Annotated in this window: 50 protein-coding genes (1 of these 50 cut by a window edge); 14 read left to right on the top strand and 36 right to left on the bottom strand. The window is 63.8% G+C overall.

The annotated features are described in order from the left end of the window. Window positions 1–51: 51 nt before the first annotated feature. On the bottom strand, window positions 52–837 hold the full coding sequence (gene ehuA / locus NKJ00_RS00730) for an ectoine/hydroxyectoine ABC transporter ATP-binding protein EhuA (RefSeq protein WP_023809049.1): 786 nt from the start codon (window positions 835–837) through the stop codon (window positions 52–54). 125 nt (window positions 838–962) lie between these two features. Beyond that, on the bottom strand, window positions 963–2,348 hold the full coding sequence (ehuR, locus tag NKJ00_RS00725; RefSeq protein WP_352610030.1) for a MocR-like ectoine utilization transcription factor EhuR: 1,386 nt from the start codon (window positions 2,346–2,348) through the stop codon (window positions 963–965). A gap of 81 nt (window positions 2,349–2,429) precedes the next feature. Here ehuR and NKJ00_RS00720 point away from each other — a divergent pair, with 81 nt between their 5' ends. The 4 genes from NKJ00_RS00720 (at window position 2,430) to NKJ00_RS00705 (ending at window position 7,074) form a co-directional block, all read left to right on the top strand. Continuing rightward, on the top strand, window positions 2,430–2,921 hold the full coding sequence (locus tag NKJ00_RS00720; RefSeq protein WP_023809051.1) for an Lrp/AsnC family transcriptional regulator: 492 nt from the start codon (window positions 2,430–2,432) through the stop codon (window positions 2,919–2,921). Window positions 2,922–3,050: 129 nt separating this feature from the next. Then, complete coding sequence (locus tag NKJ00_RS00715) at window positions 3,051–4,544, top strand: NAD-dependent succinate-semialdehyde dehydrogenase (protein ID WP_128302587.1); 1,494 nt, start codon at window positions 3,051–3,053, stop codon at window positions 4,542–4,544. Window positions 4,545–4,582: 38 nt separating this feature from the next. Continuing rightward, window positions 4,583–5,962, top strand: coding sequence for an aspartate aminotransferase family protein (locus NKJ00_RS00710; protein WP_352628359.1), 1,380 nt, complete (start codon window positions 4,583–4,585; stop codon window positions 5,960–5,962). Between the two features lie 8 nt (window positions 5,963–5,970). Continuing rightward, window positions 5,971–7,074 (top strand): alcohol dehydrogenase family protein, encoded by a 1,104-nt coding sequence (locus NKJ00_RS00705; protein ID WP_023809054.1) that lies wholly within the window; start codon window positions 5,971–5,973, stop codon window positions 7,072–7,074. A 12-nt stretch (window positions 7,075–7,086) separates the two neighbouring features. Here NKJ00_RS00705 and ocd read toward each other — a convergent pair whose 3' ends face one another. From ocd to NKJ00_RS00670, 7 genes are read right to left on the bottom strand one after another with little or no spacing between them, the layout of a single operon-like run. Further along, window positions 7,087–8,133 (bottom strand): ornithine cyclodeaminase, encoded by a 1,047-nt coding sequence (gene ocd, locus NKJ00_RS00700; protein ID WP_352610024.1) that lies wholly within the window; start codon window positions 8,131–8,133, stop codon window positions 7,087–7,089. Window positions 8,134–8,162: 29 nt separating this feature from the next. Next, entirely contained in the window at window positions 8,163–8,792 is a 630-nt protein-coding gene (locus NKJ00_RS00695) for an FMN-binding negative transcriptional regulator (RefSeq protein ID WP_352610021.1), read from the bottom strand. Window positions 8,793–8,796: 4 nt separating this feature from the next. Then, window positions 8,797–9,678, bottom strand: coding sequence for a branched-chain amino acid ABC transporter permease (locus NKJ00_RS00690; RefSeq protein WP_027035600.1), 882 nt, complete (start codon window positions 9,676–9,678; stop codon window positions 8,797–8,799). Between the two features lie 5 nt (window positions 9,679–9,683). Beyond that, the gene (locus tag NKJ00_RS00685; protein WP_023809058.1) at window positions 9,684–10,388 is read right to left on the bottom strand and encodes an ABC transporter ATP-binding protein; all 705 of its coding nucleotides are present in this window, start codon (window positions 10,386–10,388) and stop codon (window positions 9,684–9,686) included. A 4-nt stretch (window positions 10,389–10,392) separates the two neighbouring features. Further along, window positions 10,393–11,559 (bottom strand): ABC transporter substrate-binding protein, encoded by a 1,167-nt coding sequence (locus NKJ00_RS00680; protein WP_023809059.1) that lies wholly within the window; start codon window positions 11,557–11,559, stop codon window positions 10,393–10,395. A 44-nt stretch (window positions 11,560–11,603) separates the two neighbouring features. Continuing rightward, window positions 11,604–13,445: a branched-chain amino acid ABC transporter ATP-binding protein/permease gene (locus NKJ00_RS00675; protein ID WP_245486042.1), complete on the bottom strand. Its 1,842-nt coding sequence runs from the start codon at window positions 13,443–13,445 to the stop codon at window positions 11,604–11,606. Between the two features lie 14 nt (window positions 13,446–13,459). Continuing rightward, on the bottom strand, window positions 13,460–14,626 hold the full coding sequence (locus NKJ00_RS00670; RefSeq protein WP_023809061.1) for an NAD(P)/FAD-dependent oxidoreductase: 1,167 nt from the start codon (window positions 14,624–14,626) through the stop codon (window positions 13,460–13,462). A 145-nt stretch (window positions 14,627–14,771) separates the two neighbouring features. On the opposite strand from NKJ00_RS00670, the gene NKJ00_RS00665 reads away from it, so the two are divergent. The 5 genes from NKJ00_RS00665 to NKJ00_RS00645 are packed head-to-tail and all read left to right on the top strand — an operon-like array spanning window position 14,772 to window position 19,753. Then, window positions 14,772–15,710, top strand: a complete 939-nt coding sequence (locus NKJ00_RS00665; protein ID WP_023809062.1) for a MurR/RpiR family transcriptional regulator — start codon at window positions 14,772–14,774, stop codon at window positions 15,708–15,710. After that, window positions 15,707–16,354 (top strand): cysteine hydrolase family protein, encoded by a 648-nt coding sequence (locus tag NKJ00_RS00660; protein ID WP_023809063.1) that lies wholly within the window; start codon window positions 15,707–15,709, stop codon window positions 16,352–16,354. The genes NKJ00_RS00665 and NKJ00_RS00660 overlap by 4 nt, the downstream gene beginning before the upstream one ends. After that, window positions 16,351–17,673: a type I glutamate--ammonia ligase gene (locus tag NKJ00_RS00655; RefSeq protein WP_352440721.1), complete on the top strand. Its 1,323-nt coding sequence runs from the start codon at window positions 16,351–16,353 to the stop codon at window positions 17,671–17,673. Before NKJ00_RS00660 ends, NKJ00_RS00655 begins: the two co-directional genes overlap by 4 nt. Continuing rightward, the gene (locus NKJ00_RS00650; RefSeq protein WP_352440722.1) at window positions 17,673–18,440 is read left to right on the top strand and encodes an N-formylglutamate amidohydrolase; all 768 of its coding nucleotides are present in this window, start codon (window positions 17,673–17,675) and stop codon (window positions 18,438–18,440) included. The genes NKJ00_RS00655 and NKJ00_RS00650 overlap by 1 nt, the downstream gene beginning before the upstream one ends. Continuing rightward, complete coding sequence (locus NKJ00_RS00645) at window positions 18,437–19,753, top strand: aspartate aminotransferase family protein (RefSeq protein WP_352440723.1); 1,317 nt, start codon at window positions 18,437–18,439, stop codon at window positions 19,751–19,753. The genes NKJ00_RS00650 and NKJ00_RS00645 overlap by 4 nt, the downstream gene beginning before the upstream one ends. A gap of 169 nt (window positions 19,754–19,922) precedes the next feature. Here the strand turns inward: NKJ00_RS00645 and curA are convergent, their stop codons facing one another. The 27 genes from curA to uxuA all read right to left on the bottom strand — a co-directional run bounded on the left by curA (window position 19,923) and on the right by uxuA (window position 53,116). Next, a complete protein-coding gene (gene curA / locus NKJ00_RS00640; protein WP_352610017.1) occupies window positions 19,923–20,942 on the bottom strand; it encodes an NADPH-dependent curcumin/dihydrocurcumin reductase in 1,020 nt (339 codons plus the stop codon). Between the two features lie 24 nt (window positions 20,943–20,966). After that, a complete protein-coding gene (locus tag NKJ00_RS00635; RefSeq protein WP_352628355.1) occupies window positions 20,967–22,289 on the bottom strand; it encodes an LLM class flavin-dependent oxidoreductase in 1,323 nt (440 codons plus the stop codon). A gap of 166 nt (window positions 22,290–22,455) precedes the next feature. Then, window positions 22,456–23,538, bottom strand: a complete 1,083-nt coding sequence (locus NKJ00_RS00630) for an amino acid ABC transporter permease (protein WP_032908639.1) — start codon at window positions 23,536–23,538, stop codon at window positions 22,456–22,458. Beyond that, on the bottom strand, window positions 23,535–24,683 hold the full coding sequence (locus NKJ00_RS00625) for an amino acid ABC transporter permease (protein ID WP_352553657.1): 1,149 nt from the start codon (window positions 24,681–24,683) through the stop codon (window positions 23,535–23,537). Before NKJ00_RS00625 ends, NKJ00_RS00630 begins: the two co-directional genes overlap by 4 nt. A 58-nt stretch (window positions 24,684–24,741) precedes the next feature. After that, window positions 24,742–25,773 (bottom strand): amino acid ABC transporter substrate-binding protein, encoded by a 1,032-nt coding sequence (locus tag NKJ00_RS00620; RefSeq protein ID WP_352610015.1) that lies wholly within the window; start codon window positions 25,771–25,773, stop codon window positions 24,742–24,744. A 433-nt stretch (window positions 25,774–26,206) separates the two neighbouring features. Continuing rightward, window positions 26,207–27,226: an isopenicillin N synthase family dioxygenase gene (locus tag NKJ00_RS00615; protein WP_128302598.1), complete on the bottom strand. Its 1,020-nt coding sequence runs from the start codon at window positions 27,224–27,226 to the stop codon at window positions 26,207–26,209. Between the two features lie 2 nt (window positions 27,227–27,228). Next, window positions 27,229–27,567: a hypothetical protein gene (locus tag NKJ00_RS00610; RefSeq protein ID WP_352610013.1), complete on the bottom strand. Its 339-nt coding sequence runs from the start codon at window positions 27,565–27,567 to the stop codon at window positions 27,229–27,231. Continuing rightward, window positions 27,564–28,355 carry an ABC transporter ATP-binding protein gene (locus tag NKJ00_RS00605; protein WP_023809075.1) on the bottom strand — a complete coding sequence of 264 codons (792 nt, stop codon included), beginning with the start codon at window positions 28,353–28,355 and terminating at the stop codon, window positions 27,564–27,566. The genes NKJ00_RS00610 and NKJ00_RS00605 overlap by 4 nt, the downstream gene beginning before the upstream one ends. After that, window positions 28,349–29,287, bottom strand: a complete 939-nt coding sequence (locus NKJ00_RS00600; RefSeq protein ID WP_352628353.1) for an ABC transporter permease — start codon at window positions 29,285–29,287, stop codon at window positions 28,349–28,351. Before NKJ00_RS00600 ends, NKJ00_RS00605 begins: the two co-directional genes overlap by 7 nt. Next, entirely contained in the window at window positions 29,199–30,395 is a 1,197-nt protein-coding gene (locus tag NKJ00_RS00595) for an ABC transporter substrate-binding protein (protein WP_352628351.1), read from the bottom strand. The genes NKJ00_RS00600 and NKJ00_RS00595 overlap by 89 nt, the downstream gene beginning before the upstream one ends. Window positions 30,396–30,455: 60 nt before the next feature. Next, on the bottom strand, window positions 30,456–31,781 hold the full coding sequence (locus tag NKJ00_RS00590) for an O-acetylhomoserine aminocarboxypropyltransferase/cysteine synthase family protein (RefSeq protein ID WP_023809078.1): 1,326 nt from the start codon (window positions 31,779–31,781) through the stop codon (window positions 30,456–30,458). Between the two features lie 29 nt (window positions 31,782–31,810). After that, the gene (locus NKJ00_RS00585) at window positions 31,811–32,863 is read right to left on the bottom strand and encodes an isopenicillin N synthase family dioxygenase (protein WP_127292874.1); all 1,053 of its coding nucleotides are present in this window, start codon (window positions 32,861–32,863) and stop codon (window positions 31,811–31,813) included. A 175-nt stretch (window positions 32,864–33,038) separates the two neighbouring features. After that, on the bottom strand, window positions 33,039–34,676 hold the full coding sequence (locus NKJ00_RS00580; protein WP_352628349.1) for a dipeptide ABC transporter ATP-binding protein: 1,638 nt from the start codon (window positions 34,674–34,676) through the stop codon (window positions 33,039–33,041). Continuing rightward, on the bottom strand, window positions 34,673–35,515 hold the full coding sequence (locus NKJ00_RS00575) for an ABC transporter permease (protein WP_352628347.1): 843 nt from the start codon (window positions 35,513–35,515) through the stop codon (window positions 34,673–34,675). The genes NKJ00_RS00580 and NKJ00_RS00575 overlap by 4 nt, the downstream gene beginning before the upstream one ends. Window positions 35,516–35,519: 4 nt before the next feature. Next, window positions 35,520–36,497, bottom strand: a complete 978-nt coding sequence (locus NKJ00_RS00570; RefSeq protein ID WP_352628345.1) for an ABC transporter permease — start codon at window positions 36,495–36,497, stop codon at window positions 35,520–35,522. Window positions 36,498–36,515: 18 nt separating this feature from the next. Then, window positions 36,516–38,093, bottom strand: a complete 1,578-nt coding sequence (locus tag NKJ00_RS00565; protein ID WP_128302603.1) for an ABC transporter substrate-binding protein — start codon at window positions 38,091–38,093, stop codon at window positions 36,516–36,518. A 238-nt stretch (window positions 38,094–38,331) separates the two neighbouring features. Further along, complete coding sequence (locus NKJ00_RS00560; protein WP_023809084.1) at window positions 38,332–39,324, bottom strand: ABC transporter permease; 993 nt, start codon at window positions 39,322–39,324, stop codon at window positions 38,332–38,334. Window positions 39,325–39,328: 4 nt separating this feature from the next. Continuing rightward, complete coding sequence (locus NKJ00_RS00555; RefSeq protein WP_352628343.1) at window positions 39,329–40,294, bottom strand: ABC transporter permease; 966 nt, start codon at window positions 40,292–40,294, stop codon at window positions 39,329–39,331. Further along, window positions 40,287–41,933 carry a dipeptide ABC transporter ATP-binding protein gene (locus NKJ00_RS00550; RefSeq protein WP_352628341.1) on the bottom strand — a complete coding sequence of 549 codons (1,647 nt, stop codon included), beginning with the start codon at window positions 41,931–41,933 and terminating at the stop codon, window positions 40,287–40,289. The genes NKJ00_RS00555 and NKJ00_RS00550 overlap by 8 nt, the downstream gene beginning before the upstream one ends. Before the next feature lie 29 nt (window positions 41,934–41,962). Continuing rightward, the gene (locus NKJ00_RS00545) at window positions 41,963–43,720 is read right to left on the bottom strand and encodes an ABC transporter substrate-binding protein (protein ID WP_352628339.1); all 1,758 of its coding nucleotides are present in this window, start codon (window positions 43,718–43,720) and stop codon (window positions 41,963–41,965) included. Between the two features lie 123 nt (window positions 43,721–43,843). Continuing rightward, window positions 43,844–45,061 (bottom strand): GNAT family N-acetyltransferase, encoded by a 1,218-nt coding sequence (locus tag NKJ00_RS00540; RefSeq protein WP_128302608.1) that lies wholly within the window; start codon window positions 45,059–45,061, stop codon window positions 43,844–43,846. Then, window positions 45,058–46,320, bottom strand: a complete 1,263-nt coding sequence (locus NKJ00_RS00535; RefSeq protein WP_352628337.1) for an acyl-CoA dehydrogenase family protein — start codon at window positions 46,318–46,320, stop codon at window positions 45,058–45,060. Before NKJ00_RS00535 ends, NKJ00_RS00540 begins: the two co-directional genes overlap by 4 nt. Window positions 46,321–46,370: 50 nt before the next feature. Continuing rightward, entirely contained in the window at window positions 46,371–47,516 is a 1,146-nt protein-coding gene (locus tag NKJ00_RS00530; protein WP_352609991.1) for an LLM class flavin-dependent oxidoreductase, read from the bottom strand. Next, window positions 47,513–48,937, bottom strand: a complete 1,425-nt coding sequence (locus NKJ00_RS00525; RefSeq protein ID WP_023809091.1) for an LLM class flavin-dependent oxidoreductase — start codon at window positions 48,935–48,937, stop codon at window positions 47,513–47,515. The genes NKJ00_RS00530 and NKJ00_RS00525 overlap by 4 nt, the downstream gene beginning before the upstream one ends. Before the next feature lie 8 nt (window positions 48,938–48,945). Then, window positions 48,946–50,184, bottom strand: coding sequence for an acyl-CoA dehydrogenase family protein (locus tag NKJ00_RS00520; protein ID WP_352609989.1), 1,239 nt, complete (start codon window positions 50,182–50,184; stop codon window positions 48,946–48,948). Then, entirely contained in the window at window positions 50,181–51,590 is a 1,410-nt protein-coding gene (locus NKJ00_RS00515; RefSeq protein ID WP_352609986.1) for an LLM class flavin-dependent oxidoreductase, read from the bottom strand. Before NKJ00_RS00515 ends, NKJ00_RS00520 begins: the two co-directional genes overlap by 4 nt. Window positions 51,591–51,931: 341 nt before the next feature. Then, window positions 51,932–53,116, bottom strand: coding sequence for a mannonate dehydratase (gene uxuA, locus NKJ00_RS00510; protein ID WP_352609984.1), 1,185 nt, complete (start codon window positions 53,114–53,116; stop codon window positions 51,932–51,934). 99 nt (window positions 53,117–53,215) lie between these two features. Between uxuA and NKJ00_RS00505 the strand changes: the two genes are divergently transcribed. From NKJ00_RS00505 to NKJ00_RS00485, 5 genes are all read left to right on the top strand, one after another. Beyond that, window positions 53,216–54,001 carry an SDR family NAD(P)-dependent oxidoreductase gene (locus NKJ00_RS00505; RefSeq protein WP_352609982.1) on the top strand — a complete coding sequence of 262 codons (786 nt, stop codon included), beginning with the start codon at window positions 53,216–53,218 and terminating at the stop codon, window positions 53,999–54,001. 260 nt (window positions 54,002–54,261) lie between these two features. Next, window positions 54,262–55,614 carry an extracellular solute-binding protein gene (locus NKJ00_RS00500; RefSeq protein ID WP_352628335.1) on the top strand — a complete coding sequence of 451 codons (1,353 nt, stop codon included), beginning with the start codon at window positions 54,262–54,264 and terminating at the stop codon, window positions 55,612–55,614. Between the two features lie 110 nt (window positions 55,615–55,724). After that, window positions 55,725–56,663: a sugar phosphate isomerase/epimerase family protein gene (locus tag NKJ00_RS00495; protein WP_352440739.1), complete on the top strand. Its 939-nt coding sequence runs from the start codon at window positions 55,725–55,727 to the stop codon at window positions 56,661–56,663. Next, window positions 56,660–57,595: a carbohydrate ABC transporter permease gene (locus tag NKJ00_RS00490; RefSeq protein ID WP_352440740.1), complete on the top strand. Its 936-nt coding sequence runs from the start codon at window positions 56,660–56,662 to the stop codon at window positions 57,593–57,595. The genes NKJ00_RS00495 and NKJ00_RS00490 overlap by 4 nt, the downstream gene beginning before the upstream one ends. After that, window positions 57,595–57,671 carry the 5' end (the start) of a carbohydrate ABC transporter permease gene (locus tag NKJ00_RS00485; protein WP_352440741.1) on the top strand. The gene runs 832 nt beyond the window's last position, so only the first 77 of its 909 coding nucleotides appear in the window; the start codon lies at window positions 57,595–57,597; the stop codon falls past the right edge of the window. The genes NKJ00_RS00490 and NKJ00_RS00485 overlap by 1 nt, the downstream gene beginning before the upstream one ends.

Raw genomic sequence — 57,671 nt, 5'->3', positions numbered from 1 at the left:
CGAGGCGGCTCTCGCCACCTCGGGACGACTTCGTCGCCTTGGGCATTGCGGTCAGACGCGATGTCCGGCCGCGATGATCTTCTTCAGGAAGCCTTGCGTGCGCTCCTGCTTGGGATTGCGGAAAATCTCGTCGGGCTTGCCCTCCTCGACGATCCTGCCACGATCGAAGAACAGCACCCGGTCGGCGAAATCATGGGCAAAGCCCATCTCGTGGGTGACCAGCAGCATGGTCATGTCGGTCTCGGCGGCAAGCTTGCGCATGACGTTCATCACCTCCTCGACCAGCTCCGGATCGAGCGCCGACGTCACCTCGTCGAACAGCATGATCTTTGGCGACAGCGCCAGCGCCCGGGCGATCGCCACGCGCTGCTTCTGCCCGCCGGAAAGCTGTGCCGGCATGCTTTTCGCCTTGTCGGCCATGCCGACCATCTCGAGCAGTTCCATCGCCCGCTTTTCGGCGGCCGCACGCGGCGTGCCCTTGGTCAGCATCGGCGCCAGCGTGACATTGTCCATGACGCATTTGTGCGGAAACAGGTTGAACAGCTGGAAGACCATGCCGATCTTCTGGCGCATCCTTGTCAGGTGTCGCTCATCGGCGGGCAGCAACTGGCCGTTGCGTTCCATGTGATAGAGCTGCTCACCGTCGATCTGGATATGACCGCCATCGATGCGCTCCAGCGTCATCAGGATGCGCAGGATTGTCGTCTTGCCCGAGCCCGACGGGCCGATCAGTGCCAGCTTTTCGCCAGGCATGACCTGCATCGACAGGCCGTCCAGCACTTTGAAAGTGCCGAAGCTTTTTGAAATGGCGTCGATCTTGATGATGGGCGTGGGCACTGCAGTTCCCCGTCCTGGAGAGGTCTATGCTCTTAACGATGCGGAACGCGCCAAATCATGTCAATTGAGAAAATAATATCATGACAATTATTTCTGATTCCGCACAATTTCCGAGCAACCCCAGCCTAGATAGCGAGCAGCAGGTGTTCCGGATCGCCAAGCAGCAGCTTGGTGACAACGCCGAGGCCGGCGCGCAGTTCCCCCTCGGTGGTCGAACCCAGCGAGATACGCACCGCCGGATGCCACGGCGCAGCCGAAATACGGAAGGACGCGCCGGGTGCAATCGCCACACCCTGCAGGCGGGCCTGGGCGACAAAGCTTTCCTCGGCGCGGTCGGCCGGCAGTTGCAGCCAGACATGCAGCCCGTCTCGCCGGGCGCGATAGCCGACCCCCGCCAGCACTTGCGCTGCAATATCCTGCCGGCGCCGCAAAGCCGCGCGCTGCCAGTGGACAAGCTCCATCGCCGTCCCGTCGGTCACCCATTTTGTGGCGATCTCGGCCACCAGCGGCGTCGCCATCCAGTTCGAAACCAGATGCCGGTTGGCGACGGCGGCGACATAGCGGTCGGGTGCGACGAGATAGCCGATGCGCAGCCCGGGCACGGTGATCTTGGTGAAGGAGGTGACGTAGAGCGTGCGCTCCGGCGCGAACGCGGCAACCGGCGGCGGCCGGTCTTCGACCAGCGGACCGAGCACATCGTTCTCGATGATAGCGATGTCGTGCTTGCGCGCAACCGCCGCGATCTGCTCGCGCCGCGCCGCATCCATCAACGTCGCCGTCGGGTTGATCACCGAGGGCTGCACGAAGACCGCGCGGATGTCGGAAAGCCGGCAGGCTTCGTCCAGCGCTTCCGGGATCAGGCCGTTGTCGTCGATCGGCAGGCCTTCCAGGTTGAAGCCGAGATAGCGTGCCAACGGCACCAGCGTATGGTGGCCGATCGCCTCGGTGGCGACCGTCGAGCCCGGCGGGGCGACACTCATCAGCGCTACCGTCATGCCGGCGGTGGCGCCGTTGGTCAGGCTGATGTTCTGCGCGGAGGTGTCGAGACCGCACAGTTTCAGCCATTCGACCGCCACCGCGCGGTGGCGCGGAAACACCATGTTGGGCCGAAACGACAGTGCCGAACTCGACGGCAGGTTCTCGGCCAGCCAGCCCAGCGCCTGCTTCAGCCGCTCCAGATGCATCGGCTCGCAGACCGGCTTCAGGATCGACAGATCGATGACTTCGCCGAGCCGCTCCGGCAGATAGGGCGGTTCCGGCTCGCGGCGCTGCGTCTGGACGAAGCTGCCGCGGCCGATCTCGCCCGAAATCAGCCCGCGGCGGATCAATTCCTCATAGGCGCGGCTCACCGTCTGCACAGAAAGCTTGAGGTCGTCGGCCAGACGTCGATGGGTCGGCAGCCGCGCGCCATTGGCGAGGCGCCCGTCATGGATGGCGCGCGCGAACTGGTCGGCCAGCGATTGATAGGCCGGGCGCCGGATGAGCGCGGGATCGGGTTGCCACAATGTCATGACTTATTAGAGATCGAAATCAGTGCAATTGACAATCGAAATAATGCGCCGTCATGGTACTCGGACGAAAAGTGAGCTCTGATGACATCCGCGAAACTCGACCCGATCGACCTGAAAATCCTCGACGCCATCCAGCGCGACGGACGCATCACCAAGTTGGCGCTGGCCGAGCAGGTCGGCCTGTCGCCGACGCCGTGCTGGATGCGGCTGCGCAAGCTGGAGAAGGCCGGCATCGTCTCGGGCTATCACGCCAGGATCGCCATGCGCGTCGTCGCACCCGTTGCCACCGTCCTGATGGAGGTGACGCTGGCAAACCACCGCCAGGCCGATTTCGACCGCTTCGAGCGCGTCATCCGCGATGTTCCCGAGATCGTCGCCTGCTGGTCTGTCGGCGGCGGCGTCGACTATGTGGTGAAGGTGATGGCGCGCGACATCGACGCCTATCAGCGGCTGGTCGATGGCTTGCTCGAACGGGAAATCGGCATCGACCGCTACTTCACCTACATCGTCACCAAGACGGTGAAGGACGAGATCGCGCTGCCCATAGCCGACCTGCTGCCGGCGTCGGCTTAAGGCGGAGAGATCATCTGTCGGGGCGGGACAAAAGAGAGAGTCTCTCTCCTTCGAGGCATCCAAACAGCCTCTCTATCTGCATCGGGCGGATAGTCTTCCCGCATCAGTCCGAACCGGGAGGTCTCGACCATGTCCGCGCATTTCGCCCGCTCGCATCGCCATGAAGCGCTCGACCGCCTGACCGACCGCCGGCTGCTGCGTGAACTCGCCTATGTCGATGGCCACTGGACGGCAAGCGAAGCCGCTGAAAGCTTCGAGGTCACCGATCCGGCCACCGGCACGACTGTCGCTTTCGTCGCCGCGCTAGATGCACGGCAGACGACAAAGGCGATCGATGCGGCCGCGCGCGCCTTCCCGGCGTGGCGGGCACTGTTGCCGCAGGAGCGCTCGAAAATCCTGCGCAAATGGTTCGAGCTGATCCTCGGCGCCAAGGATGATCTGGCTCTGCTGATGACGCTGGAACAGGGCAAGCCGCTGCAGGAATCGCTGGGCGAGATCGACTACGCCGCCTCTTTCATCGAATGGTATGCCGAGGAAGCAAAACGCCTGAACGCCGAGAGCGTCACCAGCCATCTGCCGAACGCCGAAATGATCGTGCGGCGCGAGCCCCTCGGTGTCGTCGGCATCGTCACGCCGTGGAACTTTCCGTCGGCGATGCTGACCCGCAAGGCTGCGGCAGCCCTTGCCGCCGGCTGCACCATCGTTGCGCATCCGTCCTCGGAAACACCGCTGTCGGCGCTGGCTCTGGCCGAACTCGGTGAGCGCGCCGGCCTGCCCGCAGGCGCCTTCAACATCGTCACCGGCAAGGCTTCGACCATCGTCGGGCGGATGTGCGAAGATCCGCGCGTCCGAGCCATGAGTTTCACCGGGTCGACCGAGATCGGCAGGCTGATCGCCGCGCAAAGTGCGCCGACCATGAAAAGGCTGGTGATGGAGCTAGGCGGCCACGCGCCGCTGATCGTCTTTGCCGATGCCGATCTGGACAAGGCGGTTGATATCGCCGTCGACGCCAAATTCGCCACGTCGGGCCAAGACTGCCTCGCTGCCAACCGTATCTATGTCCAGCGTCCGATCTACGATCGGTTCTGTGCCGCCTTCGCCAAGCGCATCGAGACGTTGCGGACCGGCAATGGCCTTGCTGATAGCACAGACATCGGCCCGCTGATGCACGAGCGTGCCGTCAAGAAGGTCGAGGAACAGGTCGCCGATGCCATCGCTCACGGCGCGCGCTGCCTCACTGGCGGCAAGCGGCACCTGGCTGGCCCCCTGTTCTACCAGCCGACGCTGCTGGCCGATGTCAGGGACCAAGCGCTGATCATGCGTGAGGAGACGTTTGGTCCGGTGGCCGCCGTGACGCCGTTCGACAGCGAGGCCGAAGTGATCGCCCGCGCCAACGCCACCGAATATGGCCTCGTCGCCTATGTCGTGACCGAGAATGGTGGCCGGCAGCAACGCATGGGCCGCGCCCTCGACTACGGCATGGTCGCCATCAACCGCGTCAAGATCACCGGCGCGCCGATCCCGTTCGGCGGCGTCAAACAATCCGGCATCGGCCGCGAAGGCTCGCGCCACGGACTCGAGGCTTTCACCGATCTCAAATATCTCTGCCTCGATGTAGCTTAAGCTGCACCGGAATCACCCTTTTGTCAGGAGTCAAAAGAATGCTCGACCAGTCCAACGAACTCGCCGCCTGGGATCGCGACCACTTGTTCCATCCCTCGACCCATATGGGCACCCACGCGCGCGGCGAGAGCCCGACGCGCATCATGGCCGGTGGTGAAGGCGTCACTGTGTGGGACAACAATGGCAAGAAGAGCCTCGACGCCTTCGCCGGCCTCTATTGCGTCAATGTCGGCTACGGCCGGCAGAAGATTTCAGACGCCATCGCCGCCCAGGCGAAGAACCTCGCCTACTACCACGCCTATGTCGGCCACGGCACCGAAGCCTCGATCACGCTCGCCAAGATGATCATCGACCGCGCGCCGCAAGGCATGTCGAGGGTCTATTTCGGCCTCTCAGGCTCGGATGCCAACGAAACCAACATCAAACTGATCTGGTACTACAACAACGTGCTCGGCCGGCCGGAGAAGAAGAAGATCATCTCGCGCTGGCGCGGCTATCACGGCTCGGGCGTGATGACGGGATCGCTGACCGGGCTCGACCTGTTCCACAACGCCTTCGACCTGCCGCGCGCACCGATCCTGCACACCGAGGCGCCTTATTATTTCCGCCGCGCCGACCGCTCGATGAGCGAGGAGCAATTTTCGCAGCATTGCGCCGACAAGCTCGAGGAGATGATCCTGGCTGAGGGCCCGGAAACGGTCGCTGCCTTCATCGGCGAGCCGATCCTGGGCACCGGCGGCATCGTGCCGCCGCCGGCCTTCTATTGGGAAAAGATCCAGGCGGTGCTTAAGAAGTACGATGTGCTGCTGGTCGCCGACGAAGTGGTGACGGGCTTCGGCCGGCTGGGCACCATGTTCGGCTCCGACCACTACGGCATCAAGCCGGACCTGATCACCATCGCCAAGGGCCTGACCTCGGCCTATGCGCCGCTGTCGGGCGTCATCGTCGCGGACAAGATGTGGCAGGTGCTGGTTGAAGGCTCCGACAAACTCGGTTCGCTCGGCCATGGCTGGACCTATTCCGCGCATCCGATCTGCGTTGCCGCCGGCGTCGCCAATCTCGAACTGATCGACGAGATGGATCTTGTGACCAATGCCCGCGAGCCCGGCGCCTATTTCCGCGCCGAACTGGCCAAGGCGGTCGGCGGCCACAGGAATGTCGGCGACGTCCGCGGCGACGGCATGCTGGCGGCGGTGGAGTTCGTCTCCGACAAGGACGACCGGGTGTTCTTCGACGCTTCGCTCAAGATCGGGCCGCAGGTGGCGACGGCGCTTGCCGCAAGCGGCGTCATCGGCCGCGCCATGCCGCAGGGCGACATTCTGGGCTTTGCGCCGCCGCTCTGCCTGACCCGCGAGGAAGCCGACATCGTCGTGTCGAAGACAGCCGATGCGGTGAAAAACGTGTTTGCCGATCTCTGAGAGTGACTATGAATGCCATGACCAGGACCCTCCCCGCCACCATGGCCGCCGTGCTGCTTACCGGGCACGGCGGACCGGAAAAACTCGTCTACCGCAGCGACGTGAAAGTGCCCTCGCCCGCTCCCGGTGAAGTGCTGGTCAAGGTCAGCGCTTGCGGGATGAACAACACCGATGTCTGGGTGCGCCAGGGCGCCTATGGCACGGAGGAGGACGCTGCCGCCGTGTCGACATGGCGCCGCCAGGGCAACACGCTTGTTTTCCCGCGCATCCAGGGCACGGACACCGTCGGTATCGTCGCCGCTGTCGGCGAAGGAGTGTCGCCGGACCGTATCGGCGAACGGGTGATGGTCGATTTCTCGATCTACAATCGCGACGACGATTCGCTCGCCGACATCGACTATATGGGCCACGGCCGCGACGGTGGTTACGCCGAATATCAGGCCGTGCCGGCCGAGAACGCTCATGTCATCGACACCGACATGAGCGATATCGAACTCGCCACCTTCTGCTGCGCCTACCTGACCGGTGAACAGATGCTGGAGCGCGCCGCGCTCAAGGCCGGCGAGCGCGTGCTGGTCACCGGCGCCTCGGGCGGCGTCGGCTCCGGCATCGTGCAATTGGCACGGGCGCGCGGCGCCATCCCCTATGCCGTCGTCGGCAAGGGCAAGGAGCAGGCGGTGCGCGACATCGGCGCAGAGGCTGTCATCACCCGTGGCGTTGCCGACCTGCCGCATGCCGTGAACGAGGCGACCGGAGGCCAGCCGATCGACGTTGTCGCCGACCTCGTTGGCGGTGCCATCTTCAATGACCTCCTGCGTATTCTCAGGCCCGAGGGCCGCTACACCACGGCTGGCGCAATCGCCGGCCCGGTCGTGCAGCTCGATCTCAGGACCATGTACCTGAAGCAATTGCAGTTGCATGGCTCGAGCCAAGGCACGCGCGCGGATTTCCGCCGCATCGTCGGGCACATCGAGGCGAAAAAGATCCGGCCGCTGGTCGGCGGCGTCTACAAGCTCTCCGATTTCCACCATGCGCAAGCGGATTTCATCGCCAAGGATTTCGTCGGCAAGCTGGTGGTGGTGCCGGATGCCATGTGGGGTTCGGCTATCTGAACGACCGATGTCTCAACCCTGCTGGGCCGCCCGCAGCAGCATGCCGAACAGGTCGCGCGGCTCGTCGGGGTCGGCCAGCATGTCGAGTTCCTGATAGAGGCCGGTCGAGCGCAGTTGATCCCTGACGTAACGCAGTGCCGAAAAATCCTCGATGGCGAAACCGACCGAATCAAACAGCGTGATCTGCCCGGGATCGCGCCGGCCTTGCACGGCGCCTGACATCACCTGCCACAGCTCGGTCACCTTGTGATCTGGTGCAAGCTGCTGGATCTCGCCCTCGATGCGGGTCTGCGGCGGATATTCGACGAAGATGTCGGAGCGCAGCAGGATATCGCGGTGCAGTTCGGTCTTGCCGGGACAGTCGCCACCGACGGCGTTGATGTGCACGCCGGAGCCGACCATGTTGTCGGTGAGGATGGTGGCGTACTGCTTGTCGGCGGTGACGGTGGTGATGATGTCGGCCCCTTCTACCGCCTCTTGCGCGGTGCCGCAGGCGACCATGTCGAAGCCGAGGCCGGCCAGATTGCGGATGCATTTTTCGGTGGCCTTGCGATCGATGTCGTAAAGCCTCAGCCTGTCGACGCCGAGCAGCGCCTTGAAGGCTACCGCCTGGAATTCGGCCTGAGCGCCGTTGCCGATCAGCGCCATGCAGTCGGAGCCAGTCGGCGCCAGGTACTTGGCGGCCAGGGCCGACATCGCCGCCGTGCGCAGCGCGGTCAGGATGGTCATTTCCGACAGCAATACGGGGTAGCCATTGTGGACATCGGCGAGCATGCCGAAGGCGGTCACCGTCTGGCGGCCCTCGCGCATGTTCTTGGGGTGCCCGTTGACATATTTGAAGCCATAGACCTCGCCGTCGCTGGTCGGCATCAGCTCGATGACGCCTTCGGCGCTGTGCGAGGCGACGCGCGGCGTCTTGTCGAACAGTTCCCAGCGGCGGAAATCGTCCTCGATGTAGCCTGAGAGTTCGACGAGGAAGCGCTCGACGCCGATCTTCAGCACCAGCTTCATCATGTGGTCGACGCTGACGAAGGGGACGATGTTGAGATTGGGAATCATTTTTTCTTGTCCTTGCCGCATGCAGCCGGTCAGTCCTGGCGATGCGCGTTGTGCGTCTTCATCATCGTTGCCAGCGCAGGGTCATTTTGCTCCAGCGCCCTGATGGCTCCGCCTGTGTCGTAGAGGCGCTCATCCTGACCCATCTTGAACTTGGCCTCGAGCCGATCGATCGGCAGGTCAAACCCTATGATACCAGGTATGCGCCGCTCCATGCCGCCAGGGCCGAGCTCGCGCATGCGCCAGCGATCCTCGCGATCTTTCTCCAGCACGTCGACAAGCTGCAAGAGATGCCGGGCGGTGGCATGATCGTCGAGCGGAACCGGATGCCCATGGCAATGCACGACAGCAAAATTCCAGGTCGGCGCGCTGTCGCGCACCGGATTGCGCGGATACCAGGACGGCGAGATGTAACCATGCGGACCGTGGAAGATGGCGGCCGTCTCCCTGCCTCCGCTGATCAAGGTGCTGTGCGGATTGGCCCTGGCGAGATGCGAGACCAGCGTTCCGTTTTCACCACGCGCGCGATCGAGCACGAAGGGAAGATGCGAGACGGCAAGGCCCTGCGGTCCCGCTGTCACCACCGTGGCAAAGGCCGCGGCCTCGATCAGGCCGAACACCTCGTCGCGCGACAGCGGCGCAAATTCAGGCTTTGTATACATCAGGTCAGCTTCGCTGAGCGCGAACCGCCGGGATCAGGCCTTGCGGGCGAACCAGCAGTACCGCGATGACCCCCGACAGCACGATGGCATCGCGGTAGGGCGCGATCGCTCCCGGAAGCGTCGCCTGCAACAAAACCTCGATGATGCCGAGCAGAAAACCGCCGGCGACAGCACCGGGCAAGCTGCCGAGCCCGCCGACGACGGCGGCGATGAAGGCCTTCAGCACCGGCGTAAAGCCCATCAGCGGATCGACTGAGGCACGCTGCGCCACCCACAGCATGGCCGCCAGCCCGGCAAGCAGGCCGGAGAGCAGGAAGGCGGTGGCGATGATGCGGCTGGCCGGAATGCCCATCAGGCGCACGACGTCGAAATCTTCCGCCGCGGCGCGCATCGCCGTGCCGGTCACCGAGCGGCGAAGGAAGACTTCCAGCGCAATCAGCGCCAGTGCGGAGACGACGATGGAGATGCTGGGACCGACGCCGATGGTGAAATCGCCGAAGGAGAAGGCGCCGGTCATCCAACCGGGCATGGCGACAGCTTGCGGCCGCGCCGAAATGCCGTTCTGGAATACGACCTTCAACAGGCTGGAGACGGCAAAGCTGGTCAACAGCAGGCTGGTGACGCTGGCGCCGCGCATCGGCCTGAAGGCGATACGCTCCATGGCGACAGCGGCGAGCGCGCCGCAGGAGACGGCGACAAGCACGGCTACCGGGAAGGGAAAGCCGAGCACCAGCGAGGCCAGAAGCGCGTAGCCCGACAGCGTCATCAGCTCGCCATGGGCGAAGTTGATGAGGCCGACGATGGAAAAGACGATCGCCAGCCCGAGCGCCAGCAGCGCATAGACGCCGCCGAGGCTCACCGCATTGATGATCTGCTGCGCGATCATGCTTCTCAAGCTCCCAAATAGGCCTGGCGGACGAGGTCCGAGGAGGCGAGTTCTTTTGCCGTGCCGGCCAGCACCACTTCGCCATTGGCGAGCACGACGGCGCGGTCGGCGATTTCGAGCGCCAGCGCCACATTCTGTTCGACCAGAAGGATGGTCAGGCCCTTGCGGCGCAGTTCGGCGATCAGGTCGAAGACGGTGTCGATCAGTTGCGGGGCAAGGCCGAGCGAGGGCTCGTCGAGCAGGATCATGCGCGGCTTGCCCATCAGCGCGCGGGCGATGGCCAGCATCTGCTGTTCGCCGCCCGACAGATTGCCGCCCTTGACGCGATGGTAGCGGCGCAGGATCGGGAACAACTCCAGCATCTCCTCCTCGCGCAGCCTTGCCTCGGCCGCCGGCTGATGCACCGCGCCGCCGAGACGCAGATTGTCGGCCACCGTCAGGCTGGCGAAGATACGGCGGCCTTCGGGAACCAGCGCGACGCCCTTGCGGGCTATCGCCTCCGGCGCCAGGCCGGTGATGTCGACACCGTCGAAGACCACCTTGCCGGATGCCGCCGGCACCAGCCCGGCGACGGCGCCGAGCGTCGAGCTCTTGCCGGCGCCGTTGGCGCCGACCAGCGCGATGATCTCGCCGCTGCCGACGGTGAGGTCGACGCGGCGTACCGCCTCGACCTCGCCGTACCGGATTTTCAGGGCTTCGACGCTCAGCATGACATCACGGCGCGGGAACGTCGGCAGCGTCGGGGATCAGTGTCTGGACATGCTTGCCCTCGCCGCCCTCGTAGCGCATCAGCGCCACTGGCCGCAACGGCATGCGATCGGTGCCGGCATAGGTGATCTTGCCGGTGATGCCTTCGAAATCCTTGAGGCCGGCGATGGCGTCGCGGATCGCCTTCGGGTCGTCGGAGCCGGCCGTCTTGACCGCCTGGTCGAGGATCAGGCCGATCTCGTAGCCATTGACCTCATAGGTCGATTCCGGTGCGTGGCCGGCATATTTGGTGAAGGCGGCGTTGAAGGCCTCTAGCTTGCTGCCCGGCTCGGCATAGCCGGCCGCGGTGTAGACGACGCCGTCGACCAGCTTGCCGAGCGCCTTGATGGTCGGGGTGCCGATGGCATCGGCGCCATAGACCGGGATGGTGACGCCGGCGCCGCGCAATTGCTGGATGAAGGCCGGGAAATCCGGCTCGTAGGCCGCCGTCATGATCAGGTCGGGCTTGTCGGCCAGGCCCTTGATGTTGGTGATCTCGGCGGAAAAGTCGGGCTGGCCCATGCTGAAGGTGCCGCGGCCGACAATGGCGCCGCCCTTCTTCTCGAACACTTTGCCGAAATATTCCGGCAGATTGGCGGTGTAGGTGGAGTCCGGCGAGGTCAGCAGGAACACCTTCTTCTTGCCTTCGGAGACGGCAAAGTCGGCGACCGCCGTCGCCTGCACATTGTCGGCCGGATAGGTGCCGAACATGACGTCGCCGACCGCGCCGGTCAGCACCGGGGCGGAGCCGCACAGCGTCAGGGTCGGAATGCCGAGCGGCTGGGTGAGCTGGCCGGCGGAAATCGAGGGATCGGCATCGCACGGCGTGATCATGATCTTGGCGCCGGCGTCGATCAGCTCCTGGGCGACGGTGGCGGTCTGCGCGGTATCGGAGCGCGTGTCCTTGATCAAAAGCTTGACGGTGTATTTGCCGCCGAGCCCGCCCTTGGCGTTGAGTTCGTCGAGCGACATGCGCAGGCCGGCAAGTGCCGGCTGGTCGTAAGGGGCAAGGCCGCCGGTCTGCGCGGTCGCGGCACCGATGATGATCTCCTCGGCGCTGGCCGTCGAAATGGCGGCGATGCCGAACACGGCAGCGCACAGGGCGGCGCGATGGAGGCGATAGAGGCTTGGCATGTCGGTTCTCCTTCTGGATTTTTATGATTGGTTGTCGTTGCAGGTCATGCGGTCTGGTTTTCAGCTGTTGCGGTCTTGGCACGCGCCGTGCGGCTGCCGAGATAGGCGGCGATCACGGCGGGGTTCTTCTGGACGTCGCCGGGCGTGCCGTCAGCGATGACGCGGCCATGATCGATGACGACGATGCGCTCGCACAAATTCATCACCAGCCGCATGTCGTGTTCGATCAGCACGACGCCGATGCGGCGCTCCGCGCGAACCGTCGATAGAATCGAGACCAGTTCGGCGGTCTCGACGGCGTTCATGCCGGCGGCCGGCTCGTCGAGCAGCAGGAAGCGTGGCCTCAACACCAGGGCGCGTGCCACTTCGAGCCGGCGGCGCTGGCCATAGGCAAGCCTGGCGGCCGGCTGATCGGCAAATCTCTCCAGCCCCATGCGCGCAAGCTCGCTCATCGCCGCCGCCTCGGCATGGCCGAGATCAGGTTCCACCTGGCGTGCTGCGACAACGACATTTTCGAGCACCGTCATGTGCGGAAAAACGCGGATGTTCTGGAAGGTGCGGGCAACGCCGGAGCGGGCGAAGCGAAAGGCCGAAGCCTGCCGCACCGCGCCGCCGACAGACACCGTGCCGGTGCTTGGCTGGACATCACCGGCCAGCATGTTGAGCAGCGTGGTCTTGCCGGCGCCATTGGGACCGATAATGCCGGTGATGCTGTCTGTCCCGAAGCTCAAACTGACGTCATCGACGGCAACGACGCCGGCATAGCGGCGCGACAGATGGTCGGCGGTGAGCCGGTCACTCTCGACATGCTGCGGAGGTGCCGCCGAAGCCGTCACGGCCTGGCGTCCCGGCCGGCGCAAAAGGTTGAGCTCACGCTCGCCGAACAGACCGGTCGGGCGTCGCCAGATGACCAGGATCATGGCGATGGCCAGCACGCCCTGGGTCAAGCCGAACAGGACAGGCAGATGCAGGCCGAGCACCTCGCCGCCGCCCTCGAAGCGGCGCACCACTTCGACCAAAACGATGGTGACGATGACGCCGGCGAAAGCGCCGAGCGACGAGGTCATGCCGCCGACGATCAGCATGGCGAGCATGGTGAAGCCGAGGTCGAAATAGAAATCGCGCGGCGAAAACGCGCCAAGGAATTGCGCCATCATGGCGCCGGCGGCCATGGCGGCGACGACGCCCGCCACCCAGGCGGCCAGACGCGCCGTGCGCTGGTCGACGCCGACGGCGGCCGCACCACGCTCGTCATTGGCGGCGGCGCGGGTGGCAAGGCCGAAGGAGGTTTCGCGAAACAACCTCGCCGCCACCAGCGCCACCGAAGCGACAGCGGCAGCCGTCCACAGCCCGACCTCGCGCGGCACGCCGTAAAATGGCTGGCTGCCGCGGGTGATTTCGCGTCCGGCGACCAGCAGCGTGTAGACGATGATCAGCATGGCAAGCGTTGCGATCGAAGCGCTCGATCCGGAAAGCCTGAGCAGCGGCGTGCCGGTCAACAGGCCGACGATGACCGCGAGAGCAAGGACGACGGCCAGCGCCGCGACAAAGGAGAGTTGATGGCCTGCGAGGAATTGCGGCAGGTCGCGCAGCGCCGTTCGCTGCAATGCGGTCGGCATGGTGAGGATGCCCGTAGCGTAGGCGCCGAGGCCGACAAAGGCGGCCTGGCCGAACGAGACGATGCCGCTGTTGCCGGAGAATATCTGCAGGCCAAGCACCGCCGTCAGCATGATCGCTGCATAGGTGACCACACGTTGCATGGCGGCGCTGCCGAAGACAAAGGCGGCAAGCGCCACCAGCAGCAGCACCGCGACCATGCACAGGGCATCGGCGGTGGCGTTGCGAAACGCGGCCGGCATGAGGCCGCGTGAGTTGCTCTCGCTCATCGTCGGCGACGCCATCACGCGGCCCTGAAGCGATCGGGCGAAAACGGCGCCAGGATCGGCTGTGCTCCCTCGGTGACCAGCCTGGCCACGGCCTCGCCGACGGCTGGACCGGTCTTAAAGCCGTGGCCGGAGGATCCGGCAGAAACGACCAGCCCTTCGACCCCAGGCATGGCGCCGATGACAGGCAGATCGTCGGGGCTCATGTCGTAGAGCCCGGCATAGCCGGGGCGGATGCCAAGTTCGGCCATGGCCGGCAAGCGGGTGGCGAAGGTCTCCAGGATCTCGACCGATTCAGCTTCCTCGACACCTTCCATGTAGTTGTCGGGATTTTCGACAAGGCGCGGACGGCCTGCATGCTCATGGCGCAGGCCGGTGCCGCCGCCGGCCCAGGTGCCGGCCAGGATGACGCCGTCATTGTCGGGCCGTGCATAGTTGCAGGAAATGTCGTCGCACCAGGCGAACGGCATGACCTGCCTTGCCTTGCCGGCAGCGTCCAGCACGGCCATCGGATGGCGCTCGACATGCAGCGGCAGATCGAGGCCCACTGTCGCCAGCAGCCGGCGCGTCCATGGCCCGGCGGCCAGGACGACGGTACCGGCTTCCAGCACCGTTCCATCGGTCAAGGTGACGCCGGTGATGCGGTCGCCCTGCCGCTGGAGGCTCTCGACCAACGTGTTCTGCATGATCCCAGCACCGTTGGCGCGGGCGGCACGGGCGATGGCGTTGGTGGCGCCGAAGGCATCGGCGTAGCCATATTCCGGCTCCCACAGCGCCATTGCGACATTGTCCAGGACAAAGCCGGGTGCCGCGTCGGCAAAGGCCTGCGGCGACAATGTCTCGATGCGCGCGCCCTCGCCGCGGATGCGTTCGGCTGCCGCCGTCCAACTCACCTTGTTGTCGTTGCCGCAGACCCACATCATGCCGATTTCGGTGACAAAGGATCCTTCGCCCGCGATTTCCGGCAGCGACACCAGGATCTCTCGGCCACGGATGGACAGCTGCGACAGTTCCGGCATCAGGTAGAAGGCGTGCAGCAGCGCCGACGATTTGCCCGACGGGCCGCCGGCGGGGTGGGTCTGCTCGACCAACGTGACCTTCACACCGGCCTTGGCCAGATGATAGGCGGCGCTCGATCCGACAATACCGGCACCGACGACGATGACGTCGCTTCCGTTTCGCATGGCTGTTCCCCACAGTCTCTTGGCTGCTTTCCGACAAGGTAGGGCCAGCGATCACACAATGTCAACATCTCTTCATTGTTGACCAAGATTTAAATCTCTGTAATAAACTCGACAAAACAAGAGAACATGGATTTCGGGGAGGCCCATGGCGATACGCGATGTTCTGATGCGCGGGGATCTTGCGCTGACGCCGTCGGAAGAGAAGATCGTCCGGCTGCTGTTGACGGACTATCCGACCTCCGGCCTCGGCACCGCTTCGTCGCTTGCGCGGCGCGCTGGCGTCAGCGATCCGACCGTGGTGAGGCTGGTCGTAAAACTCGGCTATGAAGGGTTTCCGGATTTCCAGGCGAAGCTTCTGGCCGAAGTCGAGGCAAGACTGCACTCGCCGCTGCTGATGATGGAGGCCAAGCGGCAGAGCGGTTCCAACGACAGCGCCGTGCTGGCCTATCTCGATAGCGTCACCACGGCCTTGCAGAAAGCCACCGCCGCGACACCCATCCAGACATACGAACGGGCGGCCCGCCTGCTGATGGAGGTCAAGGGCGAGGTCGTGCTGGTTGGCGGCCGGTTCAGCCGCCACATCGCCGGCATGCTGGCCGGCTATCTCGTGCAGTTTCGCTCCGGGGTTCGCGATCTTGGTGTGCTCTCCCCGCAGACCTTCGACACGCTCGCCGACCTCGACCGCCGCGACGTGCTCGTCGTGTTCGACTATCGCCGCTATCAGCTTGATGTGATGGCCTATGCGAGCCAAGCGGCGGCGCTCAATGTGCGCATCGTCCTGTTCACCGACCAATGGCTGTCGCCGATATCAGATCTCGCCGAAGTCACCATCGTCAGCCCGCTCGAAGTCGCCTCGCCCTACGACACGCTGGCGCCGGCGATCGCCCAGATGGAGGCGCTGGTCGCCCATATCGTTTCGACGCTGGGCGACGAGGCCCGCGCCCGCATCGAGCGGCTCGAAAGGGTGCGACATGCCAATGCCGTGACGCTCGACAGCGACCCGCAAGAGAACGGCGCGCGCAAGATACCCGGACCCCGCAAGACGCCGGGACCCAAATCAGCAAAGCAGGACGACAAAGCATGACCCAGGCCCTACCCAAACGAGACGAAGCCTTCCGTGCCGGCGAAACGGCACTGCTGCTCGTCGACATGCAGCGCATCTGGCTGGAGCCGGGCGCCGATCCGTCGCATCCGGAGCGTGGCCCCGATCACTATTTCTACCGGCAGACATCCTCGCGGACGATCCCCAACCAGGAGCGCCTGCTGGCCGCGGCGCGGGCCAATGGCGTCGAGGTGCTGCACACCATCATCCAGAGCCTGACCGAAGACGGCCGCGACCGCTCGCTCGACCACAAGCTGACGCCGATCCATATTGCACCCAGCCTCCCCGAGGGACTGCCGGTGGCATCGCTGGCGCCGGTTGGCGACGAGATCATGCTGCCGAAGACGTCGTCGGGCATCTTCAATTCGACCAATGTCGACTATCTCCTCAAGAACCTCGGCATCCGCTATCTCGTCGTGGTCGGCGTGCTGACCGATCAATGCGTCGACATGGCGGTGCGCGACGGCGCCGACCGCGGCTATCTCGTCACCTGCGTATCGGATGCTTGCGCCACCATCACCCAGGAACGCCACGACATCGCGCTCAAGGCCTTCGGCGGCTACTGCTGGGTGGCCGACACCGACACGGTCGTCGACCGCTTCAACGCTTTGGGAAAACCGGCATGACATCGACCGTCGAGCCTCTGGTTGCCGTCGTCACCACGGATCTCTCCGCCGTCACGCGGGGCCGTTTCGTTGCCGAAAGCAAGTTGCAGAAGACCGCCACGACCGGGGTCGGCTGGCTGCAGGCCAATCTGTCGCTGACGCCGTTCAACTCGATCGTCGATCCCAACCCCTGGGGCTCGTCGGGCGACCTGCGGCTGATCCCCGATCTCAAGGCGCGCTTTCGCACGACACGCACCGGATCGGCGACGCCGTTCGACATGGTCGCCGGCGACATCGTCGAGCTCGACGGCAGCCCATGGCTCGGCTGCACCCGCACGATGCTCAAAGAGGCGTCGGCCGATTTGAAAGCCGCGACCGGCCTGTCGGTCATCGCCGCCTTCGAGCATGAATTCAACGTCGCCGACGGCGGCTTCGCGCCGGCGCATTCGATGTCTTTCGCCGCGCTCAGGCGAACCGACCCCTTCGCGCCCAACCTGATGGCGGCGCTGGAGGAGGCCGGCGTCGCACCCGAAGTGGTCATCGCCGAATTCGGCGACGAGCAGTTCGAGGTGACGCACGAGCCGGCGGACGCGCTGACGGCAGCCGACCGCGCCGTCGCCATCCGCGAAATCACGCGCGAACTGGCGCGCAATGCCGGCTGGCGTGCGAGCTTCGCGCCCAAAACCGCGCCAACTGCCGTCGGCAACGGCGTCCACATCCATTTCAGCTTCGTCGACGAGGCCGGCAAGCCGGTGACATACGATCCGGCACTGGCGGGCGGCCTTTCCGCCAAAGCCGGCGCCTTCTGTGCCGGCGTGCTGCGCCATCTGCCTGGAATGACCGCGATGACGGCGTCGAGCGTGTCGTCCTTCTACCGGCTGAAGCCGCACAGCTGGAGTTCGTCCTATACCTGGCTCGCCGACCGCGACCGCGAGGCGTCGCTGCGCATCTGCCCGACAGTGACGATGGGGGGGCGCGATCCGGCGCGGCAGTACAATATCGAGTACCGGGCGGCGGACGCCACCGGCAATCCCTATCTGTCGCTGGCGGCGATTATCCGCGCCGGGCTGGAAGGGCTGAAGGCGGGCCTGCCGTCGCCACCTTTGGTCACCGGCGACCCGACGCTGATGAGCGAGGCGGAGCGCGCAAGTCTCGGTCTAGTGCGCCTGCCCGAAACCCTGCCCGCGGCACTGGACGCGTTGCTGGCCGACGGCACCGTGACGGGATGGTTCGCGCCTGTCTTCATCGACACTTTCGTCGGCCTCAAACGACATGAAGCCGAGCGTCTTGCCGGTCTCGATCCGGCCTCCATCTGCGATCTCTACCGGACGCTCTATTGATGACCGCACGGACCGAAAAAGATTGGCCGGAGGCCGTCGAGGTCCTCAACGAGCACGGCCGTTCCGATATCGTGCTGTTGTGCGAGCATGCCTCCAACCACATGCCGGCCGAGTATCGACAGCTCGGCCTCGATGCCAATCATCTGCAGCGCCACATCGCCTGGGATATCGGCGCCGCCGAGGTGACCCGCCTGCTGTCCGCGAAGCTCGATTCACCAGCTTTCCTCAGCGGCTACTCCCGGCTGCTGATCGACCTCAACCGGCCGCTCAATACCCAGGGCAGCATTCCGGTGCTGTCGGAAGATACCGGCATTCCCGGCAATGTCGGCATCGACGCGACGGAGCGGACCCGGCGTGCCGAGATCATCTTTTCGCCGTTTCATGACCGGGTGACCGCGCATCTCGACTGCCGGGCACAGGCAGGCCGGCGGACGCGGATCGTGACGATCCATTCCTTCACGCCGGTCTTCCTCGGTGTCAGCAGACCCTGGCATGCCGGCGTGCTGCACGACCAAGCAAGAGATCTCGCCGAAGCGATCCTTTCGGGCCTGCGCACCGACGCCGGGCTCAATGTCGCGGCCAACGTGCCCTATGTGATCAGCCGTGACGCCGACTACGCCGTGCCCATCCATGGCGATGATCGCGGCATCGCCGCCGTCCTCATCGAGATCCGGCAGGACCTTTTGTCGACACGGCGCGGCATCGAGGAATGGGCGGACCGGCTGGCGGCGGCACTGCCGGCACAGAAGGCGGAGAAAGTGTCGTGAGCAATCTCAGCTTGCGCGAACGTGACGCCGCGACCATCGCCCAGATCGGCAAGCTGCGTTTCTCGCCGCTCAGCGTCATCGGCGGCCGGGGCAACCGGCTGATCGAGGAAGACGGCCGCTCCTTGCTCGACCTGTCGGGATCGGCCGGTCCGGCGGTGCTCGGCTACGGCCATCCGGCCATCGTCGAAGCGGTCGAGACGTCGATCCGCGACATGGCCGGCGCCAGCCTGCTGCTCTACCCGAACGAGCCCGCCGTATCGCTGGCGGAGCGGCTGCTGGCGATTACGCCCGGAGAAGGCGAACGGCGCGTCTGGTTCGGCCATTCCGGGTCGGATGCCAACGACTGCGCGGTGCGCGTGCTGCAGGCGGCCACCGGCCGTTCGCGCTTCATCTCGTTCATCGGCTCCTATCACGGAAATCTCTCCGGCTCGATGGGCATCAGCGGCCATACCGCCATGACCCACACGCTACCCCGGCCGGGCGTGCTTCTGCTGCCTTATCCCGATCCGTTCCGACCGAATTTCAGCAGCGACGACGTGCTTGCGCTGCTCGACTACCAGTTCGAGACCACCTGCCCGCCGCATCAGGTCGCGGCGGTGTTCATCGAGCCGTTGATGTCGGATGGCGGGCTGATCGTGCCGCCGCCTGGCTTTCTCAAGGCATTGCAGGAGCGTTGCCGCAGGCACGGCATCAAGATTGTCGTCGACGAGGTCAAGGTCGGGCTCGCTCGCAGCGGCATGATGCACTGCTTCCAGCATGAAGGACTGACGCCGGACCTCGTCGTCTTCGGCAAAGGCATCGGCGGTGGCTTGCCGTTGTCGGCCGTGATCGGCCCTAAGGAGATCATGGACCATGCGCCGGCCTTCGCGCTGCAGACAACCGCCGGCAATCCGGTGGCGACATCGGCCGGCAACGCGGTGCTGAAGACGATCGAGACGGACGGCCTGGTCGAGCGCTCGGCGCGGATCGGCATGCTGTTTTCCGACGCGCTGCGAGCCCTTGCCGCCAGGCATGAGATCATCGGTGATGTGCGCGGGCGCGGCCTTGCCATCGGCGTCGAACTGGTCAAGGGCCGCACGACACGTGAGCCGGTTGCGGCGGCGACCACGGCCAAGATCATCTATCGCGGCTATGAGCTGGGTGCAGCCTTCACCTATGTCGGGTTGAAGGCCAATGTGCTGGAGTTCATGCCACCGCTGACGCTGACGGAAGACGAAGTGGCGGAGGGCGTGGCGATCGTCGACCAGGCGATCGCCGACGTCAACGCCGGCGAGGTCTCGGACGCGGACGTCGCCTCCTTCATGATGTGGTGAACAGAAAGGCGCGGCCACGGCTGCGGCAGAAATTGCCTAGAGCAGTTCACCGTTTCACGGAAACGGCGACCCGCTCTAACTCCTTGTTTTTACGCAATCCGGACGGAAAAGCGTTTCACACTTTTCCTGAAATTGCTCGAGGCAGCCCCGACTGATTGTTGCGCAGCAACTATTCCGCGATACGCACGATCAGCTTGCCGAAATTCCTGCCTTCGAGAAGGCCAAGAAAGGCCTGTGGCGCATTTTCGATGCCATCCACGATATCTTCCCTGTATCGAACCCGGCCGGATGCTATCCAGTCGGCCATCTCGCGGTAGAAGGCCGGGCGCTGGTCGACAAATTCGCGCTGGATGAAACCCCTGATCGTCAGGCTGCGGTGCAGCACTTGCTGCATCAATGTCGGCAACCGGTCGGTGCCGGCATCCGCGATGACGTTGTACTGCGCGATCAGCCCGCAGACCGGCACACGCGCAAACTCGTTCAGCAGCGGAAACACCGCGTCCCAGACAGGACCGCCGACATTCTCGAAATAGATGTCGATGCCGCCGGGGCAAGCTGCCTTCAATTGCTCGGCAAAATCGTCGGCCCGGTGATCGACGACCGCGTCAAAGCCCAGCTCGTCTCGCACGAAGGCGCACTTTTCGGCACCGCCGGCAATGCCGACGGCACGCGCTCCCTTGATGCGCGCGATCTGGCCGACGGCCGACCCGACCGCACCGCTGGCGGCCGCCACGACGACCGTTTCGCCAGGCTTCGGCTGTCCGATGGTGAGCAGACCGGCATAGGCCGTGAAGCCCGGCATTCCGAGCACACCCAGTGCGGTCGTGATGGGCGCCGCCGCGGGATCGAGCTTGCGCAGCCCGACACCGTCGGACAGGGCGAAACTCTGCCATCCGGAGTGGGACAGGACGATGTCGCCTTCAGCAAACTCCGGATGGCGAGAGATCATCACACGCGCGACGGTGCCGCCCTCCATCACACCGTCGACATCGACCGGCCTGGCATAGGATCTGGTGGCGTTCATACGACCGCGCATATAGGGATCGAGCGACAGATAAAGAATCTGCAACAGCAGTTCGCGCTCTCCCGGCTGGTCAAGGTCGACCGTCTCGATGCGGAAATGATCCGGCTTCGGCCGGCCTTGCGGTCGCGCCGCGAGCACGATGCGGGTGTTGGACTGGATTGACATGGAGACCTCTCCGCGAAGGATGTTCTACTCGAAAAACCGGTTGGGCGGCCGCTTCAGGCCGAGATTCTCGCGCAGTGTCGACCCCTCATATTGCCGCCTGAAGATGCCTCGCCGTTGCAATTCCGGCACCACTTTCTCGGCAAAATCATCGAGCCCTGCCGGCAGGTAGGGAAACATGATGTTGAACCCGTCGGAGCCCTCGGCAACCAGCCATTCCTCCATCTCGTCGGCGATTGTTTCAGGCGTGCCGACAAAAGCAAGCCCGGAATAGCCGCCCAGCCTTTGCGCAAGCTGCCTAACGGTCAGGTTCTCCTCGCGCGCCAGTTCGATGACGCGCTCGCGGCCACTCTTCGAGGCATTGGTCTCGGGGATTTCGGGCAAGGGCGCGTCGGGATCAAAACCGGACGCATCATGTCCGATCGCGATCGACAGCGAGGCGATGCCGCTCTCGTAATAGACGAGGCTGTCGAGCTTGGCCCGTTTGGCCTGCGCGTCCTCGACGCTGTCGCCGACCACGACAAAGGCACCGGGCAGGATTTTGATGTCGTCGCGCGAGCGGCCAAGTTTCTCCGCACGGCCTTTGACGTCGGCGAAGAAACGCTGCCCCGAGGCGAGATCGGCATGGGCGGCGAAAATGACTTCCGCCGTTTCGGCAGCCAGCTGTCGCCCCGCCTCCGAGGCGCCGGCCTGGACGATGACCGGCCAGCCTTGGATAGGCCGCGCAATGTTGAGCGGACCGCGCACCGAAAGATGCTCGCCCTTATGGTCAAGCACATGCAGCTTTGCGGGGTCGAAATAGAGCCCGCTTTCGGCGTCGCGGATGAATGCATCGTCGGCGAAGCTGTCCCACAGGCCGGTGACGACATCGTAGAATTCCCGTGCCCGCCGATAACGCTCATCATGCTCGACATGCTCGTCGAGGCCGAAGTTCAGCGCCGCGTCAGGGTTGGACGTGGTGACGATGTTCCAGCCGGCGCGTCCGCCGCTGATATGGTCCAGCGAGGCGAAGCGGCGGGCAACATGATAGGGCGCGTCGAACGTCGTCGATGCGGTAGCGACCAGCCCGATATGGTCGGTGACGGCGGCGAGCGCCGACAGCAGCGTGAATGGCTCGAACGACGTGACAGTGTGGCTGCGCCGCAGCGCCTCGATCGGCATGTTGAGAACGGCCAGATGGTCGGCCATGAAGAACGCGTCGAATTTCGCCGCCTCCAGCGTCTGGGCGAAGCGTTTCAGATGCGCGAAATTGAAATTGGCATCGGGACAGGCGCCCGGGTAACGCCAGGCGCCGGTGTGCAGACTGACGGGGCGCATGAAGGCGCCGAGGCGCAATTGTTTTCGTGTCATGTGGCGGATATCTCGGACGTTGGAGATTGAACAAATCTCGACGAGGATCGACCTCCATCAAGGCACGGGGAAGGTATTGCGTTCCCCCGCCACGCGCTTCCGCAGCATTCGCTTCCCCGCCGCCAGCGCAAAATGGCACAGCGCTCCGCCGGCGAGCTTTATGGGCTCAGTGTCGCTGCGACCGGCGCAGATATGTCTCCAGCCAGAGGCTGTAGCGTGAGCCGCCGAAGCACAGCACGAAATAGATCAGCGCAGCGAACAGATAAGCCTCGTCGTAGTAGCCGAGCCACTGCGGATCGGCCGCCGAGGATCGGGCCGCATTGAGCAGGTCGAAAATGCCGATGACGGCAAGCAGCGATGTCGCCAGCAGGAAGCCGATCGCCAGATTGACCATGCCGGGAATGACCAGACGCAGCGCCTGCGGCAGGACAACGAGCTGCATCGTGCGCCAATAGCCGAGGCCAAGCGCGGTCGCGGCCTCGTGCTGGCCCGCCGGTATTGCCTGGAGGCCGGCACGAACGACCTCGGCGACATAGGCCGACCAGAACAGCGTGATCATGATCATCGCCCGGACATTCTTGTCGATCAGCTGGCCATTCGGAATGGCCATTGGCAGGATGAGCATCGCCACATAGAGGATGGCCACCATCGGCGTGCCACGCATCAGTTCGATAAAGGCGATCGCAAGCGTGCGCAGGCCGCCCATGCCGGAACGCCGCGCCAGGGCGAGCAGGATCGCCAGCGGCGTCGCCAGTCCGAAGCAGACCGACCATACGAACAGCGTCACGGCCAGCCCGCCCCACTGGTTCGATGGGACGGCGGGAGGCACCAGCGTGCCGGACATCAGGATCCAGCTGGCGACGACGACGACAGGCCAGGCGACGAGCAATCCCTTGCGCCAAAATCGCGGCTGAGCGGTGATGACGAGGAGCCCCAGCAGCAGCACCATGACGACGAGCGGGCGCCATTGCAGCGCCGGCGGATAGAAGGCGAACAGGATGAAGCGGAATTTCGCCCCCACGAACGCCCAGCATGCGCCGTTGGCGAGTGCACAGTCGGCTGAGGTTCCGGTCCATGTCGCGTCGAATACGCCCCAGCGCAGCAGTGGCGGTACGATCCAGCCCAGCAACGCCACCGTAACCAGGGTGATGACTGAATTGAGCGGGGTGCCGAAAAGCCCGATCTTCAACGTCCGCAGCGTTGCCGACGATCGCCACGGTCGTAGGTAAACAGCGTCGGAGATGCTCATGTCCTCGCAATTCCTCTGAGAGCGACACGCCGGTTGTAGTGGTTCATGGCGGCCGATACGGACAGGTTGATCGCCAGATAGATGCCTATCAGCAGTGTCAGCGCTTCCAGCGACTGCCCGGTCGTGTTGGCGGTGGTGTTGATGATGCTGACGAGATCAGGGTAGCCGATGGCAACCGCAAGGCTGGAATCCTTGGTCAGGTCCAGGTAGCTGGACGTTGTCAGCGGCGTGATGACGCGCAAGGCCTGCGGCAGCACGACGAGCCGCATGATCTGGCCGCTGTGCAGGCCAAGCGCCCGGGACGCTTCCCATTGGCCACGGTCGACCGACTGGATGCCGGCTCGCACGATCTCGGCGATTGCCGCCGAAAACTTGACCACCAGGCCCGTCAACAGTGCCGTGAATTCCGGCGTCAGATTGTAGCCGCCGCGAATGTTGAAGCCAGCCAGCGCCGGTATCTCCCAGCTCGCACCGGCTCCGGTTAGAGGAAAGGTCAGCACAACGCCAGCCAGCAGCCCCGCGGTTGCGATGCCCAGCCGCCTGGCAGGCAAGCTGCCCTCGCGCCGCGCCCTCCAAAGGAAAGCCATATAGGCCAAGGCGAGGCCGACAAGCAGCCAGAGCGTCGGCGCCGACACACCATGAAAGGCGAGCCCGGGAACGAACACGCCCCGGTTGGTGAGGAAGAAACTGCCGAAGACCGAGAGCGCCTGGCGTGGCGAGGGAAACGATTTTGCCAGCGAAATCCAGAAGAACAGCTGAAGCAGAAGCGGCGTGTTGCGGACGATCTCGACATACCAGCGCACGAGCGCGGCCAGCAACAGATTGCCTGAGAGGCCGGCAACACCGAGAGCAACGCCGAGGATCGTGGCGAGCAGACATCCAAGCGCTGCCACCGTCAGCGTGTTCAGAAGACCGGCCAGGATCGCGCGCGCATAGGGGTCGCCCGCCCTGAAGGCGATCGGCGCCTCGCCGATCTCGAAATTCGCCGGCCTGCCGAGGAAGTCGAACCCCGGCGTGATGCCGATGCGCGCCATGGTCGCGGCGGTGTTGTGGCCGAGCAGCCAGAACAGGGCGATGACAGCCGCGATCACCGCGATCTGGGTCAGCGGCCAGTCGCCCCACCACCTGGACAACTTGCGTAACATGCCGGGTCCGTCTGGACCCGGCACGGTTTCGTCCGTCAATGACATTGGCTGAAGGGTCTCAGCGGAACGGCGGTGAGTACAGCAGACCACCGTTGGTCCACAGGCTGTTGTAGCCGCGCTCCCAACCGAGCGGTTTCAGGTTCCGGTCATAGATTTCGCCGTAATTGCCGACAGTCTTGACGATATTATAGGCCCATTTCGGATCGAGGCCGATCGCCTGGGCGAGCGACGGGTCGACGCCGAGAAAGCGCTGGATGGCCGGATCCGGCGATTTCAGGAACTCGTCGACATTCTTGCTGGTGATGCCCCATTCCTCGGCCTGGATGGTTGCGTTGACCGTCCAGTTGACGATTTCGAGCCAGCGGTCGTCGCCACCGGCGATTGCCGGTGCGAGCGGCTCCTTCGACAGCCGCTCGGGCAGGATAATGTAGTCATCGGGCTTCTTCAGCTGGGTGCGCTTGCCAACGAGATCGGACGAGTCCTGCGTGATGGCGTCGACGCGCCCTGTCTCCAGTGCGTTGATGAATTCGCCGGTATCCTCGATCGTCACCGGTGTGAACTTCTTGCCGGTCTTGCGGAAGAAATCGGCGATGTTCAACTCGCCGGTCGTACCGCTCTGAACGCCGATCGTGGCACCGTCCAGGTCGGCAGCCTTGGTGACGCCGAGGTCCTTGCGCACAAGGATGCCCTGGCCGTCGTAGAAAACCGTCGGACCGAAATGGAAGCCGAGCTGGAAGGCACGCGTGATCGTTACCGTCACGCCCGACAGCAGAATGTCGAACTCACCGGCCTGGAGCGCCGGCAGGCGCTGCTGCGGCGAAGAGTTGGTGAACTCCACCTTGTCCGGGTCGCCAAAGACAGTGATCGCCAGGGCGCGTCCATAGTCGGCGAAGAAGCCTTGCCAGCGACCGTTGCTGTCCGGCGAGAAGAAACCGGGTGTCGTGCCGACACCGACCTTGATGGAGCCACGCTCCTTGATCTTGTCGAGCGTCGGGCCCGCATAGGTCGCGGTCGAAAACAATCCCGCCACCACCAGCGTCGTCGCCAGTGCCGTCCTCCAACCGGCGCCAAGCCGCATTGCAATCGTCATGTCAGTCAACTCCTGAGGTTCATTGTTGTCAGCCGATCGCGGAACGTCCCCCGCTCTGTTCGACTGCCCCGAAGTTAACTCTATAATTTTTGTAGACTAAGGAACGGCAATCCAATTTTCTGCCTGTCCGGAAAGCAGATTGCTTCGAAAATGCCCATTGGCGGCGAATGCGAACCTGCACCGTTCCCGAATGTGTTCCCTCGCGAAAGACACGTTCCAGCGCGGCTGAAGAAGAATATCCCGGGACAAAAAAATGGCCGGGCTCGAATACGGCCCGGCCAAAAGAAGGTTAAACCTTCAGAGGGGAACACCGTTCAGCGGAATGGGAGGAAACCGCCGAACGATTTTACCTGTTTGAGCCTATTTTGGTTACTTGGCGACGAATGGAATTCCAAAAATATACAAATGAGCAAAAATTCGTGCTCAGCAGCCGTTACGAGCCCGCGGTTCCGGTCTGGAGGAGATCAGCGTAGTGGCGGCGTGCCACGTCGGGATGTGAACGCAGCCGGCTTTTGAGCACGTTGGTTCCGACATCGCGGAACAACGGGTTGTCGGGATCGCTTGCCGGTCCGCGCGCCTGCGCCGCCAGTTCCTCGGAAAGGCCGAGAAGCGGGATGGTCGCATCGAGCCGCGCGCTGAAGAAGAACGGGACGGAAATCCGCTCGACGCCGGCAGGCGGCGTCACGACGCGGTGCACGGTGGCCCGCAGATAGCCATTCGATGCCAGTTCGAGCAGTTCGCCGATGTTGACGACCAGCGTTCCCGCCAGCGGATCCACATTCACCCAGCTTCCGTCATATTCGACCTGCAGCCCCTTGTTGTCGTCCTGCAGCAGCAGGGTCAGGAAACCGCCATCCTTGTGCGCGCCGACGCCCTGGTCGCCTTCGGTCGCGTCACGGCCGGGATAACGGACGATCTTCATGCGATGGTTGGGCGAGTCCCGGTAGATCGCGTCGAAGGCATCCTCCGGCTGGTCAAGCGACAGCGCGAAGGCCTTCAGCAGCCGAATCGCCACCGCGGTCGCCTTGGCCTGCCATGCAAGCAGTGCCGGCTTGAGCTCCGGCAATGCAGACGGCCACTGGTTCGGTCCCTGCAACCTTGTCCATGGTGCAATTCCAGGTCCCTGCGCTATGGGCTGGCGCTCGACGCCTAAATCGAGTTGCTCACGCCAATCGGCCGCGCCCCTGGTCAGTTCGCCACCGGCGCGGGTGTAGCCGCGGAACTGCTGGGATTTGACCATTTCGATCGCCAGCTTGTCGGCCTCCGGCAGCGCGAAGAACCGGCGCGAGGCATCGAGCACGTCGTCGATCTCCGAGGCGGAAATTCCGTGGCCGCTGAGGTAGAAGAAGCCAACGTCTCGCGCCGCCGTGCGCAGGTCCAGGAGAAAGGTACGATATTCGGAGGCACCTTGTTCGAGACGGCTCAGATCGAGCACCGGCACAATTCTGGGCATGGTCAGGTTCCTTCTTTTTTCTGCTTTGGATTTTGCATGGAGCTCCCCCACAGAAGCGCGAAGCTGGAAATGATCGCTCCGGCCCACAACAGTTCGGGCGAATAGCGCCGGATGCCGAGGAAATGCCAAGTCTTGCACAACGACATGGCAAGCGAGCAGCGGTCAGACGTCTGCAGCAGACATGGCAGGGTGCGCTCGATTGGAAATCCGGTGTTCGACATGACCTGTGCGTAGACGATCGCCCACCAGACGAGAGCAATGAGCGTCAGGACAATTCCCGCCGCTTCCAGCCAGCGCGGCGAAAACAGTTTTCTGACCGATGCCGACGTATTTTCGGTCATGCCGAGAACCCGAGAATCTCGAGGATGTGCTGGCGTTGGGCTACGATGCGCGGATCGTCACGCCGCCGGGGGTAGGGCAGATCGACCGCGACCTCGGCCTTGATGCGTGCCGGGCGCTCGGTCAGCACGATGACGCGCCCGGACAACAGCAGCGCCTCTTCGACATCGTGGGTGACCAGAATGACCGTGTATTCGGCCTGCCGCCAGAGCGCCAAAAGCTCCTCCTGCATGGTCAGCCGGGTGAGTGAGTCCAGCCGGCCCAGCGGCTCATCGAGCAACAGCAGGCGCGGGTCGTTGATCAGGGCACGCGCCAGCGCGGCGCGTTGCGCCATGCCGCCGGACAGCTGGTGCGGAAAGGCGGAGGCGAAAGCCTCGAGCTTGACCAGGCGAAGCGCACCATCGATCCGCTTCTGACTGCCAGGCAGGACGCCGCGCGCTTCCGGCCCGATGGCGACATTGTCGCGAACGGTCCGCCACGGAAACAGCGTCGGGTCCTGAAACACCAGGACGCGCGACGGATCCGGTCTGGCGACGATTGTCCCGTTTGCCAGCACCTCACCGCTGCTTGGCCGTTCCAGCCCTGCCGCCAGCCGCAGCAGGGTCGACTTGCCGCAGCCGGACGGACCGAGCAGCGCCACGAACTCGCCTGGCGCCACGGCCAGGTCGATCTGGCGCAGCACCGGCAAGGGTTGCCCATCCAGATCGTACTGATGCGAGACGCCGTGAAAGTCGACGGAAAGACCGGCAGAGTTATCGACCGCGACGCGAGTGGTGCCGAAGGCTACCATTGTACGACACCCTTCTGCCAAACGAGCAGCCGGTCGCGCGCGACGAACAGCAGCTTGACCAGACCCGAGCAGAGCAATGCCATGACGATCAGCATCGCGTAGACGTTGGCGTAGGCCGAATAGGCCGTCTGGAACTGCAGATACCAGCCCAGACCGTATTTCGCGCCGAGCATTTCGGCGACCACCAGCACGGCAAAGGAATAATACAGCCCCATGAACAGGCCGACGAAGACATGCGGCAGAGCGGCCGGTATCGCCACGCGAAGAACCAGATAGCGGCTGCTGGCGCCAAGCGTACGCGCCACGTCGTAGAAGGAGCGGTTGACCGAGTTGACGCCCGACGCGGTCAGGATCGCGACCGGTATGCCGGATGCAAGCGCGACCAGGAACAGGCTCGCCTGGAACGTCGTCGGGAACAGGAAGAAGGTTGCCGGGATCCAGGCGCTCGCCGGCACGGGGCCGATCAGCTTCAGCACCGGCATGCCCCAATAGGCGAAGTTTTTGGACCAGCCTAGCGCCACGCCGCCGATGAAGCCGACAATGATGCCGCTGAAGAAGCCGATGGTCCACAGCCGCGCGGTGTAAGCGATGCAGATGAGGATGCGTTGCCAGTCGACGATATAGACATGCAGGAGGCCGTGCGGCGGCGTGAAGAATGGTTTCGGCATCCAGCCGAGCTTGGCGGTGATCAACTCCCAGACCGCGAACCAAAGGCCCAGCACAATCAGCCATGGACCGTAGTGCATCAGCCCGCGGCCAAATCCGCCAAGCTTTTCGACGCTGAATGCAAGACCGGCCAGGATCATCGCTCCGGCGACCAGCAGGGCGACGAAGACATCGCGGCTACCCCACGGAACGACATCGGGGAAGGCAATCGTGACAATGGCAGCGAGCAGCCAAGCCGAGGCGGCATAGAGCCCGTGCTTCCACACCGGCCCGGCAGAAGCGGAAGAAACACTCTTTTCGCCTGCGTCCTCGTCGATCGCTGCGCTCATCACCGCAACCGTCAGGCCGAATGTCGACCGTCACCCGCTGCGCGAGTTCCGCCGGGTCGGTGGTGGGATCGAGCACCTTGATCAGCGACAGATCAGCGGCCGCATGCTTCACCTGATCCTGCAGATCCTTGCCGACCGGATGGTTGTGCAACACCCATGACGCAATCTCGTCGCGGATATCTTCAAAGGGGAAGCCCGGGTTGAGATTGTCGACGAACCACTTTGCCACCTCATCTGGATGCGCCGCGGCATATTCGTGGATCTCGATGTCGGCCTCGGCCAACCGCCGGATGGCATCCTTGTTGGCATCCAGGAAAGCCGAATTGACGCCAAGCACACAGCAGACTGCACCTTCGAACGAGCCCGTTTGCGTGTTGGCGACTTCCACAAGGTCGAACTTCTTCTTGTGGGAATAGGCCCACGGATCGAGATGCGCCAGCGCATCGGCCTGACCCTTGCCAACCGTTTCGCCGACCAGATCGAACGGCACGTTGAGCCAGTTCACATCATTTTCGGGATCGAGGCCTGCCTTGGCCAGCGCAACCTGGAAGGAGTGCTTTGGCGGGCTGGCGACGTCGTAGGAGACGATGGTCTTGCCCTTCAGACCTTCGAGCGTGGTGACGCCGGAGGCCTTGGACGCCAGCAGCCTTGTACAGCCGCCATGTGAGCCGACGAACAGCTTGACGTCCAGCCCCTGCTCCAGCGGCTTGATCCAGTCATAGAGCAAGCCGGCGCCGGCATCCGTCTTGTTGGTGGCGATCGACTGGATCAGCGTCTGGCCGCTGGCACCTTGATAGTAGAGTTCGATGTCGAGATCATGCCTGGCATAGATGCCCTTCGAAAGGGCGAAGGCGATCGGCGAATGGCAGGCCGCGAACTCGGTCCATGACAACCGCACCTTGGTCGCATTGCCGGCTATGGCGTAGCTGGTCGGCCTGGCGAGCAGGGCCACAGCCGCGGCGCCAACACCGAGTGTGCCGGCGGCGCGCAACACGCCGCGCCGCGAGATCTTCGATGTTGCCCCGATTTTCCTGCTGGAAGTCATTGTACCCTCCTGTGACCGGATCGATGTGGAGCCGACGATTTGTTCGCCAGCAGAAATGCCTCAGGCGGCCTTCAATTCGCGATCGCCGACGGCCTGATCGAGCGCCTGTTCAAGATCGCGAATGATGTCGTCAGGATGCTCGATGCCGACGGAAAGCCTGACATAACCGGGCGTCACGCCGGTCGCGAGCTGCTCTTCCGGCGAAAGCTGCGAGTGGGTCGTGGTCGATGGATGGATAGCCAGCGAGCGCGCATCGCCGATGTTGGCGACGTGATAGAGCAGCTTCAACCCGTTGATGAAGGAACGTCCAGCCTCGCGGCCATCCTTGAGTTCGAACCCGACCAGCGCGCCGTAGCTGCCCTGACGGAAATAGGCGTCGGCCCGGCGCTTGCTCTCGCCGCTTTGGTAGCGTGGGAAGATGACGTTGCTTACCTTTGGATGACCGCGCAGAAACTCCGCCACCTTGATGGCGTTCTCATTGTGTTGACGGAGGCGCAAGGGCAGCGTCTCCAGGCCCTGCAGCAGCTGGAAGGCATTGAACGGGCTGATCGCGGCACCGACGTCGCGCAGAAGCACGGTGCGGATGCGCAGTACATACGCCACCGGTCCAAGCGCTTTGGCCGCCTCGACCCAAACCTTGCCGTGATAGCTTGGATCGGGCTGGTTCAGCGTCGGGAAGCGTTCGGCATGGTCTTCCCATGGGAAGTTGCCGCCATCGATGACGATGCCGCCGATCGAGGTTCCGTGGCCGCCAATGTATTTCGTCGCCGAATAGACCACGACAGCCGCGCCATGGTCGAACGGCCTGATGCTCAGCGGTGCCGCGGTGTTGTCGACGATCAACGGCACGCCGAGCGACCGGCCGATGTCAGCGACTTCCTTGATCGGGAAGACTTGCAGCTTCGGATTGGGCAGCGATTCCGCATAGTAGGCGCGTGTCCGCGCATCGGTGGCACGGCGGAAATTCTCAGGGTCGGACGGATCGACGAACCGTACTTCCACCCCCAGGTGCTTCAGGGTCGCGGCAAAAAGGGCCCAGGTGCCGCCATAGAGATCGGTGGCGGAGACGATGTTGTCGCCGGCGCCGGCAAGGTTCAGCACCGAATAGGCTGAAGCCGCCTGGCCGGAGGACACAAGAAGGGCAGCAGCACCCCCTTCCAGCGCCGCGATGCGGGTCTCCAGCGCATCCTGCGTCGGGTTCGAGACGCGCGTGTAGATATGGCCGATCTCATCGAGGGCGAACAGCCGGTCGGCATGGCCGGTGTCCTGGAACTGGTAAGACGTGGTCTGGTAAATAGGTACGGCAACGGCGCCGGTGGCGGGATCGGCGCGCCAGGAGCCGCCGTGAAGGGCAAGGGTCTCGGGAGAAAGATTTTCCAGGGTCATTTATCGTTCCTTCCTGATGGTTGTGGCGGTCAAGCGACCGGGACAGCTTCGGCGCGTGCCTGGACGGCCAGCAGATCGGCGTGATGGCGCCGCGCGACGTCGGGATGCGAACGCAACCGGCTCTTCAGCGCGTTTTGCCCGGAATTGCGGTAGAGCGGATTCTGCGGATCGCGGGTGACCCCGTTCGCCTGCGCCTTCAGGTGCGGCGCCAAATCCAGGAGCGGAATCTCGGCATCGAACGGAGCGCCGAGGAAGAAGGCGACCGACAGCCGGTCGGTGCCGGCTGGCGGCGTTACGACCCGGTGCACGGTGGCCTTCAGGTAGCCATCGGTCGCCATTTCCAGCAGTTCGCCGATGTTGACGACAAAGGTGCCGGCGCGCGGCTCGGCGTCAATCCAATCGCCATCGGCGCTTTCGACCTGCAGCCCCTTCTGCCTTTCCTGCAGCAGGAGCGTCAGGAAGCCGCTGTCCTTGTGCGCACCGACGCCTTGCTCGCTTTCGGTCGCGTCACGGCCGGGATAGCGGATGATCTTGATGAGGTGGTTCGGCGTGCCGGCATAGATGGCTTCGAAAGCACCCTCATCCTGCTCCAGGACAATGGCAAAGGCTTTCAGCAGGCGCGTCGAAAGATCGGTGAGGCGATCCTGCCACTCCAGCAGAAGCGGCTTCAGCTCGGGCAAGGCGGTCGGCCATTGGTTTGGTCCCTGCAGGCGCGTCCAGGCCGGCAACGAGGCATTGCGCGGCAGCGCCGGTGCCTCCGAGCCGATGTCGACCTGCTCGCGCCAGTCCCTCTGGCCTTTCGTCAGTTCCTGTCCAATCCGGTTGTAGCCGCGGAAATGCGGCGAGTTGACCATCTCTATCTGGAGCTTGTCCTTGTCCGGCAAGGCAAAGAAACGTCGTGACGCGCCAAGCACATCGTCAATCAGCGATTGTGCGATGCCATGTCCGGTCAGGTAAAAAAAGCCAACATCGCGTGCAGCGCGCCGCAGTCCCTCGATGAATTCTTTGCGAGATGCCGGATCGGCTTCATAGCGGGAAAAATCCAGCACCGGAATCGTTTGTTTACCAGCAGAACTGCTCATTTCGACCTCTTGTTTGGTGATCGAAGCGTCGCACCGCAGGCGATGGAAACAAAGAAAACGCCATCCCTTTCGGTGGCAGGTGGGGAAATTCCAGTATCGCTCGGGCAAGACGGACAGCGCGTTTTTGTTAATTCTACAAGATTGGTAGATTTGCCCTGCGACCGGTATCACGCCTCTATTCCGCGGCGGCCCGGTCGATCTGGCTGCGGCTCCGCTCCCAGGACAGGCCTGGGACCGCCGCCAGCAGCGCACGCGCATAGTCGGATCCGGGACGTGTCAAAACCTGTTCGGCGGGACCGTCCTCGACGATCTTGCCGCTCTGCATGACGACGATGCGGTCGGCGATCGCCGAGGCGACACGAAGATCGTGCGTGATGAACAGCATCGACAGGCCAAGATCGCGTTTGATTTCCGCCAGAAGGTCGAGAATCTGCGCCTGTATCGAGACATCCAGGGCCGAGACCGGTTCGTCGGCGACGAGCAGGTCGGGCTCAAGCATGAGTGCTCGCGCCAAGCCAATACGCTGCCTTTGGCCGCCTGAAAAGGCATGCGGGAAACGATCGGCCGCACCGGGGTCAAGTCCGACGCGGACAAGGAGGCGGGACATGCTCTCCTCCGCCCTCTCGCGTGAAAGGCCGTTGACTATGGCGGCTTCGGTAAGGATGCGGCGGACGCGATGGCGCGGATTGAGGGAGGCGAACGGATCCTGAAACACCATCTGGATACGCGGACGTAAAGTGCGCTCCCGTGTCGTGCCGGCGAGATCGCCACCGTCGAAGCTCAGGCTGCCTTCATCCCAGTCGGCCAGTCCGACGACGCATTGGCCGAGCGTCGTCTTGCCCGAACCGGATTCACCGACGAGGGCGACCGTCTCGCCGCGCCCAATCGTCAAATTGACACCGTCCAGCGCCCTGGTGGCGGAAGCCTGCCGCCGCCAAGGCGCGCGGCGATCACGATAGGTCTTGGTCAGCCCGCGGACAACGAGAAACGGATCCCCTGCGTCCCGTCTTTGAATTGCACTGGTATGAAGAACCGGAACGGCTTCGATCAGGCGGCGTGTGTAGGGCTGCGATGGCGCTTCGAGGACGTCGTCTGCTCTGCCGCTCTCAATCACCCGGCCCTCCTTCATCACCATGACGCGATCAGCGATATCGGCGACCACGCCGATATCATGGGTGATGAACAGAACGGCGAGGCCGAGCCTTTCGCGGATTTCAAGGATCAGCCGCAGGATTTCCGCTTGCGTCGTGACGTCGAGCGCGGTGGTGGGTTCATCGGCGATCAGCAGGTCCGGATCGTTGGCGATCGCCATGGCGATCATCACCCGTTGCCGCTGTCCGCCCGAGAGTTGGTGCGGGTAGCGGTGAATGATCGTCTCGGGATCCGGAAGCCTGGTTGCCCGCGCCAGTTCCAGCACGCGAGCGGTGCGCGCCTTGCGGTCGCCGCCATCATGCGCGGCGAGCGCTTCCTCGATCTGGCGGCCGATGGTCAGCACCGGATTGAGCGCGCTCATCGGTTCCTGGAAGATGAAGCCAATGCGCTTGCCGCGCAGCAGGCGGAACGAAGCCTCGCTGATCCCGGCAATGTCGCGGCCATCGAAACGGATCGCACCGGCGGCGATCCGGAGCTGCTTGGCAGGCAACAGGCCGGCAATGGCCGCGGCCAATACCGATTTGCCAGATCCGGATTCGCCGACCAGGCAGAGCACTTCGCCACGATCGATACGCAACGACACGTCTTCGACGGCCAATGCTCGATCGGCGTGCTCCGGCAAGGCGATGGAGAGACCCGCGATCTCGACCAGAGCCGTCATGCGCGCCCACCGCGATTGCTGTTGCGAGGGTTGAGCCAATGGTTCAGGCAGTCGCCGACGAGGTTCAGGGAAAGGACGGTGAGGAAGATCGCTAGGCCCGGAATGGTCGACAGCCACCAGTTGACGCGAAAGGCGGTCCTGCCGGTGCCGAGCAGATAGCCCCAGGAGACGAACTCGCGATTGCCCAGACCAAGGAAGCTGATGCCCGATTCGATCAGGATGACGGTCGCCGTCATCAACGAAGCGGCAACGATCACCGGCGACAGCACGTTGGGAAGGATGTGCCCCCAGATGATCCGGGCAGTCGACAGCCCGCCAACCCGTGCCGCCCGCACGAAGTCCTGGTTGACGAGGCTCAGCACCTCGGCCCGGACCAGCCGGGCGATCTGCGGCCAGCTGACGATTGCGATGGCCAGGATGATCGAAGCCAGCGAAGGCGCGACGATCGCAACGATGACGACCGTCAGCAGGAAGCTCGGGATGGTCTGGAAGAACTCGGTGAACCGCATGGCGACGTCGTCGACCCAGCCGCCGAAATAGCCGGCGACAGCACCTATCGCCGTGCCGAAGGCGACGGCGAGCAGCGTCACCGCCAGAGCGATCAGCAGCGTGACCTGCGCCCCGTGGGCGATGCCGGCCGCAAGATCACGGCCGAGCATGTCGGTGCCGAACAGATGCCCCGGGCTGAAGGGCGGCAGGTTCGGACGGGCGACCATGCGCCAGGGGTCGCCCGGAAAGAGAACGCCGGCGAAGACCGCCATCAGCAGGATCGCAATCAGGATCAGCGCGCCGGCAACGGCGCCCGGATGCCTGAGGAACGAGCTTCGCAGAAGGGCCATGGCCTCAAGCCCCCAGTTCGATGCGCGGATCGGCGGCAACGTAGAGAAAATCCGCGACCAGATTGATGACGACGACGATTGCCGAGGTGATGAAGAAGATCGCCAGCAGGAGGTTGTAGTCGCGCTGCATGAGGGCATCGAAGGCGAGACGCCCGACGCCCGGCCAGGCGAACACCGTCTCGATCAGGATCGACCCGCCGATCAGTTGTCCGGCCTGCAAGGAGGCGAAGGTGATGATCGGCAGCAGCGCGTTCCTCAGCACATGCTGGCGCCAGATCAATCCCGGTTTCAGGCCCTTGGCCCTGGCGGTACGGACAAAATCGCGATCGAGCACGTCGAGCACCGAGGCGCGCGTCACTCGCATGTAGATGGCCATGTAGAACAGGCCGAGCGTCAGAGCCGGAAGAATGAGATGAACGGCGACATCCCCGACAAGCGAGAGATCCGACCCGCCCTCGCCTACCGTCTGCATGCCGTAGGACGGCAGCCAGTTCAGCCAGACCGAAAACAGCAGGATCGCCATCAGGCCGGTCCAGAACAGCGGCATGGCAAAGAACATCACCGAAATGCCGGTCAGCACGGTGTCGAGCAGACTGCCGGCGTGCCGGGCGGCGATAGACCCGAGCGCAATGCCGGTCCCCAACGCAAAGCCAAAGGCGGTCAATGTCAGAAGCAGTGTGGCCGGCAGCCTTTCCGCGATGATATCGATAACAGGACGCTGGTCGCGGTAGGATTGGCCGAAGTCGAGACGCGCCAGCGACTTGGTGTAGATCCACAATTGCTCGGGCACGGAGCGATCAAGCCCGAGATCGTGGCGCAGTTCCGCGACAAAGGCCGGGTCGGCCGCGCCCTGATCCCCGGCCAGGACGGATGCCGCATCTCCCGGTGCGAGGCGCAGCAGCACGAAGTTGAGCACGATAACCCCAAACAGGATGAGAACCGCGCGGGCGGCCCGTCCCGTCAGGAAGCCAAGACGATCCATCCTACCCAGCCCCGCCAGCTATTTCGCCAGCCAGACATCGGCGAAGTTTTCATCTGTGCCGAGACCGGTCGCGATCAGATTGTGAACCTTGGTTCGGTAGAGCGTCGGAAAGACGATGTCGTGCGTCCAGATGAGCGGCACGTCGGCGGAGATGATCTTCTGGGCTTGCGAATAGAGCGCCTTGCGCTTGTCGAAGTCGTTCTCATGGGCGGCGTCGGCCAGCAGTCTGTCGACCTCGGGGTTGGAATAGCCATGCACATTGCCGCCGGTCGTGCCCGCATTGTCGCCTTCGAGCGTGGTGTAGGCATAGCTGATGCCGATTGCCGGGTCGGGGGTGGTGTAGACAAAGTTTTCGGCAAGATCATAGTCGAAGGTGGTCAGCCGCTTGAACCAGCCCGGCACGTCGGTCGCCACGATGTTGACCTTGATGCCGACAGACGTCAGCGCCTCCCGGATATATTCCGCCTCGCGCTGCCACAGCTCGCCATAGGGCAGCGGAACGAACTGCAGTTCGAAGCGCACGCCGTTGGCGTCGGGCTTCAGGCCGGCCTCGTCGAGGATGGCGTTCGCCTTGGCCAGGTCGAATTCATATTTCGTTTCGACCGAAGTGTCCTTGAACCGCGACAGACGCGACAGCGGGCCGTTGGTCTCGTGGCCGAATCCACCAAAGATCGTGTCGATGATGAACTGGCGGTCGATCGCATGCGCGATCGCCCGGCGCACCCGCGCATCGTCGAGCGGCTTGTGGCGGTTGTTGAGGTGGATGTAGCCGACCGGTTGAAGAAATTCCCAGCCTGCCTCGGTCAGTTGCACGCCATCGAGCCCGGCCAACCGCGTAATGTCGAAGTTCTCGACGTCGCCTGCGCGCAGCACATCCACCTGACCGGTTTCGAAAGCGATGGCGCGGCTGTTGGCGTCAGGGATGACGTGGAAGAAGATGTCGTTCAGATGGGGCTTGCCGGCATCCCAATAGTCAGGGTTGCGGACAAGGTGGATGAAGGACCCCTTCTTCCACTCGGCGAATTTGAACGGCCCGGTGCCAATGAACTTGCTGTTTGCCTCGGCGGTGCGAAAGTCGCTCACCCCTTCATAGAGATGGGCCGGCAGCACGGCGGTGTTGTGGACGTAGATGAAGGCTGGGTACGGCGCCTTGAGCGTGAACACCACGGTGTGGTCGTCCGGCGTGGCGATGTCCTTCACCTCCGCCAGGTTGAGTCGCGAGCGGGCCTGAAGTGCCGGCAGAAACTTCTGGAAGCTGAACACCACGTCCTTGGCCGTGAACGGCTGGCCGTCATGCCATTTTACATCGCGGCGCAGGTTGAAGGTGTAGACGAGGCCGTCATCCGAAATCGACCAGCTTTGCGCCAGGCGCGGCAGCGGCTTCAGATCGGCCGAATAGGTCAACAGGCTCTCGTAGATCTTGTTGCCGACATAGGTCGTCGGCCCGAGACGGTTGACGCCGATATTGACCGTCGGCGGCTCGGGCTGGACGATCAGGTTGAGCGTCCCGCCCGCCTCCTCTGCCGCAAGTCCGGTCAGCGTCAGAAGCGTGGCTGCCAGAGACAGCATGATGGTTCGCAACAGGCGGGAGATCATCGTGAATTCACCTTGTCGAATGATTTATCGCGGAGCCTGAGATGTCGCTCCGCGGGAGTGTGGCTCCGCCGGATGGCGCAGCTGACCTGCCTCTTGCGAGTTGCGGCGTACTTCGTGCACTAAGATTATAGACAAAGGGGATTATGATAAGGGAACATGCTTCATCGATGTCAGCCAGAGCGAATATTTTTCCCAATATCCGTGCTGAAATGAGAGCGAATTGCCTGATGGCGGGCGGTCACGACAGGCTCGCCGGGTCGCGCCATCTGGTTGTGATGTCGACGGCGAAGGTGCAGAACACGAACGATGCCGCGGCGAAGATCGTCGTCCCGATGACGACCGGAAAATCGCCTTCAAGCGCCGAGTTGATCGCCAGCCGGCCGACGCCGTCCAATCCGAAGATCGTCTCCGTGACGATCGCCCCACCCATGATGACGGCAAGCTCCAGGCCACCCAGCGTGATCACCGGATTGAGCGCGGCCTTCAACGCATGATCGTAATAGACCCGCCATTCCGGAACACCCTTGGCGCGCGCCGTCCTTATGTAGTCCTCGCCCAGAACCTCAAGCATGCTTGCGCGGATCAGCTGCTGGAAAATGCCGATCTCGGCAAGTGCCAGCGTCAGCCACGGCAGGGCCAGATGCCGGGCCCATTCGAACGGATCTTTCGTCAGCGGCACATAACCGCTGCTTGGAAACCAGAAGACCCCATGGTTGGAGAGCTGGAAGAACAGGAAATAGGAGATCAGGATGCCGGAGAGGAACGTCGGCACCGACAGGCTCGCATAGGCGAAGCCCGATATCAGCCTGTCCAGCCAGGAGCCCTGCCGGCGCGCGGCAATCACGCCAAGCAGGATCGACAGCGTCATCCAAATGACGACGGCGCCAAGGGCGAGCGAAAGCGTCACCGGCACCTTGGACAGGATGAGGTCTGTCACCGGTGTCTGCTTGCGGAAGGAGTAGCCCAGCGCCGGCGGCCAGTGAGCGATCCCCATCGGCGCGCCCTGGATGTCGGGGCCGCGGTAGAGATAGTACCACAACTGCAGATACCATGGCTCGTTGAGCCGCAGCGCGTGCGCTATGGCATCGATCGCCTGCTGGCTGGCGTTGCGCGGCGCCAGCATGGCGGCCGGATTGCGATAGGCTATGCGGGTGATGAAGAACGCGATCACCAGCACGATCAGCAGCGTCGAGAGCGCCCGGAAGATCAGCCCGCCTGTGTGCCGGATCATGGCGTCACCCGCTGCGGCGATGGGGGTCGAGGACGTTGCGCAGGCCAGCGCTCAGCGTGTTGAAGCCGGCCACGGTCAGAAACAGCGCGATGCCGGGTCCGAGCAGGAACCATGGCTGCAACTGGTAGAGGGATGAGCGCTGCGCCTCGGCGATCATATTGCCCCAGCTCGGCTGCGGCGCCTGCACGCCGACGCCGAGGAAGGAGAGCGTCGCTTCGGCGATGATGTTGGTCGGCAGTTGTACCGCCCAGTAGACCAGGATGACCGGCGCGATGTTGGGCAGGATCTCGCGCATGATGATCCTGGCCTTCGAGGCGCCGATCGTCTGCGCGGCTTCCACCAGCGGACTGCGGCGCAGGACAAACACCAGGCCACGCGTCAGCCGGGCAAAGTAGGTCCAGGAAAACAGGGTTATGATCAGCACCACCACCAGGGAGGGCGCAACAAACGGTTTGCCATCGACGCCCCGGTTCAGCGACAGGAGGCTGAGCGCGGTGACGATGAACGGAAACGACAAAGCGACGTCCACCGCCTGCGAAATGACGCGGTCGACGCGACCGGCAAGAAATCCGCTGACGAGGCCAATGGCGGTGCCGATGATCATGGCAAGCGTGGTCGCCGGGATGGCGATGGCCAGCGATACGCGCGCGCCGTAGAGCGTTCTGACCAGCACGTCGCGGCCGTTGCCGTCGGCGCCAAGTGGAAATTCGAACGTGGGGCCACTCGGCAGTCCCATCTCGGTCAACGCCGTATCGCGGAACTGCTCCGTCACCCCGTGCCCCAGCAGCCATGCGACCACTGGCGCCAGCAGCGCACCGGCGGTGACGAAGCCTATGATCAGCGCGCCGATGCGAAAGGACCGTTCGCGCAGCAGCGCTCGCAGAAGCAGCGACCTGTAGGAATTCACCACCTCGCCATGCCCCAGCAGGACGTGGTCCTGGACGGACGCCAGGGCACGGATCTCAGGCATGCGCGGCGATCCGCTCGGGAACCGGGTTGCGCCGCAGGACCTTGCCGGGGATCGCGTCTGTCAGCCTGACCGTGTAGGGATGCCGGGGAGCGCCGAAGACACGGCCTGTCTCGCCGGCTTCCACGATGACGCCCTTCTCCAGCACGATAACGCGGTCGCACAGTTCCGACACGACGCCGAGATCATGCGAGATGAAGAGCAGCGACAGGCCTCGCTGCCGGCGAATGGTCTGCAGCAGCCTGATGATCTTCGCCTGCGTCGTGATGTCGAGTGCCGATACCGGCTCGTCGGCGACGATCAGCGAGGGTTCGAGCGCGATGGCGCGCGCAATGGCGACACGCTGCCGCTGGCCACCTGAAAGCTGGGCCGGGAAACGATCCAGCACGTCGTCGGGAAGTTCCACGTCGCGCACCAGATCCTGCACGCGCCGGCGTATCGCCGCGGCGTCCAGTCTGGTGCCGATGATGAAGGGTTCCGCCAGAATGGACCGGATGCGCCGCCGCGGGTTGAGGCTTGCATAGGGGTCTTGAAAGATAACCTGTATGTCCGACCGCAATTGCCGGTCGATGGCGATGCCGCCGACACCCGGACGCGAATAGATACGCTCCCGCAGGGAGATGCTGCCCTCGTCCGGCCGGTCGAGCCCGGCGATCAGCCGGCCGATTGTCGACTTGCCGGAACCGGATTCGCCGACGAGGCCGATGATCTCGTTTTCGCGGACGGTGAACGAGATATCCGTGAGCACCGGCCTGATCAGACCGCCTGCGGCGGAGCGGCCTGCGAACGAACGCGCGATTGCCGAGACGGAGAGCAAATCGGGCATCGACGGCAGCGCCGGGAGTAGCGATGATCGCGCCGCGCGTGCAACAAGGCCGCCAAGCCGCGCCGCACCGAGCAACTCCCTGGTGTAAGCCTGGCGCGGTGCCCCGTAAATCAGCTCGGCCGGCGCCTGCTCCACGACGTGCCCCGCGCGCATCACCAGGACATCGTCGGCAATGTCCGAAACGACGGCCAGATCGTGGCTGACGAAGATCATCGCCGTGCCGTGGTCCTGCTGGATTCGTTTCAGCAGATCAAGGATCGACGCCTGCACGGTCACGTCGAGCGCCGTCGTCGGTTCGTCGGCGATGATCAGACCGGGATTGAGCGCGATCGCCGCTGCGATCATCACGCGCTGGCGCATGCCGCCCGAGAACTGCCTGGGATAGTCGTTCACGCGGGCCGAAGGGTCGGGGATGCCGACATCGGCCAGAAGATCGAGAACGCGCTGACGCAGCTCCCCACGTCCCACCCTGCGGTGCGCGGTGATCGCTTCGGCGATCTGCTGGCCGATCGTCTTCAACGGATGAAGATTGCTGAGCGGGTCCTGGAAGACGAAGCCGATGTCGGCACCTCTCCGCCGGCGCAGGTCGCCGGCGGAGAGGCCCAGTATCTCATCGCCCTTGTGCAGCACGCTGCCGCGAACACTCGCCGCCGGTGGCAGAAGGCCGGTGGCGCCGAGCAGCGACACGCTCTTGCCCGAGCCCGATTCACCGACGATGGCAAGCGTCCTGCCCGACTCGACGGAAAACGAGACGCCATGCACCACGTCCACGCCGCCGAACGCGACGCGCAGATCGGCGACAGAGAAGATGGGCACGCGCGCCTCCTTTTGCCGGTCCGGCCTTGCTACTGCTTGAGAGCGAGGTTGGTGATGTCGGCATTGACCGCCAGCGACGACCACACCCAGTTGGCGAGGCGATCGGAAGTGACCACGACCTTGCGCTTCTCGAACAACGGAATCCACGGCAGGTCGGCGGAGACGAGCTTGTCGGCCTTGGTCCAGATCGGCCCCGGATCGTCGGACGGATAGGCCTGCGCCGCTAGCTTGTTGAGTTCCGGATTGCTGTAGCAAATGGCGTGGACGTTGCCGGTGCCGCAAGGTGCCGCGTCCGAATTCAACCAGCCGCCAAGCAGCATGCGCGTGCTCGGTCCCTGCCAATCCGGGGAGAATGTTCCGCCCAGGGAAAGATCCCAACGGCTCTTCGGATCCTGGATGAAGGCGTACCACTGTGTGGGCGGGATCGGGATCAGGTTGAGCGTGATACCCGCTGCTTCCAGATCCTCCTTCGCGGTCACCGCAATCGCTTCGAACTGTGCGTTGCCGCGATAGATGGCGTCGAAGGCGATGCCGTTCGGATAGCCTGCCTCGGCAAGCAATTGCTTGGCCTTGGCCGGATCGCCCCTGTAGCTCTCGGTCGGGTACGGATCGAACTTCTCGAAACCAAGGATGGTCGAGGTGATGATCTGGGTGAGCGGCACGGCGCCGATCGAACCGGCCTGGGTCTGCGCCAGATGCTCGCGGTTCACCGCATAGGTCAGCGCCTGCCGGACCTTCAGCTTGCGCAGCGCCTCGGCCCCGTCGCTCTTGACCTCCGGCCGCTGGTTGAAGGTGATGAAGTTCGCCGATCCACTGTTCGTCACATGGATGTCGGGGCTCTTCTGCGACAGGAAGCGCTGGATCGTCGGAATGGGCGGGATGTCGAGATACAGCGACAGATCGGCCTCACCGGCGATGATCTTCTGGACGACGCTGTCCTCGCTGTTGGCGGTGAAATCGATGTCGATCTCATCGGCATAGGCCTTGCGCGCCTGGTCGGACTCCGGCTTGAAATTCTTTGCCTTCTTCAGGACCAGCTTCTGACCCTGCTCGTAGGTGTCGACATAGTAAGGGCCGCTGGACGGCAGGTTCTTGCGCGACTCCAGCGAGTCCGGGAAATATTTGGACGCGATCTCGGGCGCCACCGGCGACACGAAATTCATCGAAAGGATGTTGAGGAAGTCGTAGTTCTTGGTGTCCGACTTGATGACCAGCGTGTGCTCGTCGGGAGCCGAGACGCCGGCAATCTCGTGCGTGTCGGTGAAAGCCTTGGTCGCCGCGAGATCGCCTGTCGGCACTTTCGCGAATTCCTTGCAATAGTCGACGAAGCCGGAGATCACGAGGTTGAAATAGTTGATGGCGGCGACCTGCTTGTTGGGATCGCAGAAGCGCTTGACGCCATAGACGAAATCGCTGGCGACGATCTTGCGCTCGAGGCTGCCGGAGAAGAACACGTCGTCCTTCAAATGGAAGGTGTAGACCTTGCCGTCGTCGCTGATGTCCCAGGACTTGGCGAGATCCGGCACGAGCGTGGTGTCCTCCTTGAGGCCGGCTGGCGAGCCGGGATAGGTCACCAACTGGCGCGTTGTTGCGCGCAGGATTTCCCAGGAATCGATGCTGTAGCCGGTGAGCGGATCGAACGCATCGAGATCGGACTGGATCGAAGCAATCCGCAGGACCCCGCCATGTTTCAGATCTTCCGCTTGCGCGGATGAACCAAGAACAGAAATCGACAGAATGCCACCTGCAATTCCCAATAATAACTTACGCGCAACATGTGTTGTCATTACTTCTCTCCGATTATAAATAATTCTTCAAAATACCATTGCATTTAGCAAGCATAATTTTGAGATAAAATTACCTATTTTTCAAACACACTTTCAAAATACATTTTATATTAGCTCCGCCTGTCAAAACATTGTTCCGGAATGAGGCAAGGCCGGCGCCGTGAACAGCGTGTCGAGCGTTTCGACCGCAGCCCGGTCGAAGTCGCCGAGGCGCCCCGTCTGCGCGAGCTGCCACCACTTCACGCCGCCGAGATAGGCCGCCGAAACCGCGGCCACGTCCGTCACCACGGCGGCGGACAGATTGGTGCGCTCGGCTCCTTCTGGCGAGAGACGCAGCCTGGTCGCGTTCTCGGGCAGGATGGCATCGGAGACTTCCAGCACGACGCTGCCCTGCCCGGCATAGGACCGGGCTGTAAGAGCCTTTTCAGCGTCCAGGAGCCGCAGCCATGTTTCGTCGCGCGCCGCCGAAACGCGAACGCTTCGAAAATCCTCGAACAGCCACGGCAGCAGATCGTCCGCGGGACGGCTCCAGAAGACGATGCGATGCGGCAGGTCGACCGCCAGCAGATGTGCGACCAGCGCGACATAGGCGGCCGGACTGTAGGCCACGATATCATCGACCACGATGGTGCGTTCCGAGCTGGTGAACCAGCTGTCGAGGCCGACAGGGTGATAGCGCACGAACCCGGTTTCCGAACCCTTGTCGCCGTGAACGGCGACGTAGTTAGGCGTGCCGCTGTGCGTCTGGCGCAACGCCTGAAAATCCCACCAATAGGCCGAGCGTGTGATGACGCCCGCGCGCGAAACAGGCTGACCCGCGTAGATGCGCGCCTGTATCGCCCAGGCATCGTCGCTGTCGATCAGCCGAATCTTGTCGGAGTACGTCAGCCCTGCCCGCAGGCGCGCGCGCTGGGTGTCGACTTCCAGGCTGACAGAAGTATTGGCGATCGCATAGCCAAAGTTGCCGTAGATGCGCGCGTCGGAGGCCCGCAAGGTGGCCGCCGCCTCGCCCTGTTCGCGCGCGGCGCGCAGCTGCGCCTTGAACAGCGCCGTGGCGGCGCCACGCCGCGTATGGGTGGGCAGCACGCCGACATGGGTGACCGCGGCCTGCGGCAACCAGGCGCCGCCGGGAACCGCGATCCGTCCCGAATAGGAGTCGGTTGTGCCAACGAGCGTCTCGCCGTCGAAGGCGCCCCAGGTGCGATCCGGCTCGAACAGTCTGTCGATCAGCGCGTCGTCGATCGGGCCGAGCGGCGGCAGGCCGACCATGGCCGTGCGGAAGGTGCGTGCGGCCTGCGCGAGTTCGGCCTTCCCGGTCAGCAGGCGCACATCCGATATCATGATGCCTTCCGCGTGGGCACGGCTTCAGGCTTGTGCGCTTCCGGCTGCGGCGGCTGCGCATAGGTTCGCGGTCTCGGCAGCGTTTCGGCCAGCAGATATGTGCCGACCTCGCGCGCCCGGTAGGAGACCGGATCGTGGACGGTATGGGTGCGCGCGTTGCGCCAATAGATGTCGAGGCCATATTTGTTGGCCGTCGAGCGCGCGCCCGTCGCTTCGAAGATGCGCGCCGTCACGTCGAGCACGACGTCGTTGGCGACGATCTTGCCCTGGTCGATGATCGTTGCGAGTTCGCCCCATTGCTGCGCCGTCACCGACGCTCCGGCATGCAGTGCCGCCTCGTAAAGCGCCGCGGCCTTGTCAGCGATTGCTATGCCCGCCGCAATGCCGGCGGATAGCCGGCCGAACAGCACCAGATGGTAGGGATCGTCGATCGCCCGTTCCAGCCCGGACTCCGGCCAGGGCCGGCCGAAGCGGCGGACATGATCGGCGGCGGCGGCAAGAGCGCCCTCGGCGATGCCGAGATAGAAATTGATGAAGATGAGCTGGCTGAACAGGACGCGCAGGCCGTCGCGCAATTCGACATCGCCCTCATAATCGTCGAGGGCGCTGAGCAGCTCATCCTCGAAGACTTCGACACGGTCGAAAGTGACACTGCCGCTCGCCGTCAGTCTCTGGCCGAGATTGTCCCAGTCGCCGCCGAAGCTGATGCCCTGGCGCGTCGGCGGGATCTGGTAGTGAGCGCGTTTGCCGTTGTCCCAGAGGCTGACGGTGATGACCTGGGCCACCGAGGCGCCGGTTGCGAAGGTGCGCCTGCCGTTCAGGAATCGGCGGTCGCCGACATGCTCGATCTCGTTCCACTGGTCGCGCGGATTGCTGACGCCGCCCTGAAACCAGCCTTGCGCGCCGACGCCGCGCGCCGTCTTTTCCCACTGCTCGGCCGTGCCGAGAATGTAGGTCCAGACACCGTTGGAATAGTGATACGCGATCAACTGCCCGATCGAGCCGTCGGCGGCGGCGATGATGCGGCTGATCTTGAGCGCCTGGACGAGGTTTGCGCCGGCGCCGCCGAATTCGCGTGGCGCAGCCAGGCCGAGCAGGCCGCTGTCGCGCAGCAGCGCCAGTTCTTCCACCGGGTCCTTGTTCGCCCGGTCGCGTTCGAGCGCCGTTGCCGCGAGTTGCCGCGCCACGTCGCGGGCCTTCTCGGCCCAGGTCTCGAATTCGGCGTCGCTGAGGCCCGGATAGATCTGAATGTCCGACATTGTCTTTTCGTCATGCTCCATTGTCGCGGCCACCAAAGGCCGCACATGTTTCAGGCTGCGAGCAGCCCCTTCGATCTCAGGAGCGCCAGCGCGCCTTCGGCGAAATGATAGGCTTCCTCGACATGCGGCTGGCCCGACAGGATGAAGTGGTCGAAGCCGACGGCGTGGTACTCCTCGATGAGGGACGCGACCTGCTCGTGGCTGCCGACGATCGCCGTGCCGGCGCCGCCGCGAACCAAGCCGTAGCCGGCCCACAGATGCGGCGATATTTCGAGATCGCGCACGCTGCGCGCGGTGAGCGCCGCGGTGCCGCTGTCGCTATGCAACGCGTTCATCCGGCGCTGGCCGGCCGATTCCGTGCGCGCCAGGATTGCCTGCGCCTGCGCGATCCGCTCCGGCGTCAGTCTCTCCAGCAGCCTCTCGGCCTCCTCCCAGGCCTGCGCCTCGGTATCGCGACTGATGACATGCAGGCGTATGCCGAAGCTTAGTTTGCGGCCCTGCGCGGCGGCGAGTTCCCGCACATGGCCTATCCGGGCAGCCTCGGTTGCCGGGCTCTCGCCCCAGACCAGATAGGTGTCGACATGGCGCGCGGCGACCGCTTGCGCAGCACCACTTGCGCCACCGAAGAAGATATCGGGAAGCGGCCATTTGCCGAAATCGATCTGGGCGCCTTCGATGTCATAGTGCTTTCCCCTGAAATCGAAGCGCCGGCCCGAACCGGCTGGCAGGACCACGCCGCGCAGGATCTCGAGGAACTCTCCCGTGCGTTCATAGCGCTGGTCGTGGCCGAGATGATCGCCGAAGCGTTTCTGCTCCAGCGGATCGCCTCCGGTGACGACGTTGAGCAGCAGCCGCCCACCCGATATGCGCTGAAGGGTCGCCGCCTGGTGGGCGACCAGCGTCGGCGAGATCAGGCCGGGACGGAAGGCGACGAGGAACTTCAACCGCGTGGTGACCTGCGCCAGTGCTGCCGTGACTATCCAGGCATCCTCGCACCAGGTTCCGGTCGGCGTCAGCACAGCTTCGAAGCCCAACGTCTCCGCGGTCTTGGCGACCAGCGAGAGATAATCGAGGCTCGCTTCCCGAAACCGCGATCGTGACGGGCCGTTGCCGAGATGGGAATCATCGCCAGAGCCGACGATTTCCCGGCTGTCGCCGTTGGTCGGCAGATACCAGTGGAGATGGATGCCGCTCACTCGGCCGCCTCGACGATGGTACCCCAGTTCGAGCGGTCGCGTGCGGCTGTTCCCGGATGGTCGTCGCGCAGCAGCCGCTGGCCCGCTCCCTGGAAGCGCTCGCGGATCGTGGTGCCGGGCGCGCCACGTTCCCGGATGCGACCCCGCCGCCGCAGCTCCGGGACGACGAATTCGATGAAGTCCTCGAACGTGCCCGGACTGACGACATAGGCCAGGTTGAAGCCGTCGACGCCGGATTCATCGGCGATGCGTTCGAGCTCGTCGGCGATCCTCTGCGGTGAGCCGACCAGCTTGGGATGGATGCCGCCGAGCCCGATATACTCGGCGATCCCGGCCACGGTCCAGCGCCGGTCGGCATCGATCCGCGTCAGATTGGCAAGGGCTGAACGGCCGGCATTTGTCTCGATATATTCGAGCGGGTGGTCGAGTGGGTATTGCGACCAGTCGACGCCGGTCCATGCCGAAAACAGCGCCAGGGCCGCTTCGACACTGGTGTAGGATAGATAGTCCTTGTGCTTGGCCTCGGCCTCTTCGTCCGTGGCTCCGGTGATGACGGTGACCGCGGTGATAAACTTTATCGCATCCGGCGCCCGTCCGAGTTCGACGGCGCGGGCACGGATCGCCTCGACCGAGCGGCGGATGGAGGCCGTGCTGGTGCCGCCGAGGAACACCACCTCGCCGTTGCGAGCAGCGAATTCGCGCCCGCGCGGCGAGGTTCCCGCCTGGAACAGAAGCGGCGTGCGCTGCGGACTGGGCTGCGCGAGATGCGCGCCGGGCACGGAGAAATATTTGCCGTGATGGCCGATCGGATGGACTTTGGAAGGGTCGGTGTAGAGCCCCTTCTCGCGATCGTGCACGACCGCCCCGTCCTCCCAGGATCCCTCCCAGAGCTTGTAGGTGACATCCAGGAATTCCTGCGCCAGATCGTAACGCTCGTCATGGTCGATCTGGCGCTCCAGGCCGAGATTCTTCGCCGCCGATTCCAGAACCGAGGTGACGACGTTCCAGGCAATGCGGCCCTTGGTCAGATGATCCAGCGTGGTGAACTTGCGGGCCAGGAGATAGGGCTGCTCGTAAGTGGTCGACACGGTGATGCCGAAGCCGAGATGCCTGGTGGCGGCGGCCATTGCCGAGACCAGCAGCAGCGGGTCGTTGACCGGCGACTGGGCTGCGGTGCGCAGCGACGCATCCGGTGTCCCTCGGAAGACATCGAGGTGGCCAAGCGCGTCGGCGAGGAACAGCGCGTCGAAGCCGCCGTCGTCGAGCAGCTTGGCCAGCGAGGTCCAGTATTCGAGGCTGGTGTAGGTGTTGGCGCGGTCGCTCGGATGACGCCAGAGGCCCGCCGACACGTGACCGACCACGGTCATACCGAAGCCGTTGAGGATGAGAGGCTTGACCGCCTTATGGGTGGAACTTGCCATGCTTCGGCTCACGAATAGTAGGTTGGCGGCGGCACACGGCCGTTAAGCGCGAAGTCACCGACTTCCAGCACCTTGTAGTGCACGGGATCATGCAGGCTGTGGGTGCGGACGTTGCGCCAGTAGCGGTCGAAGCCGAACGAGCGCGCCGTGGAGCGGGCACCGGTCAGTTCGAATATGCGCGACGTCACCTCCAGGGCGACCTCGGTCGAATGCACCTTCGACTGGTAGGCGATTGCCGCGGCATGGCCACGTTCTTCCGCGGTGAGATCCCTGCCTCGCTCGAAGGCGCGCTGCACGGCCTCGCCGGCGGCGTCCGCGAGCGCCTGCGCGGACGCCAGCGAAATCGAAAGCCGGCCGAAGCGCTCGACAACCAGCGTGTCCTCGGAGGCTTTCTTTGCCGGCGAGGACAGCCATGGCCTGCCGCGTTGGGTGATGTAATCCCTGGCGTCTTCCAGGGCGGCAAGGGCGGTGCCGAGATAAAGTTCGCCGAAGGCTGCATGAACGATCGGCACATGCAGCGTGGCATGCGGCGGATGAACCGTATCATCAGGCCAATGCCCGACCAGATCGTCGGCGGATGCGGCGACATTCTCGAGCGCCGCACTGCCGCTCACCGTCAGCCTCTGGCCGATATTGTCCCAGTCATTGCCGAAGCTGAGGCCTGACGTCGGGTTGGCGACGATGAACTGGCCGATATGACGGCTGGCGTCGGTGCCGGCGATCCGCGTGCTCCCGGCAAAGCGCACCCAGACCTGCAGCGTGTCGGCCACCTGCGCACCACTGGTGAAAGGCTTGGCGCCGTTGAGCACGAAACCGCCGTCCACCTGCCTCGCCTCGACAAGCGGCTCATAGGCGGCCTGCGCGATGCCGGCATGAAACCAGCCCTTGGAGAGAAAGCCTTGAAGCCGTCTTTCGATCAGGGACTTGTTGTCGCCGTCCAATCCGATTGCCGTGCCGAAGAGATGGTAGATGACGATCTGGGCTATCGATGTATCGCCCCTGGCCAGGATGCGGACGATCCTGAGCACTTCGGCCGGCGTCGCGCCACCGCCGCCAAATCGCTTGGGAATATAGATCGTCAGCAGGCCGGCCAGACGCAAAAGGTCTATCTCGGCATGCGGGGCGGCCCCGGCCAGATCGCGCGCTGCAGCTGTTCGCTTGAGTTCGCGCACGACCTCCTCGGCCTTCTCGGCCCAGCCTTGGAAATCGCTGCGCTGTTCATGCTGAACGGTGGCGTGGATGGTCATGATGCCAAAGCCTCCGGCTGACGGCCCTGCGAGAAAGCGTGTTGCGCCGCCGGATGATCGGCGGGCACCCGGTTGTCACGCCCGAAGAGCCTGGACCGCAGCGAGGGACCGACATCCTCGCGAATTCGTCCGCGCTTCCGCAGCTCGGGAACGACGTGGGCGGAGAAATCGATGAAGCTGCCGGGGCTGACCACATGCGTCAAATTGATGCCGTCGGTATCGGTGGCTTCCAGCCATTGCTCGAGCTCGTCGGCAACGGTCTTGGGGCCGCCGACAAAGGACTTGCCGCGCCCGAAACCGCCCTCCGGGGAAAACGCCTGGCGCAAGGTCCACTGGCGGCCCGACGACGGGTCATCGAACATGCGCAGCAGGGAACGGTTGGAATCGGTTTCGGTGTAGCGGATAGGCTGGTCGAGATCGTGCCTGGAAAAATCGATGCCGGTCGTTGCCGAATAATGCACCAGCGCGCCTTCGACATCGTAGTGCGACCTGTAGTCAGCGAGCTTGGCGGCCGCGGCGGCGTCGGTTTCATCCGTGATCACCGAGACCGCGGATATGAACTTGATGCTGCCTGGAGCCCTGCCTTCATCGCGGGCAAGCCGCTTCACCTCAGCGACATTGCGGCGGATGCCATCGACATCGGCACCGGCGACAAAGACCACCTCCGCGTGACGAGCGGCAAAGCGCTGGCCGCGCGGCGAACCGCCCGCCTGGAACAGCACTGGCACCCTCTGCGGACTGGGCTCCGAGAGATGCGGACCCGGAACGTTGAAGTAGCGACCGGAATGACCGATCGGATGGACCTTTTCCGGATCGGTATAGAGACCGTCCGGGTTGGCGGCGCTGCCGCGATCACGCACCAGGGCACCGTCTTCCCAGGAACCTTGCCAGAGCTTGTAGGCGACATCCATGAACTCGTCGGCGATCTCGTAGCGCTCGTCATGCGCCACCTGCCTGTCGAGACCGAGATTGCGCGCCGCGCTGTCGAGCTGCGAGGTGACGACGTTCCAGGCGATCCGCCCCTTGGTGAGATGATCGAGCGTGGTGAATTTGCGCGCCAGCAGATATGGCTTTTCGTAGGTCGTCGAAACGGTGACGCCGAAACCCAGCCGGCTTGTAGCGCCGGCAAGCGCTGAGACCAGCAACAGCGGATCGTTGACGGGGGACTGCACGCCCTTTGCCAGCGAGGCGTCGTATCCACCGCCATAGACGTCGAGAAGGCCCAGCGCGTCGGCGATGAACAAGCAATCGAAGCCGCCCTCCTCCAGTGCTTTGGCAAGCTCGATCCAGTAGTCGAGCTCGGCATGTCGATAGGCCTGGTCGGCCGGATGGCGCCAAAGGCCGTAGGCGACATGGGAGACGGCATTCATGGTGAAGCCATTGAGAATAATAGGAGATTTTGCCATATGACAACCCAGACAAACGCGCTCAGCACGGGATCGATCTTTGTCTATGGATTTAGTGTAATTCAAAGCATCGCGCGTGGAGATTTTTCCTAAAGATCGCGGTGTTTGTGACAATCCATTACTGGATGGTGTCGAAGCGGCCAGTGTCGAGCCGCATCACCAAGGTTGTCGTCAAGCCATGCGGACAATCCATGCCCAGCTTCGCCGAACTGCGGCAGCGCATGGCTGCCCTGGCGCGATGCGACCCAGGGCGTTTCTCAGCAATGTGGCATATAAACACCGCGGAAGTGCAAAACCGGCGCGATAGTTTCAGATCCTGCCAGCCGAACTGAGGGGGCCGCTCAAGCCAGCTCGAACCGCTCGATGGCGCGCATGATGCCACGCAGCTCGGCGAGGCCTTTCAGCCGGCCGATCAGCGAATAGCCGGGATTGATCCTGGTCTTGCCGATATCGTCGGCGAGCAGATGGCCATGGTCGGGCCGCATCGGAATACGCCAGTCGGCACGGCCCTCCCGGCGGCGGCGCGCCTCTTCCTGCATCAGAGCGAGAATCACATGCGCCATGTCGGTGCCGCCCTCGAGATGCTCGGCCTCGTGGAACGAGCCGTCATCCTCGATGGTGATGTTGCGCAGATGGACGAAATGGATGCGGTCCGCGAACTCCTTGACCATGGCGACGATGTCGTTGTCGGCGCGTGTCCCATAGGAGCCAGTGCAGAACGTCAGGCCGTTGGCGGGGCTGTCGACGGCGTTGAGGATGAAACGCGCATCCTCGGCGGTCGAAACGATGCGGGGCAGGCCGTAGAGCGAGAAGGGCGGGTCGTCGGGATGGATGCACATGCGCACCCCCTCCTCTTCGGCCACCGGAATGATCTCGCGCAGGAACCAGGCAAGGTTGTCGCGCAGCTCCTTTGGTCCGATCGCGTCGTATTCCGCCAGGGCCTCGCGAAAACTGTCCCTGTTATAACTGCGCTCGGTTGCCGGCAGGCCGGCGATCAGGTTGCGCTCGATCCTGTCGATAGCTTCGCTGCTCAATTCCTTCAGCCGCGCTTCCGCCTCGGCGATGCGGGCGGGGGTATAGCCGGCCTCGGCATTGACGCGCTTCAGCACGAACAAATCGTAGGCCGCGAAATCGATCGCGTCGAAACGCAGCGCATAACCTGTCGTTGGCAGCCGATAGGCGAGATCCGTGCGCGTCCAGTCGACCACCGGCATGAAATTATAGCAGACCGTCGCAATGCCGGCCTTGGCGAGCGCGCGGATCGAGTCGCGATAGTAGCCGGCGTAGCGCTCGCGTTCCGGCGTGCCGATCTTGAAGGAATTGTGGACCGGAATGCTCTCGACCACCGACCATGTCAGGCCGGCGGCCTCGATGACACGCTTGCGCTCCAGAATGCTCTCGAGCGGCCAGGCGCGACCGTCATAGATATCGTGCAAGGCGCTCACCACGCCGGTCGCACCGGCCTGCCTGACATGATCGAGCGTTACCGGGTCGTTCGGTCCATACCAGCGCCAGCACTGTTCCATTGCCGCTTCCTTCCGCGAGAGAACGGCAACCTATTGTTGGACCACGATGGGTGTCAAACTAGGAACCGGTTTCGGACAGCGAATGAAGGAGTTTTCCCAATGAAGGATTTCGACGGCAAGGTGGCCTTGGTGACGGGGACGACCGGGATTGGCCTCGCAACCGCCAGACGCCTTGCGGCTGGAGGCGCTGCGATCGTCGCCTGCGGCATCGACCGCGCGGCCAACGCGGCGCTGGAAGCGGAACTGGAGAACTCCGGAGCCGGGGCGCTGGTCATAAGCGCCGACGTCTCCGTACCGGAGCAGGTTCGCGACGCCGTCGCGGCCGGCGTCGAGCGGTTCGGCGGCCTCGATATCATCGTCAATTCGGCGGCGGTGCATCCGTACGGAACCGCGACCAGCACCGATTTCGAGACCTGGAACAGGGCGATGTCGGTCAATGTCGGGTCGATCTATCTGACAGCGCATTTCGGCATCCCGGAAATGGTCCGCAGGGGCGGCGGCGCCATCATCAACGTCGCTTCGGTGCAGGGCTTTGCCTGCCAGCAAAACGTCGCCGCCTATGCCACCACCAAGGGCGCCATCCACACGCTGACGCGTGCCCTGGCCCTCGACCATGCGCGCTCCGGCATCCGCGTCAATTCCGTCAGCCCGGGCTCGATCCGCACCCCGATCCTGGAGAAGGCCGCCCGCGGCGAGAACGGCACGGATGCCGATGTCGAGGCCGCCTACAAGCGCTTCGGCGAAGCGCACCCCATCGGGCGCATCGGCGAGCCGGAGGAAGTGGCTGAACTCATCGCTTTCCTGTGTTCGTCGAAGGCCGGCTTCTGCACTGGCGCGGACTACAAGATCGATGGCGGCCTGACCGCCGGCATCGGCGTGAAGTAGATCGCGAAGATTGGGGCTTGTCCGTTACCGGGACCAGCCGGCATCCGACAATTGGTTTGCCGATCTTCTTGCAGATCACTGCCCAGGCAAATCGAACACCGCACGGGCCACGCCGAACACGAAAGGGGGGCGGTGCGATCGATGAAATAATAGGCATTCTTGCCGATTGACAAAAACATCAACAGGCGACCAAGATCATATGACCATCAACGATATTGGTCCCGAGGTTGCCCCTCGGCATTGGCGTAAAGGAGAGCCAGATGCCCCTTCAGCAGAGAGTGACCCATCGTCCGAAACAACGTTCCGCCGCTCCCATCCTTGCCACCGCACTGCTAGGCCTCGGCCTGATCACAGTGCCCGGCATCGGCCACGCCGAAGGGATCACGCTCAAGATCTTCGGCGGCTCGGCGCTCGACGAACTCGCGCCGCGCCAACCGCCGGACGAGCAGAAGAAAATCCAGCAGCAGGTTATCGACGGCTTCCTCAAGGCCAACCCCGACGTCGCCGCGGTCGAGTGGGATGCCCAGGGGCCGCAAACCGATTCCATCCAGCGCGTGATGACCGCAAAACTTGCAAACCAGGAAATGGATCTGATCCCCTGCCCGGCCTTCTACACCAATGGCGCCTATGTCAGGCGAAAACTGGTGATGCCGATTACCGACAAGATCAAGCCGTTCCAGGACAGGATCGACGCCGCCGCACTTGGCGCCTTCACGGTCAACGGCCAAGTCTACGGCGTGCCGATCTCGACGCTGTCGACATCGACGATCTTCTACAATGTCGATCTCTTTCAGAAGCTCGCCATTCCTGTCCCGCCAACCTATGACGACCTGAAGGCAGCCGTGCCGAAGTTCAAGACCGCGGGCGTGATCCCTCTGCTGCATCAGGGCTCTAACACCGTGATGTGGCCGATGTGGTACTTCGAGACCTTTTCGCAGGCCTCGGGCGACCCGGTCGGCAAGACGCAGAAGAACCTCGAGGGCACGGCGAAATTCACCGACGCGCCCGATGTCGAGGGGTTCAAGCTGATCAAGCAATGGGTCGATGATGGCATCCTTTCCAAGGATTCGCTTTCCGTCGACCAGGACGGCATGCGTGCGGCCTTCGCCGCCGGCAAGAGCGCCATGTATTATGGCGGCACCTGGGAAATCCCGTCGCTGCAGTCGAGCGTCAAGGACTTCAAATGGGGCGTCTTCGCCTTTCCGAAAATGGACGGAACGCCGGGCGCGCCTGGCCATGGCGGCGGTGCCGACAACGGCATGTGCGTCGCCTCCTCGATCCCGCCCGAGAAGCTCGATGCCGCGGTCAAGTTCATCGAATATTTGACAAGGCCCGAGGTCGCGACGCTCTACCTCGCGCCGGAACAGCCGATCGCGGCCTCGATCAAGGGCGTGCCGCAGGTCGACGATGCCTATGCCGTCGAACTGCGCAAGCAAGCCTTCCCGAACACGATCAAGTTCCTCGACTGGATCTGGCCCTCGGAGGTCGCGAGCGCCACGTCTTCGGCAATCGCCGGCATCGTCGGTGGCACGACCACGCCCGAAGATGCCGCCGCATCGATCCAGGCCATTTTCGACGACCTCAAGGCCCAGGGCAGTTGGCCGCCCAAATGAGGCCCTGAAGTAGCGCCTGCAAGCGAGCGCACATCCGGTCGGGCTGATGCGCCAGGCAAGAAAAACAGAGGCTGCCTGCTTCGGGCAGCCTCGCCCATCGGAGAGAACACATGACGACACATCGCGCCGAACGGCAGCGCTTCTCGATCGGTTATCATCTGAACAGCTGGGACCTGACCGGCCTTCCGCTACGGCCAGCCATCAAGTTCCTGGCAGACCAGGGCTTCGGCTGGTTCGAGATCCTCGCCTTCACCAGCCTGTCGGACCAATACGCCCGCAAATACATGCAGCTCGGCAACCAGGCGCCGATGGGGGTGACCACCGACACCGACATCTTGCGGCGCTATGCGCTGCTGTCGGAAGGCCAGAGCGAGTATGGCATCAAGCTCTCCTCCTTCTACGTCAATGCGATCTTCACCAACCCCGTCGCCTGGCCCTATGAACGGGATGTGCTCGTCGCGCTGACCAGGATGTTGAAGGGGTTCGGCTCACCGGTGCTGGTTCTCGGCGGCGGTCCATCGGAAGCCGCTGCCGGGGCGCACACGGCCGACGACTACCGCGCCTTTTGCCGGGCGCTCGAGGATATCGGCAGGCGGACAAAGGACCTTGGCATCGAGACGGTCTATCACCCGCACCTCGACACCTTCATCGAGCGCCGCGACCAGCTCGATCGCATGATGGATGAACTGGATACCGATCTGGCCGGCCTGTGCATCGATCCGGCGCATCTTGCGCATACCAATTCCGATCCGGTCGACGCGGTAAAGACCTACATTTCGGCCGTGCGCTACATGCATTTCAAGGACACCAGGGTCGATCCGGCGCTGAAGGGCTATGACCGCTATGGCGCCTTTTGCGAGCTCGGCGCCGGGGTCGTCGATCTCGCCGGCATCGTCGACGTCCTGCTGGATGCAAACTACGATGGGCTCGCCATCATCGAGCTGGATGCGTCCAGGAAAACGGCAGAGCAAAGCACGCTCGAGAGCATCGCCTATGTCAGGGACACGCTCGGGCTGGTGCTGACCCCGCAAGGCGCGAAGGCCGCGTGAGCACGCGACCGCAAAAGGCGGCTCCTGTTTCGAGCCGATCCGGCACCTGGCGTTTCGATGCCGGGGACGGGGCTACGGCCTTCGTCATGATCCTGCCCGCCGCGATCCTCTTCGGTCTTTTCTACCTCTGGCCGTTCGTCAACGGCTTCTGGCTCAGCCTGCACAATTGGGACGGGTTTTCCGACCCGACCTGGGCAGGCTTTTCCAACTACATGCGCCTGGCGCATGATCGCATCTTCCTCGGTGCGCTGCGCAATAATCTGATTTTCGTCGTTGCCGTCGTCGTCCTGAAGAACGTGCTCGGCCTCGGGCTGGCGCTGCTTCTGAACCGGGCGCTGCTCGGCCGCGCCTTCTTTCGCGCCGCCGCCTTCATCCCGGTGACGATGTCCTTCGTCGCCGTCGGCCTGCTCTGGTCCTGGATCTACAATCCCGTCTTCGGCCTGCTCAACAGCGGGCTCGATCTCATTGGCCTCGCCGGGCTGAAACGATCATGGCTCGGCGACGCCGACATCGCGCTCTACTCGATCATCGTCGTCGATGTCTGGAAATGGCTCGGCTTCCATGCCGTCATCTATCTGGCCGGGCTGCAGACGATCCCCTCGGAGCTTTATGAATCGGCGAAGATGGACGGCGCCGGCCCCTTGCAGCGCTTCCGGCACGTCACCGTTCCGATGATGATGCCGATCATCTTCATCAACACCATCCTCGGCCTTTCCGGCGCCTTCGTGCGCAACTTCGACATCGTCTATGTCCTGACCAAGGGTGGTCCGAACCACGCCACCGAAGTGGTGCTCACCTACATGATGAGCAAGGCCTTCCAGGACGGCGCCATGAGCTACGCCGCGGCGATCGGCTATGTGCTGTTCATGATCGTCGGGCTGGCCAGCGTCGGCCTGCTGGCCCTGATGCGGCGGCAAAGGCTCGACGTCTGATGAGAGCAGCCGCCAACCCTCCGCTTCCCCTGGATGATGGCGCCGCCGGCTCTCGCCGTCGCGGGCTCATGCAGCG

This window comes from Mesorhizobium sp. M0227, assembly GCF_040321855.1.
Taxonomy (GTDB): domain Bacteria; phylum Pseudomonadota; class Alphaproteobacteria; order Rhizobiales; family Rhizobiaceae; genus Mesorhizobium.
The sequence above is the reverse complement of the archived record's forward strand: the minus strand, read 5'-3'. Positions and strand labels throughout refer to the sequence as shown.

Coding starts and splice junctions, on each gene's coding strand:
- NKJ00_RS00710 (WP_352628359.1), top strand. CDS start 4,583: ATGCTCGACCAGTCCAACGAACTCGCCGCCTGGGATCGCGACCACTTG.
- NKJ00_RS00630 (WP_032908639.1), bottom strand. CDS start 23,538: ATGAGCATCTCCGACGCTGTTTACCTACGACCGTGGCGATCGTCGGCA.
- NKJ00_RS00545 (WP_352628339.1), bottom strand. CDS start 43,720: ATGACAACACATGTTGCGCGTAAGTTATTATTGGGAATTGCAGGTGGC.
- uxuA (WP_352609984.1), bottom strand. CDS start 53,116: ATGGAACAGTGCTGGCGCTGGTATGGACCGAACGACCCGGTAACGCTC.
- NKJ00_RS00515 (WP_352609986.1), bottom strand. CDS start 51,590: ATGGCAAAATCTCCTATTATTCTCAATGGCTTCACCATGAATGCCGTC.
- NKJ00_RS00500 (WP_352628335.1), top strand. CDS start 54,262: ATGCCCCTTCAGCAGAGAGTGACCCATCGTCCGAAACAACGTTCCGCC.
- NKJ00_RS00540 (WP_128302608.1), bottom strand. CDS start 45,061: ATGATATCGGATGTGCGCCTGCTGACCGGGAAGGCCGAACTCGCGCAG.
- ehuR (WP_352610030.1), bottom strand. CDS start 2,348: ATGACATTGTGGCAACCCGATCCCGCGCTCATCCGGCGCCCGGCCTAT.
- NKJ00_RS00670 (WP_023809061.1), bottom strand. CDS start 14,626: ATGCGAAACGGAAGCGACGTCATCGTCGTCGGTGCCGGTATTGTCGGA.
- curA (WP_352610017.1), bottom strand. CDS start 20,942: ATGTCAATCCAGTCCAACACCCGCATCGTGCTCGCGGCGCGACCGCAA.
- NKJ00_RS00720 (WP_023809051.1), top strand. CDS start 2,430: ATGACATCCGCGAAACTCGACCCGATCGACCTGAAAATCCTCGACGCC.
- NKJ00_RS00570 (WP_352628345.1), bottom strand. CDS start 36,497: ATGGATCGTCTTGGCTTCCTGACGGGACGGGCCGCCCGCGCGGTTCTC.
- NKJ00_RS00705 (WP_023809054.1), top strand. CDS start 5,971: ATGAATGCCATGACCAGGACCCTCCCCGCCACCATGGCCGCCGTGCTG.
- NKJ00_RS00505 (WP_352609982.1), top strand. CDS start 53,216: ATGAAGGATTTCGACGGCAAGGTGGCCTTGGTGACGGGGACGACCGGG.
- NKJ00_RS00680 (WP_023809059.1), bottom strand. CDS start 11,559: ATGCCAAGCCTCTATCGCCTCCATCGCGCCGCCCTGTGCGCTGCCGTG.
- NKJ00_RS00565 (WP_128302603.1), bottom strand. CDS start 38,093: ATGATCTCCCGCCTGTTGCGAACCATCATGCTGTCTCTGGCAGCCACG.
- NKJ00_RS00605 (WP_023809075.1), bottom strand. CDS start 28,355: ATGGTAGCCTTCGGCACCACTCGCGTCGCGGTCGATAACTCTGCCGGT.
- NKJ00_RS00495 (WP_352440739.1), top strand. CDS start 55,725: ATGACGACACATCGCGCCGAACGGCAGCGCTTCTCGATCGGTTATCAT.
- NKJ00_RS00635 (WP_352628355.1), bottom strand. CDS start 22,289: ATGACACGAAAACAATTGCGCCTCGGCGCCTTCATGCGCCCCGTCAGT.
- NKJ00_RS00715 (WP_128302587.1), top strand. CDS start 3,051: ATGTCCGCGCATTTCGCCCGCTCGCATCGCCATGAAGCGCTCGACCGC.
- ocd (WP_352610024.1), bottom strand. CDS start 8,133: ATGATTCCCAATCTCAACATCGTCCCCTTCGTCAGCGTCGACCACATG.
- NKJ00_RS00620 (WP_352610015.1), bottom strand. CDS start 25,773: ATGACGATTGCAATGCGGCTTGGCGCCGGTTGGAGGACGGCACTGGCG.
- NKJ00_RS00675 (WP_245486042.1), bottom strand. CDS start 13,445: ATGAGCGAGAGCAACTCACGCGGCCTCATGCCGGCCGCGTTTCGCAAC.
- NKJ00_RS00610 (WP_352610013.1), bottom strand. CDS start 27,567: ATGACCGAAAATACGTCGGCATCGGTCAGAAAACTGTTTTCGCCGCGC.
- NKJ00_RS00535 (WP_352628337.1), bottom strand. CDS start 46,320: ATGTCGGACATTCAGATCTATCCGGGCCTCAGCGACGCCGAATTCGAG.
- NKJ00_RS00580 (WP_352628349.1), bottom strand. CDS start 34,676: ATGACGGCTCTGGTCGAGATCGCGGGTCTCTCCATCGCCTTGCCGGAG.
- NKJ00_RS00685 (WP_023809058.1), bottom strand. CDS start 10,388: ATGCTGAGCGTCGAAGCCCTGAAAATCCGGTACGGCGAGGTCGAGGCG.
- NKJ00_RS00655 (WP_352440721.1), top strand. CDS start 16,351: ATGACATCGACCGTCGAGCCTCTGGTTGCCGTCGTCACCACGGATCTC.
- NKJ00_RS00665 (WP_023809062.1), top strand. CDS start 14,772: ATGGCGATACGCGATGTTCTGATGCGCGGGGATCTTGCGCTGACGCCG.
- NKJ00_RS00520 (WP_352609989.1), bottom strand. CDS start 50,184: ATGACCATCCACGCCACCGTTCAGCATGAACAGCGCAGCGATTTCCAA.
- NKJ00_RS00525 (WP_023809091.1), bottom strand. CDS start 48,937: ATGGCAAGTTCCACCCATAAGGCGGTCAAGCCTCTCATCCTCAACGGC.
- NKJ00_RS00590 (WP_023809078.1), bottom strand. CDS start 31,781: ATGACCCTGGAAAATCTTTCTCCCGAGACCCTTGCCCTTCACGGCGGC.
- NKJ00_RS00650 (WP_352440722.1), top strand. CDS start 17,673: ATGACCGCACGGACCGAAAAAGATTGGCCGGAGGCCGTCGAGGTCCTC.
- NKJ00_RS00625 (WP_352553657.1), bottom strand. CDS start 24,683: ATGTTACGCAAGTTGTCCAGGTGGTGGGGCGACTGGCCGCTGACCCAG.
- NKJ00_RS00615 (WP_128302598.1), bottom strand. CDS start 27,226: ATGCCCAGAATTGTGCCGGTGCTCGATCTGAGCCGTCTCGAACAAGGT.
- NKJ00_RS00660 (WP_023809063.1), top strand. CDS start 15,707: ATGACCCAGGCCCTACCCAAACGAGACGAAGCCTTCCGTGCCGGCGAA.
- NKJ00_RS00695 (WP_352610021.1), bottom strand. CDS start 8,792: ATGTATACAAAGCCTGAATTTGCGCCGCTGTCGCGCGACGAGGTGTTC.
- NKJ00_RS00585 (WP_127292874.1), bottom strand. CDS start 32,863: ATGAGCAGTTCTGCTGGTAAACAAACGATTCCGGTGCTGGATTTTTCC.
- NKJ00_RS00575 (WP_352628347.1), bottom strand. CDS start 35,515: ATGGCCCTTCTGCGAAGCTCGTTCCTCAGGCATCCGGGCGCCGTTGCC.
- NKJ00_RS00690 (WP_027035600.1), bottom strand. CDS start 9,678: ATGATCGCGCAGCAGATCATCAATGCGGTGAGCCTCGGCGGCGTCTAT.
- NKJ00_RS00560 (WP_023809084.1), bottom strand. CDS start 39,324: ATGATCCGGCACACAGGCGGGCTGATCTTCCGGGCGCTCTCGACGCTG.
- NKJ00_RS00595 (WP_352628351.1), bottom strand. CDS start 30,395: ATGACTTCCAGCAGGAAAATCGGGGCAACATCGAAGATCTCGCGGCGC.
- NKJ00_RS00555 (WP_352628343.1), bottom strand. CDS start 40,294: ATGCCTGAGATCCGTGCCCTGGCGTCCGTCCAGGACCACGTCCTGCTG.